The organism is Blautia sp. AM42-2 (assembly GCF_003480245.1).
GTDB classification, from domain to species: domain Bacteria; phylum Bacillota; class Clostridia; order Lachnospirales; family Lachnospiraceae; genus Fusicatenibacter; species Fusicatenibacter saccharivorans.
In genome coordinates, this window is sequence record NZ_QUIM01000002.1 from 114,758 (window position 1) to 172,428 (window position 57,671).

Consider the following 57,671-nt stretch of genomic DNA (forward strand, 5'->3'; position numbering starts at 1 on the left):
CGAGATGATGATTGCGACGCGCCACGGTGATACATACGTGAAAAAAGGCGACAAACTGGCGGGAACGAGAATTATTCCGCTCGTCATCAAAAAAGAGAAGATGGAGACGGCACAGGCAGTCTGTTCCGACGGGCCGATCCTGACCTTAAAGCCGTTCCACAAGAAAAAATTTGCGGTTCTGACAACGGGAAATGAAGTGTATTACCATCGGATCGAGGACACCTTTACACCGGTTATCCAGGAAAAACTGGCAGAATTCGGCGCGGAGATGATCTTTCATGAGGTTTACGATGATGATGCATCGAAGATCACAGACGGATGCCGCCGTGCGATGGAAGCGGGTGCCGATCTTGTCTTCTGCACCGGAGGAATGAGTGTGGATCCGGACGACAAGACGCCGCTGGCGATCAAAAATACCGGAGCACGCATCGTTTCCTACGGCGCGCCGGTGCTGCCGGGAGCCATGTTCCTTCTGGCGTATGCCGAAAACGGAACACCGATCGTCGGCCTGCCGGGATGCGTCATGTATTCGAAACGGACGATTTTTGATCTTGTCCTGCCGCGCCTCATTGCAGATGATGAGGTGAAAGCGGATGAGCTGGCCGGTCTTGGCGAGGGCGGTCTCTGCCTGAACTGCAAGGTCTGCACCTTCCCGAACTGCGGTTTTGGAAAAGGAAGATAAACGATGAAGGATCAGTATGGCAGAACGATAGATTACCTGCGGATTTCCATCACGGACGCGTGCAATTTGAGATGCCGGTACTGTATGCCGGAGAGTGCGGCGGGCTGTGCACTGGAGCAGGCGGAACAGAATCCGCCGCTTACCGTCGAAGAGATGCTGAAGATTGTGCACGCCGCGGCTGGGCTTGGCATCACGCATTACCGGATTACCGGAGGGGAACCGCTGGTAAGAAAAGAGTGCGTGGAGCTGGTGCAGAAAATAAAAGCAGTGCCGGGCACCGCATCCGTTGGGATCACGACGAATGGCGTGCGCCTGGCATCGTGTGCGAGGGATCTGAAGGCGGCCGGCTGTGACAGTGTGAATGTGAGCCTGGATACAGTGGATGCGGCAGAGTTTGCGGCGATTACCGGACGCGATGCGCTGGAGCAGGTAAAGCAGGGCATCTGCGCGGCCAAAGAGGCGGGTCTTTTAGTGAAGCTGAATGCGGTGCATCGAAAAGAACTGCATGCGCAGGAACTGATTGAATTTGCAGAGCAGGAAAAAGTCCCGGTGCGGTTCATCGAGGTGATGCCGGTGGGCGCCGGAAAATCGTACGTGGGTCCGTCGAATGAGGCGCTGAAAACAGAGCTGGAACAGTGGTATGGGGCATGTACGCCGGACCAGGAAAAAGAAGGAAACGGTCCTGCGGCTTATGTGCGGTACGAAAAGCTGTCGATGCCCGTCGGCTTTATCAGCGCGATCCACGGAAAGTTCTGCGGAAGCTGCAACCGCGTACGGCTGACAAGCCGCGGCTTTTTAAAGCTCTGCCTCTGCTATGAGAACGGCGTGGATCTGCGGGAGGTTCTGCAGAACGGAACGGCGGCGGATCTGCGGGATGTGATGGCACAGGCAATCTTAAAAAAGCCGATGGAACACTGCTTTGAGCGGCCAAAGGATATGACAGAGCACCACCTGATGTCCGGCATCGGCGGATGAAATGACGGCGGTTCGAAAAGAAGAGGAAACAAAAGAAATGGGAAAAATCATAGGAATCTGTATCAGTGAAAAACGGGGAACGGCAAAGCACGAGGTGGAAACGGCGAAGCTGGTGGAAGACTGGGGCATCGAGGGCGATGCACACGCCGGGCACTGGCACCGCCAGGTGAGCCTTTTGTCGTATGAAAAAATAGAAGCCTTCCGTGCAAAGGGGGCGGATATTCCGCTCGGCGCCTTCGGGGAAAACCTGATCGTGGAAGGATATGATTTCCGGAATCTGCCGGTCGGCACGCGGTTTTCCTGCGGGGATGCGCTGCTTGAGATGACGCAGATCGGAAAGGAGTGCCACAGCCACTGCGAGATTTTCAAACGCATGGGTGAATGCATCATGCCGCGGGAGGGCGTTTTCGCGGTGGTGCTGCGCGGCGGCACGATTCAAAAGGGTGACACCATCGAACTGGTGACGGAAAAGTAGACCAGAGATCAGACACAAGGAGAGGAAACATGGACGAACTTTACCGGAAACTGCTTGCACAGCTGGAAGAGGGACAGGACACGGTTCTTGCCTTTATCACCGAAGGGGACGGCTCCATTCCGCGCACGACGGGCGCCTATATGCTGGTCGGCCGGGAAGGACGGGTTTTCGGAACTATCGGCGGCGGAAACCTGGAATATCAGGCGGTTCTGCATGCGCAGGAGCTGGTGCAGGAGAAGAAAAGTGAATACAGAGAATACGATCTCGGAACCGGAGAGGGGAAGGGGCTTGGCATGGTCTGCGGCGGCAGAGTGAAGGTGTGCTTCTATTTTATGAATGGAGCGCACGGCGAAGCAGAAAGTCTGGCGCAGGCGCTTGCGGCGCAGGAGCAGTACCGCAGTTACTGGATTTTTTTTGCGCTGGACGGAACCGGTATCCGCGTGCTGGAAAAAGAAGCGTGGGAAATGCTTCCGGCGGCACAGGAAAAAGCGGGCCACTGCCGGATTCTGGAACTGGATGGGAAAACGTATTACGCCGAGGAATTCTGCTATGATGGAAAGGTTTATCTGTTCGGCGGCGGCCATCTGGCCCAGGAACTCGTTCCGGTGCTGCATCATCTGGATTTCTGCTGTATCGTACTCGATGACCGGGAGGAATATGTGGACAAAGCATTGTTCCCGGACGCCGGGCAGACCATGCTGGTGGATTTTACGAAACTGGACGAGATTCTTTCGATCCGGAAAAATGATTATCTCGTGATTGTGACACGCGGCCACCGGTGCGATGCGGATGCCGAGGCGTTTGCGCTTCGCACCGGCGCGTCGTACATCGGTGTGGTGGGAAGCCGCAGAAAGACAAAGTATGTGCGCGAAAAACTGGAAGCGCAGGGTTTTACCGGAGAACAGCTCGACAGTGTCTATGCCCCGATCGGAATCGAGATCGGAAGCGAGACGCCGGCGGAGATTGCAATCAGCATTGCCGCACAGCTCATTCAGATCCGGTCAGCAAAAACCGGAAAACGAAAAGGTGCACATCCGGCGCTTCATACGTAAATATACAAAATGAGGAGTCAATTATCATGAAAAAGAAAACAGTATCCATTCTTCTGATGGCAGCTATGGCACTTTCTCTTGCCGCATGCGGATCTTCCAATTCAACAGATTCTTCCAGCAAGAGCAGCTCCAAGGCAGAGAGCACATCTGCCTCCAGCGCTTCTTCGGAAGCAGAGAGCGCATCCAGCGCCAAGAGCACAGCAGACGGCGAAGTATTTGACGATACCACCGTCACCGTATTTGCCGCAAAGAGCCTGAACTCCGTAATGGAGACGCTGATCAGCGAGTACAATAAGACGCAGCCGAATGTCAAACTGGTTGGAAGCTATGACAGCTCAGGAACCCTGATGACACAAATTGAAGAGGGTGCATCCTGCGACGTATTCTTCTCCGCAGCAGCAAAACAGATGGATCAGCTTGAGGAAGAGAATCTCCTGGTTGAGGGAACCCGTCACAACATCGTAAACAATCAGGTCTGCGTTGTAACCTATGAGGGAAGCAATACAGAAGTTACGGGCCTGGAGGACCTGAACAAGGCATCCAGCATCGCAATGGCAGACGGTTCCGTTCCGGTTGGAAAATACACAAGAGAAGCACTGGTCAATGCAGGCATTCTGGAGAAAGCAGACGATGTATCGGCCATCACAACCCAGCAGGTTTCCGAAGCGCTCGGCGGCGTGGAAATCAATGAATGTGCAAACGTAGGAGCCGTTACTTCCGCAGTTGCAGAGGGATCCAACGAGGTTGGTACCGTTTATTATTCCGATACCTACGGTCTGGAGGAACGTCTGAAGGTTCTGCAGGTCGTTCCGTACGATCTGACCGGAAATGTCATCTACCCGGCAGCACAGGTTGTCAACAAAGAGGCAGATGAGACCGAGCAGGCAGCAGCGAAAGACTTCGTAGAGTTTCTGACTTCCGATGAGGCAGCCGCCATCTTCCGGAATTATTACTTTGATACAGAGGTAGAATAAAAAGAAGATCCCACAAAAAACAGCAGGGATTTGAAATCACCGTCCGAAAAAGAAAGATTTCGTTTCTGCGGACGGTGGTTTTGCATCAGAGAAAATCCGGGCAGGATGCGTGATGCAGGGCTGCCGTGGATAGAAAGGAAATGTTATGCAGGAAATACTGGATTTTTTACAGTCACTGGACTGGAGCCCGCTTGTCATTTCGATCAAGACCGGTATTGTGGCGACGATTCTGTCCTTTTTCTTTGGTATTTTTGCCGCGCGTGCGGTGATGAAGCTGCGTCCCGGCGCGCGTGCCGTGATTGACGGCTTTCTGACACTTCCGATGATTCTGCCGCCGACCGTTGCAGGCTTTTTCCTGCTTCTGATTTTCAGCCTCCGCCGTCCGTTTGGTGCTGCACTGTATGAGAATTTCAGTATCAAGGCAGTACAGACATGGCTTGGCTGTGTTCTGGCGGCAACGATTATCGCGTTTCCGCTGATGTACCGCAATACGAGAGCGGCATTTGAGCAGGTGGATACGAACCTGATCTATGCGGCGCGGACGCTTGGTATGTCGGAGTGGAAGATTTTCTGGAAAGTGGTCATCCCATCGGCAGGTCCCGGCGTGCTCTCCGGTACGGTACTGGCATTTGCAAGGGCGCTCGGTGAGTACGGTGCGACGTCGATGCTGGCCGGAAATATTCCGGGAAAGACGGGTACCGTTTCCCAGAAAATCGCAATGGTGATTCAGGACGGGGATTATAAAACGGCGGGTTTTTGGTCTGTTGTCGTACTGCTCGTCGGATTCCTTACGATGACAGCGATGAACCTTCTCGGCAACCGGAGAAAGAAAAATCAGAAACAGTGGTAGAGAGGATAAATCATGGCGCTTGAAGTAGATATTACGAAAAAACTGGACGGCTTTTTTATGCATATGCAGTTCCGGGCGGAGCAGGAGATTTTTGCGATTCTCGGCGCGTCGGGCTGTGGAAAAAGCATGACCTTAAAGTGTATCGCCGGAATCGAAAAGCCGGATGAAGGGCGGATTGTCCTTGACGGCAAGGTGCTGTTTGATTCGGAGAAAAAAATCAATCTGCCGCCGCAGAAGCGGAAAGTCGGCTATATGTTCCAGGATTACGCCCTGTTTCCGCATATGAATGTTGTGCAGAATATTGAGGCAGGCATGGGAAAACGGCCGGACCGGAGCCGGACGGAATCGTTGATCCGCCAGTTTCAGCTGGAAGGGCTGGAGAAAAAGATCCCGGGACAGCTTTCCGGCGGCCAGAAACAGCGCGTCGCGATGGCACGGATGCTCGCAGCAGAGCCGGAGCTGATTCTGCTCGACGAGCCGTTTTCAGCGCTCGATACCTATCTGAAATGGCAGTTGGAGCAGGAGATGTACAAACATCTGAAGGAGGCCGGAAAACCGGTCATCTTCGTATCACACAACCGCGATGAGGTGTACCGCATCTGCGATACGGTCAGCTGTATGAACCGGGGAAAGATGGAAGTCATGGAACCGCTGAAGGAATTTTTCCAGAATCCGAAGACGCGCACAGCGGCAATTTTGTCGGGCTGCAAGAACATTTCGGCGGCCGAGCGGGTGGATGCGCACACGCTGCGGGCCGTGGACTGGGGCGTGACGCTGCACGTAAAGGAGCGGGAAATTGCAGACGATATCCGCGCAGTCGGCATCCGGGCACATTTTCTGGCCACAGTAGAAAGGCCGGGTGAGGAAAATGTATTTCCGGTCAACGAATCCGAAATCTGGGAAGATCCGTTTGAATGGAACATTTCGTTCCGGAAGAATGCCGAATGCAGCTGGCTGCAGTGGAAGATCGCAAAAACAGACTGGAGCCCGGAAATGGGGATTCCAAAGGAGCTGTATCTGAAGGAGGAAGATATTCTGCTGCTGACGGATTCCTGATGCTGGTGTGACAGATTTGGATAAAAAAAGATTGTTTTCGAAATCGTGATCGTGTTTCGAAAACAATCTTTTTTCATCGTTTACAGATTCATTACATGGTGATCCAGCCGAATGCATTTGCCACGGAGCTGAACAGAATGATCAGTGCAAACACCGGGCAGAGATACTGGATCATGACAAGAAAGATTTTCTTTCTGCGGAAGCGGCTCTCACCGTGGATGATTTCTTCCTCGATTTTCGCCACACCAATGACTCTCGAAACGAGAAGACAGGTGGCAATGGCAGCAATTGGCATCATCACGGAGTTTGTCAGGAAGTCGAAGAAATCCAGGAACTGCATGCCAAGAATGGTGACGGAGGAAAGCGGTCCGTAGCCAAGGCAGGAGAGCGTTCCGAGCGCAATCATGATAACGCCGATCAGAACGGTCGATTTTTTACGGCCCCAGCCGAGCTCATCCTCAAAGGTGGAAACGGCGCTTTCTGTCAGTGCGATGGAGCTGGTCAGTGCGGCAAACAGCACCAGAAGGAAAAACAGAATACCGATCACAGTGCCAAAGCCCATATTGGCGAATACCTTCGGGATGGTGATAAACATCAAGGACGGTCCTGCCTGCAGGGTATCCGGATCTCCGCCGGAGAAGGCAAAGACGGCAGGAATGATCATGAGACCTGCCATGATTGCAATTGCGGTGTCGAAAACTTCGACGTTCCGGGTGGAATCCTCAATCGCGGTCTCCTTTTTCATGTAGGAACCGAAGGTGATCAGAATACCCATCGCGATCGAGAGGGAGTAGAACATCTGTCCCATGGCGGCGACGACGGACATCCATGAAAAGTTTTTGAGGTTCGGAACAAGGAAATACTTCACGCCTGCCAGTGCGCCCGGTCTTGTTACGGAATAAACGGCAATGATAACGGAAAGGACGATCAGAATCGGCATCATCACCTTGGAAACGCGTTCAATGCCGTTTCGCACACCGGCGTAGATGATGGCGACCGTAATAAGGCAGAAAACGGCAAAACAGAGCTCTGTGGAAACTCCGTTTGAGATGAAGCCGGAAAAATAGCCGTCCTCTGCGAGCAGGGTACTGTTGCCCTTCACGTATTCGATCAGATATTTGATGACCCATCCTCCGATGACAGAGTAGTATGGAACGATCAGAATCGGGATAATGGCGTTGATCCAGCCCCCGGCGGAAAGCCATTTCGATTTGCCGAACGACTGGAAAGCGCCGACCGGGCTTTTTCGTGTCATGCGTCCGATGGCGGACTCGGCAACGATCATGGAGTAGCCGAAGGTGAGCGCCAGCAGGATATAAATGAGGAGGAAAATTCCTCCGCCGTATTTTGCTGCGAGGTAGGGAAAACGCCAGATATTTCCAAGTCCGACGGAAGCGCCTGCCGCAGCCAGCACGTAACCGATTTTGCCGGAAAACGAGCTGCGGGATTTGTTGTGTTTGCTCATAGAGTTCCTTCCTTTTGTGTTTTTGTGTGTTACGAAAATTTTGGGTTGATGGTCAGTTCTTGAAGACTTTTTATGCTGACATCATAGAGAAGATTGTAACATTATTGGGAAGGAAAGTCACTACTAAATTTTTTATTTTTTGCTGTCCGGCAGGGATTCCCCGACCAGTTCCGCCATCAGCTCCGGCACAGTGGTCATGTGATCGAGACGCCATGCGTTTTCCCCGCAGAAAAGAAGAGCGTTGTCGGTATCGCCATCGGCAGCGCGGGCCAGGGCTGTGGTAATACAGTAGGGAATGGAGGCTTTGTCGCATTTTTTGAGGCACTGGTAGCAGTGTGAGATTTTTTCCCGTTCCTGTTCGCGTTCCGTCAGAAACGGATTGCGGATTGCACGGCCCGGCATGCCGACCGGACTGTGCATGATCGTGATATCTTCTTTTTTGGCATTCAGGTATGCCTGCTTGTAGCGCGGATCGGCGTCGCATTCTTCCGTGACAACGAAACGGGTAGCCATCTGGACACCTGCGCAGCCAAGCGACAGATAGTGGAGGATATCCTCGTGGGTGTAGACGCCTCCGGCAAAGACGACGGGGATGGTACAGGCGTATTTTTCTTCGTAGCCATGTACGATCTGCAGAATTTCCCCGATTTCGTCATCGTAGCCGCGCGCGGCTGTCTCTTCTACGGTTTCGGCGGAGTAGCCGAGATGGCCTCCGGCTGCAGGACCTTCGATGACAACGAGATCAGGGACGCGGTGATAGTGATTGTCCCAAAGTTTCAGAAGAACCTTGGCAGTCCGGGGAGGGGAAACGATAGGGGCGAGCTTGATGGAGCTTCCCGCTGTGTATTTTGGCAGATCAGTCGGGAGACCGGCTCCGGAAATGATGAGATCGGCTCCGTTTTCGATACAGCAGCGGACGTATTCCTCGTAGTGGGTCAGGGCGCACATGATATTGACGCCGATGATGCCGCCGTTTGAGATTTCTTTGGCACGGCGGATGTGGAAGGCGAGGGCGCGAAGATTGGCGCTTAAGGGATCACGCGCGAATTCCGGATCGCGCCAGCCGGGCTGGGCAGCGGAGATGACGCCGATTCCGCCGGCTTTGGCAACGGCACCGGCGAGGGATGAGAGGCTGATGCCGACGCCCATTCCGCCTTGGATAATGGGGTATCTGGCAACTAAATTTCCTATTTTTAATTCTGGAAGCATATAAATTCTCCTTTGTGGTAGGAAGGACGACCTCAAGCCAGTCGCCGCGCCGTGGAGCGTCTTCCGGGCAGGCGCGGCGACTGGCTTGAGGTCTGGTTATTGGTGACGAATAAATAGAATAAAAATGTAATGTAAAATGCTTTGTGATATAGTTTTAAAAACTAGATATATAATACTTTGAATATCAAAGTATGTCAAGAGGGAAATGAGAAAAAGGTGATTGATAGGGGGTGGGAGGTGTGGTAGAGTGGGAGATAGAAAAAAATTAAGACAGGAGGCTGATGAAAAGATGTTAAAGGATCTGGTGTTGAAGAACAGGAGTTATCGTGGATTTGATGAGTCGGTGCGGATTTCGCGGGAGACGTTGGAAGGGTTTGTGGATTGCGCGCGGCTTTGTCCTTCGAGTGTGAATAAGCAGCCGTTGAAGTATTTTCTGGCGTGGGAGCCGGAAGAAGTGGAGAAGGTGCAGGGACTGACGAAGTGGGCGCGGGCGCTGCCGGAGATGGTTTTGCCGCATCCGGGGAAACGGCCGACGGGCTTTGTTGTAATCTGTCAGGATAAGGGGATTGATGAGAATCTGAACCGGTATCAGAAGGATGTCGGAATTGTAGCGCAGACGATGCTGCTTGCGGCGGTGGAGCAGGGGCTTGGCGGTTGTATGATCGGGAATTTTCAGGCGGGCGAGGTAATGGAGGTACTTGGACTGCCTGAGGAGATCCGGCCGCTTTTGATTGTGGCGTTTGGAAAACCGGCGGAGGAGATTCATCTGGTGGATGTGCCGGAGGATGGAAATACGAATTATTACCGGGATGAGAACGATGTGCACTATGTGCCGAAGAGAACGCTGGCGGATGAATTGCTGAACTGAAGATAAGATAGGGATGGAAATCAAAAATGTCGGATTTGTGGTAGAGAATCCGGCATTTTTGATATTCAGGGACGGGAGAAAGGAGTATGATACGGAGAAAAAAGCACAGGCTTTGTCCGGAATGGGTGCAAATAAAGATGCTTTTTCCTGCAAAACAGAACCTTTTTTGAAAACATGCATTATGATAAAATAAAAAAAATGGGGATATTTGAAATACAAAAAGGGAGGAGGAATTTAAATATGAAGATTTATCACGCACAAGTGAACCATCTGGAAAATCCGGTGGGATTTCGGATGGAACGGACGGTCTTTTCGTGGAAAATAAAAGAAGCGAAAGGAAAGCAGCAGAGTTATGCAAGGATCCGTGTATCATCGGATGAGGCGATGGAACATCTGTTGTTTGACTCGGGGGAGGATACGAAAGCGAGTAGCCTTTGCTATCCGGTGAAACTGGAGCTGGAGCCGAGAACACGGTATTACTGGACGGTGGAAGCAGGCAGCGATGCCGGAGAAAAAGCAGTAAGCGAAGTGCAGTTTTTTGAAACTGGAAAGCGGGAGGAAGCATGGTCTGCCAAATGGGTCTCCTGTAGCAGTGAAGAAAAACGCCATCCTTATTTTGAAAAGAAAATTATTCCGGCAAAAGAAGTGGCAAAAGCACGGCTGTATATATGCGGACTTGGACTGTATGAAGTGTTTGTTGATGAGAAGCGTGTCGGAAATGAATATCTGACACCGTATAGCAATGATTACAATGAGTGGGTACAGTATCAGACATACGATGTGACAGAGGAATTTTCGAGCGAGGGAACACTCCGTGTACTGCTTGGCAACGGCTGGTATAAGGCGCGGTTTGGTTTCAGTGCGTTTGAGGATAAAGGCTTTTACGGAAATGACTGGAAGCTGATTGCGGAGCTGCATCTTATGTATACAGACGGCTCGGAAGAAGTCATCGGCACGGATGAGACATGGCAGGTACAACGCAGCAAAATTTCATTCTCCAATCTCTACGACGGCGAGCATCGGGATGATACGCTGCCGGATCTTCCTGCAGAGCAGGCAGTCCTCTGTGATGCACCGAAAGGGGAACTGACCGATCGCATGAGTCTTCCGGTGACGATTCATGAAACTTTCCGGCCAAAAGAATTGATTCATACTCCGGCAGGTGAGCTGGTTTTCGATATGGGACAGGAATTCACGGGAATCTTTAAACTCCATGTCGACGTGCCAAAAGGAACAAAAGTACATGTTCAGACAGGAGAAATTCTGCAGCACGGCAATTTCTACAATGAAAATTTGCGGAGTGCGAAATCAGAATACATTTATATTTCGGATGGAACGGAAATAGATCTTGTGCCGCATTTTACCTTCTATGGATACCGTTATGTAAAAATCGAGGGTATTCCGGATCTGAAAAAGGAGGATTTCACCGGACTTGCTTACTACAGCAATATCACCGCGACAGGCTGGATGAAAACAGGAAGTGATTTGGTCAACCAACTCATCAGTAATGTGCGCTGGGGATTAAAGTGCAATTTTGTAGATGTTCCGACCGACTGCCCGCAGCGTGATGAGCGCATGGGATGGACGGGTGATGCACAGGTGTTCTCGCCGACGGCGATGTATCTCGAAGATACGTATGCATTCTATGCAAAATACCTGTACGACATGGCAAAAGAGCAGAGCGTGCTCGGCGGAAAGGTGCCGTACGTGGTGCCGTCGTGCGGCGTCGAGGATGCAGCGTGTGTCTGGGGCGATGCGGCGTGCATCATTCCGTGGAATCTATACCTGTTTTACGGGGACAAGAGCATTCTGGAAGATCAGTTTGTGAGCATGAAATCGTGGGTGGATTACATCACGAAAGTGGATGGGGATAACCACGGCTGGCGGTATATTTTCCACTTCGGCGACTGGCTTGCGTTGGACAATCCGGTACAGGGAGCGGAGCAGGTCATGGGTGCAACGGACGAGGAGTTTATTGCAAACCTGTATTATGCGATCAGCGCAGGAATTGTGGCAAAAGCGGCCGGTGTGCTGGGATACCGCGAGGAGCAGGAGAAGTATCAGAAGCTGTCCGAGGAGCAGTTTGCTGTGGTACAGGAAGAATATTACAGCGCAACAGGCCGCTGTTGCATCAAAACACAGACGGCGCTGCTGCTGACGCTGAAATACCATCTGTCAAAGAACGAAGAGCTGACAAAACGGCAGCTTCTGAAGCTGTTTGAGCAGAGTAACCACAAACTGAAAACAGGATTTGTCGGAACACCGCTGCTGAATAACGTGCTGACAGACAACGGCATGAATGATCTTGCCTACGAACTGTTGCTGAACGAGGAATTTCCGGGTTGGCTTTATGAGGTTAAGCTTGGTGCAACTACCGTCTGGGAACGCTGGAATTCCCTTCTTGCGGACGGTACGATTTCCGGCATCAGCATGAACAGTATGAACCATTATGCTTACGGCTCCATCCAGGAATGGATGTTCCGTCACGTTGCCGGCATCAACACGATGGAATCCCATCCGGGTGCCAGGACCGTACAGTTTGCACCGACGCTGAACTGGGATTTGAGGTATGCAGAGGCAAAATATGATTCTGCATCGGGAATGTACAGCATTCGCTGGGAGCTTTCCGACAAAGAGCACGTGACCATCACCATGGATGTTCCGTTCGACTGTACCGCAGAGGTCGTACTTCCAATGGTTGCCAAAAGTGAAAAAGAAGCGGTTGCAGAAGTGCTCGGATCAGAAGAAAACGGTAGATACCTGCTGGAGCCGGGACACTATGAGGTAAGCTATCAGCTTTCCGGTTGGAAAGAAAAAACGGCAGTATGTGTGGAATAAAACCGCAGTTTTTTTCAAAAAATAAGAAGCGAGGTGAACGCTGCAATTTTGCAATGGGACAAAATGAGAAAATTGTTCCAATTATTATGAAAAGAATGTAAATAAAAATAAATAATTTGGAAAATATACAAATTCATTTGTCTTATGAAAACGTTTATGGTACAATCTGACTAAGTGGTTACAAAAATGGAAGTGTGTTTTGGGGAAAATGAAACAAGACACAGATCCGAGGGTCTGACAAAAAGAGGCGGCAGAAAGGGACAGGATATGAAGAAGTGGACGGGGATGATTACCAATCTCACAATGTTGACACAATTCGGACTGTCCCTTGTGACGCCTCTTTTTCTTTGTCTGGCACTTTGCTGGTGGCTTTGCGACCGCTTTTCGGTTGGAACATGGATTTATCTGATCGGCTTTTTCTTTGGGATCGGAGGCGGTGCCGTGACAGCCTGGAAATTCGGGCAGAGCGTTCTGCGGCATCAGAAACGCATTGAGACGGAGCCGGACGGAAAAAAGAAGAAAAAGAGGGTGTCTTTCAACCGACATATTTAGAACGTGTCTGAAAAAGTTTTCACAGTTGACGAAGATCAAGTGGCAGAGAAAAGATTTCAGACTGATTTTAAGGGGAAAATCCCTTAGAAAGGAAACAAGGCGATATGAGCAATTTCAGAGACAAGGTCCAACCGGCCGTAAAAAAGGAGACGAAAAATGTTGCCATCTATACTGTTGTCGGCGTGGTTGTGATGTGGGTCGGGTTTCTGATCCTGCACCTGATCTGGCCGGAAAAAATCCCATTTGACTATCGGGTGATCCTTGGGGGAATCGGAGGCGGTGCCGTTGCGGTGCTGAACTTTTTCCTGATGGGTATGGCAGTACAAAAAGCAGTGTCTGAGACAGACGAGGCGGGAGCAAAACGGCGGATGCAGGCAAGCTATTCGCAGAGAAATCTGATGCAGATGCTATGGGCAGTTCTGGCGATTGTGCTTCCATGCTTCCAGTTTGCTGCAGGAATCCTGCCGCTTTTAATTCCGGGAACGGTCATCAAGCTGATGGGCATAAAAAACAGCATAAAGCGCTGAACCTGATCTCAGGCGAAAGCCGCAAAGACGGGACGGCGTTTTTAAACCGAAACTGCGAAGCAGCGATTCGGTTATAAGCAAGCAGCGAAGCGGATTGTGAAGATCCGCTTTGACAAAAGGTTCAAATTTTTTATTTTATCTCATACAGAGGAGGTGAGAAAAGAGAATGGAGGTTGATATCTCCGGTGCAAAAGTCTTTTTTACGATCCCGATCGATTTTCCGCTGTTCGGGAAAATTCAGATCAGCGAAACGCTGGTGGTAAGCTGGATTGTAATGGCACTCATTACCGGACTTTGCATCTGGCTCACAAGAGATTTGAAGATACGGAACATCTCCAAACGCCAGGCGGTGGCAGAAATGATTGTGGAGACCGCAAATAAATTCGTCATCGGCAACATGGGAGAAAAATTCCGGTATCTGATTCCTTTTGTGTCGGCACTTTTCGCGACCAGCGTTGTCTCAAACCTGATCAGTCTGATCGGACTTCGAAGTCCGACAGCAGATCTTTCTACCGAGGCGGCCTGGGCTGTTGTGGTTTTCATCATGATCACCACACAGAAGATCAAAACCAACGGTTTTGGCGGATATCTGAAAGGATTCACGACTCCGATTGCGGTTATGACACCGTTTAACGTTTTGTCGGAGCTCGCAACGCCGATCAGTATGGCGTGCCGTCACTTTGGAAACATTCTTTCCGGCGTTGTCATCAATGCCCTGATCTACGGATCGCTGGCACTGGCAAGCGGAAAGCTGCTGGGACTGCTTCCCGGCGTGCTCGGAAGAACCCTTTCACAGATCCCGATTCTGGATGTCGGTGTTCCGGCTGTTCTGTCGGTCTATTTTGACTGGTTCTCCGGCGTGATGCAGGCCTTTATTTTCTGTATGCTGACTGTCATGTACATTGCGAATGCAGCAGAGGAAGGCTAAAGAGATTAAAAAATGAGGTTTACAAAAAGAAAATACAGGAGGAAAACAAGATGGATTTTCAGATTTTAGCAAAAGGTATCGCTCTCGCAGGATGCGCAATCGGCGCAGGATGCTCCCTGATCGCAGGTATCGGACCTGGTATCGGTGAAGGTAACGCCGTAGCAAAGGCACTTGAGGCAATCGGACGTCAGCCGGAATGCAAAGGTGATGTAACAAGTACGATGCTTCTTGGCTGTGCGATCGCAGAGACCACAGGTATTTACGGTTTCGTAACCGGCCTGCTTCTGATCTTCGTAGCACCGGGAATGTTCATGAACTTCCTGAAATAGTTGCAAGGAGTAAATGACTGCAAGGAGGAAAGAAACTATGCAGGTTCAGGAACTGGTAGGAATTGTCCCCTGGACTTTTATCGCACAGATCTGCAACCTCTTCATCCAGATGTATCTGATCAAACGGTTCCTTTTCAAACCGATCAATGAGATGCTGGAAAAACGGCGTGCGGCAGCCGATGCGGAGATTACAGACGCAGAGGCGGCAAAAAAAGAAGCCAACGCCATCAAAGAGGAATATGAGCAGAATATGCAGGAGGCCAAGGCAAAGGCCAACGAGATTCTCGAAAGCGCCAGAAAGACAGCGACGCTGCAGAGCGAGAAAATCGTAAAAGAGGCTTCCGAACAGGCAGCTGCCCTGAAAAACAAGGCAGAAAAAGAGATTGCCCAGGAGAAAAAGAAAGCGGTCAATGAAGTCAAAGGCGAGATCGGCGGCATTGCCATGGATATTGCCGGAAAGGTCATTGAACGTGAGATTAATGAAAAAGACCATGAGAAGCTGATAGATGAATTTATATCGAATGTAGGTGAAGCATCATGACAGAAACTGCCAGAGTATACGGTGGGAGCCTGTATGAGCTGGCCCAGGAGGAGCATCTCGAAGAGGAAATCCTTTCCGAGATGAAGGAGATCCGAGCTCTGTTCCGGGAAAATCCGGAGTATCCGCGCCTTTTATCGGAGCCTTCGATTCCGCGAAAAGAGCGGATCGGGCTGATCGACGCGGCATTTGGCAGCCAGGCGGAACCGTATTTGGTCAATTTTATCAAACTGCTGTGTGAAAAAAATCTTCTCCGGGAATTCGGCGGATGCCAGGAAGCGTTTCAGCGCAGATACTTTGCGGCGCACAACATTGCCGAGGCAGTTGTGACGAGTGCAGCATCCCTGTCGAAGGAACAGGAAGAGCTTCTGAAGAAAAAACTGGAAACGATGAGCGGAAAAACGGTCGTGATGGAACTGAAAACCGATCCGTCCGTTCTGGCGGGTGTCCGTGTGGAGCTCGACGGAAAGCTGTTTGACGGAACCGTAAAGGGACGTTTGGCCGAGCTTTCCAGAAGAATCAGCGATACAGTGGTGTAGGAGGAAAAAATGCAACTGAAACCAGAAGAAATATCCAAGGTCATCCGCAGCCAGATCAAATATTATGAAAATGCGATCCGGCAGGATGAGACAGGCACCGTTCTGATGGTCGGAGACGGAATCGCAAGAGCCAGCGGTCTTTCGAACTGCATGGCAGGCGAGCTGCTGGAATTTGAGGATGGAAGCTATGGAATGGCACAGAACCTCGAGGAAAACAGCGTATCTGTCGTTTTATTCGGTTCCGGCGAGAACATCAGCGAGGGACAGCTTGTAAAAAGAACGGGAAAGGTTGTTTCGGTTCCGGTCGGAGAAGGTATGATCGGACGCGTTGTCAACGCGCTCGGCCAGCCAATCGACGGCGCAGGCCCGATTACGGCAGCAGAGTACCGTCCGATTGAAAGCCCGGCACCGGGCATCTGTGAGAGAAAAGGTGTTAATCAGCCGCTGCAGACCGGTATTAAAGCGATCGATTCCATGGTTCCGATCGGAAGAGGTCAGCGAGAGCTGATCATCGGAGACCGTCAGACCGGAAAGACAACGATCGCAACCGATACCATTCTGAACCAGAAAGGCAAGGATGTGATCTGTATCTACGTTGCCATCGGACAGAAACGTTCGACAGTAGCGTCCTTAGTAGAAAATCTTGAGAAGAACGGCGCAATGGCGTACACCATCGTCGTGGCAGCGACGGCATCCGAAGCGAGCCCGCTGCAGTATATCGTACCGTATTCCGGCTGTGCCATGGGCGAGTACTTTATGTATCAGGGAAAAGATGTGCTGATCATTTATGATGACTTAAGTAAGCACGCGGTTGCATACCGTGCACTCTCCCTGCTGATCCGCCGTCCGCCGGGACGTGAGGCTTATCCGGGAGATGTTTTCTATCTCCATTCCAGACTTCTGGAGCGTGCCGCAAAGCTGGACGATGAACACGGCGGCGGTTCCATGACGGCACTGCCGATCATTGAGACCCAGGCAGGCGATATTTCCGCCTATATTCCGACGAACGTCATCTCCATCACAGACGGCCAGATTTTCCTTGAGACAGAGCTGTTCCACTCGGGCGTTATGCCGGCGGTAAACCCTGGCGTATCCGTATCCCGTGTCGGTGGAAATGCGCAGATTAAGGCGATGAAGAAGGTAGCCGGAACTCTGAAACTGATCTATTCCCAGTACCGCGAGCTGGCAAGCTTTGCACAGTTCGGATCCGACCTGGATGCCGATACAAAGGCGCGTCTGGAGCAGGGTGTGCGTATCGTGGAAGTATTAAAACAGAACCAGAATGCACCGGTTCCGGTAGAAAAACAGGTGGCCATTCTTTATGCGGTAACGAAAGGAATTCTGTCAAAGGTTGCAGCTGAGGATGTCCGAGCCTATGAGGACGGACTGTATACCTGGCTTGATACCGATGCAGAGGGTGCTGCCGTGATGCAGGAGATTTCCGCAACCGGAAAACTCGAGGCAGATACCGAAGAGAAGCTGAAAAGTGCGCTCGAATCGTACACCGAAAACTTTATCAATACAAGACCTGCAAAATAAGGAAAGAAGGAGGAGCCTATGGCTGCAAACATGAAAGCCGTAAAGCTGCGGATCAAAAGTGTCGAAAGCACGATGCAGATTACCAAGGCGATGGAACTTGTAGCGTCCTCCAAGCTGCGAAAAGCGAAGGAGCGGGCTGATACCTGCCGTCCGTATTTTCAGGAGCTGTACCGCACTTTGCAGGATATTGCAAAAGGAAACACGGAATTTTATTCCATTTATGCAAAAGAGGCAAAAAACGAGAAATGCTGCTACGTGCTGGTTGCCGGAGACCGCGGCCTTGCGGGCGGATACAACGCGAATCTGTTCCGATGCTTTGAGGCAGATGCCAAAGGAAAAGAGATCTGTGTGGTTCCGGTCGGCAAAAAGGCAGTGGAGTATGCAAAATCCCGGAAGCTGGAAATCCTGACGGACAGCTTTGCCGAGATCGCAAATCTTTCTGTGGCAGACAGTTTTGAGATCGCGCGCGCACTGTGCCGTGAGTTCCGGAAAGGGACCTTCGGACATGTGGAGCTTTGTTACACAAAATTCGTGTCGATGCTGTCGCAGATGCCGGTTTCCGTGCCGATCCTGCCTCTGATTGACATTGCAAAAGAGGACGGAGAGGATCCGGAAGCGAAAAAAATCCGGAATCTGATCCTGTATGAGCCAAACGGTGTCGAGGTATTCGAAGCGATTGTGCCGGAATACTTAGGCGGCCTGATCTACGGCGGTATCTGTGAGAGTGTGGCAAGTGAGCTTGCGGCACGCCGTACCGCAATGGAGGCGGCAACGGGAAATGCAGAGGAGATGATTGAACAGCTCAATCTGTATTACAACCGTGCCCGTCAGGCAAGCATTACGCAGGAGATCACGGAGATCGTCGGCGGTGCGGAAGGCGTGTAAGAGTGGAAACAAGAAAAGTGAGGAGAAGTCGTTAAATGAGTGAAAAACACATTGGCGAGGTTGTGCAGGTAACGGGTCCTGTTCTGGACATCCGTTTTCCGGAAGGAGAGCTGCCGGCACTTCTGAATGCCATCGAGATAGACAACCACGGCGAGAAGCTGGTTGTGGAAGTGGCGCAGCAGACGGGCGACAACATGGTCCGCTGCATTGCCATGAAGTCCACAGACGGACTTGTCCGCGGAACGAAAGCAGTCGACACGGGCGGCCCGATCGCCGTTCCGGTCGGAGAGGAGTGCTTGGGCCGCGTGTTCAACCTGCTCGGTGAGACCGTAGACAATAAGCCGGCACCGGAAACAGCAGAAAAATGGCCGATCCACCGCGATCCGCCGTCCTATGAGGAACAGGTTCCGGCAACGGAGATCCTCGAAACCGGAATCAAGGTCGTTGACCTGATCTGCCCGTATGCCAAGGGCGGAAAAATCGGTCTGTTCGGTGGTGCCGGCGTTGGAAAAACAGTCCTTATCATGGAGCTGATCCACAACGTGGCAACGGCGCACGGCGGACTTTCCGTTTTCACCGGTGTCGGAGAGCGTACCCGTGAAGGAAATGACCTTTACAACGAGATGAAAGAGAGCGGTGTTATCGATAAAACAGCACTGGTCTATGGACAGATGAACGAGCCGCCGGGAGCGCGTATGCGTGTCGGACTTTCCGGCCTTACCATGGCAGAATACTTCCGTGATGTGAAAAATCAGGATGTGCTGCTGTTCATCGATAATATTTTCCGATTTACGCAGGCAGGTTCCGAGGTTTCGGCTCTGCTTGGCCGTATGCCGTCCGCAGTAGGATACCAGCCGACGCTGGCAACCGAGATGGGCGCACTGCAGGAGCGTATTACGTCCACGAGAAAGGGTTCCATCACATCGGTACAGGCTGTTTATGTGCCGGCCGATGACCTGACCGACCCGGCTCCGGCAACGACATTTACCCATCTGGATGCCACGACGGTACTTTCCCGTGAAATTTCCAGCCAGGGTATTTATCCGGCCGTTGATCCGCTTGATTCTACCAGTCGTATTCTGACACCGGAAATCGTAGGTCATGAGCATTATGAGGTAGCGCGTGCCGTACAGCAGGTGCTGCAGAGATACAAAGAGCTGCAGGATATCATCGCCATCATGGGTATGGACGAGCTGTCCGAGGAGGATAAGCTGACGGTCAGCCGTGCCCGTAAGGTACAGCGTTTCCTGTCCCAGAGCTTCTCGGTAGCGGAGCAGTTTACCGGTATGGAAGGAAAATACGTGCCGTTAAAAGAAACCCTGCGCGGATTCCGCATGATCCTCGACGGCGAGTGCGACGATCTTCCGGAGAGCTGCTTCCTGTTTGCAGGTACCATCGACGAGGTATTTGAAAAAGCAAAAGCACTGAATCAGTAAAGGAGGAATGACGTATGAGTACATTTCCTTTACGTGTCGGCACGCCGGACGGACTTCTCTATGAGGGTGACGTAGCGCGCGTTGTCTGCAGAACCATCAGCGGCGACCTGGCAATTCTGCCTGGGCACTGCAATTACTGCACTGCACTCGGTATGGGCGAGGCGCATATTGTGCTGGAGGACGGAACGAGAAGAAATGCCGCCTGCATCGGCGGAATGCTTTCCATGATGAACGGGGTCTGCCGTGTCCTGGCAACGACCTGGGAGTGGGAAGAGGATATTGATGCAGAGCGCGCCGAGGCTGCCAAACACAGGGCCGAGCAGGCGCTGGCAAACGGCGGTCTGACAGACAAAGAATACCGTATTGCTGAAGCCAAGCTGCAGCGTGCGCTGGTGCGGCTGAGTGTAAAAGAATAAAAAACAAAAAGCCTTCGACGAATTCAGAAAAATCCTATCGTCGGAGGCTTTTTTAATTTACAGGAAACTTCGTTGAAATTTCCTGTGTGTCTTTAAAGAGCAAAAATTCCGCAGATTAAGAATCCCGATACGGCGAGAGCAGCACTGATCAGGACGTAAGGAAACTGCGACACGGCATGTGACATATTGTCAATCTCGCAGGTCGCGGAGGAAAGAACCGTTGCGTCGGAATAGAAGCATGCATGGCTTCCGAAAACACCGCCGGATACGACAGCGCCAAGCGCCAGAAGTACATTAGCATCAAGGGCGATGGCAAGCGGAACAACGATGGAAACGGCTACGGCCTCAATTCCCCAGAAAGAGCTGGTGACAAAGGTCAGAACTGCAATGACAACAAAAATAATAGCTGCCAGTGTTTTGGCATTCATATACGGAACACACAGGTTGATGACGTATTCCGAGAGTCCCATTTCGCCGCAGGCAGTCTTGATCATAAAGGATGCGAGAAGAATGGCGAGAACCGGAAGAATATCTGCAAAGCCGGCAAAGAACAGTTCCACGTACCGCGTAAAGGTCATTTTTTTCCGCGGAAGATAAAGAATCATACAGGAAGCAAGAGCAAGAATAATCGCCTGCATCATATCCTGTGTAGCTACTGTCACACCGATCAGAATACCGATGGGGATCAGAAAATCCAGTATATTTCCGGGATTGGTATTTTCGGGCGGGTAATCAACGCTCATTCCGGCCATGGCAATGTCAACGGAAGGGGCATTGTGCATTTTGGGATGCTCCGGTGTCTGCTCTTTCTTTTCCAGATCGGTATAGGCATCTTTCATTTTTCCGAGCTTTGGCATCAGTTTGCAGGCAAACAGAACCACAACCAGAAGGGCAGCCATGGGATAAAACATATAAGGAAGCACTTTTAAGTAAACACTCATACCGGTGGAAAAGCCCATATTGAGAATGTCCGGTTCCTGAATAAAAACACCGGAATAAAAGACCACCCAGGTGGAGAAGGGAATCAGTGCACAGATAGGTGCACCGGTTGAGTCAATGATATAGGCAAGCGCCTGTCTTGGGACTTTTCGTTTGTCACAGACATCCTTCATACAGGTTCCAACGGTCATGATGTTGAGATAGTCATCAACAAAAATAATGATTCCGAGAAATACCGACATCATCATGGTGATCCGTTCATTTTTACAGAAACGGCTTAACAGGTTGGAAAAACCAAGTGTTCCTTTTGCCTCGCGGAGCAGGAAAATGAAGCCTCCGAACAGTCCGCAGAGAAGAAGAATATACTGGTTATCTGCGTTGCTGATTTCTGAAAGCAGCAGATCACACCAGGGTTCGATAAAAGCCGCTTTATACATGATGAGATAGGCAACCAGGGTTCCGAAAATCAGAGCTTCGAAAGATTTTTTTGTTTTTAATGCAAAAATCAGCATCGCTGCAGGCGGCAGCAGACATAAAACTCCATATTGCATAGCGGTTCTCCTTTGTAGTTAGAATATGTGATGCAGCGCACCGCTGTAGGAAGAGTTACAACAGGAAGAGACAGAGCTTTACTGTTTCGTCATGATACGATAAGTTTCCGGCCGCCGGTCACGGAAAAGCCCCCAGGAAAAACGTTCTTCGCGCAGGCCATCCAGATCGAAGGAAGCATACAGGATTTCCTCGGTATCTCTTCCGGCAGATGCCACGAGTTCACCGGTTGCATCGGCAATAAAGGAAGAACCGTAGAAAGTAAGAGAAGAGGACTGGCCGCCATTTTCTTCACAGGGCGTTACGGTTTCGGTACCAATCCGGTTTGCAGCAGCAACCGGAATAAGATTTGCGGCAGCATGTCCCTGCATGACGCGTCGCCAGTGCCCGCTGCTGTCTACATTCAGGATCGGCTCACTTCCGATAGCGGTAGGATAGAGCAGGATTTCAGCACCCTGAACGGCCATGCATCGTGCTGTTTCCGGAAACCACTGATCCCAGCAGATGCCGACGCCGATGGCTCCAAAACGTGTTTCAAAGACCTTGAATCCCGTATCCCCGGGAGTGAAATAGAATTTTTCCTGATAAAAATGGTCGTCCGGGATATGAGTCTTGCGGTAAACGCCAAGAATGGATCCGTCTGCATCGATCATGGCAACCGAGTTGAACAGGCGCTGAACATCCCTTTCATAAAAGCTGACCGGAATCACGACTCCAAGTTCTACGGCAACGGCCTGAAAACGCCGGACGGCGGGATTTTCTGTCAAGGGCATGGCATAATCATAATAATCGTATCGCTTTTCCTGACAAAAATACGGTCTTTCAAACAATTCAGGAAGAAGGATGAGATTGGCTCCGTTGGAAGCGGCTTCACGGACCATGGTCTCTGCTTTGTCTATATTTTCCTGTACCTGACTGCAGCACGAAAACTGCAGTGCGGCAATTTTTATATTTCGCATAATCTGTTTCCTCTTTTCTTTGCCGGAATCTGCTGGGTAATACAGTGAATGTTGCCTCCGCCGGTCAGAATGACGCGTGCATCGATCGGAAGGATTCGTCGATCCGGGAAGCATTTTCCGAGAATTTCTGCAGCCACGGTGTCGTTTTCATCGCCGAACCGGGGAAGAAGGACACAGTGATTGGCAAGGTAAAAATTGATATAACTGGCGGCAAGACGTTCGCCGGCTTCCCGCTGGTCTTCGCCAGCTTCAAAATTATAGCCGAGAAGATCTTCTTCTGTAATACAGATGGGATGCTTTGGAATGGGCAGCTTGTGAATCACAAAGCTTCGTCCCTTCGCGTCAACGGTATGGGAGAGAAGATCAAAAGCGGCCCTGCTTCTGGCATACTGAGGATCGTTTTCGTCATCTGTCCAGGCAAGAAGCACTTCTCCTGGCTTTACAAAGCAGCACATATTATCAATATGGCCGTTGGTTTCATCGTTGTAAATACCAAAAGGCAGCCAGATGATTTTTTCAACCGAAAGATACTGACGCAGCTTTTCTTCAATTTCCGCTCTTGTAAGAGAAGGATTGCGCCCCGGACTCAGCAGACATTCTTCGGTCGTAAGCAGGGTTCCTTCCCCGTCAACATGGATGGAGCCGCCTTCCAGAACAAAGGGGCGGGCATTATAGAAGGAATCTCCGAGAAAATTGCAGATTCGTTCCGGAACCTCACGGTCATGTTCAAAGTGGGAGTACAGACCGTCATACTGGCCGCCCCAGGCGTTGAATTCCCATTGAATGCCTCTTCGCCCGCCCTGATCGTTGACCACAAACGTAGCGCCGGTATCTCTTGCCCAGGCATCCTCTGTCGGGGCTTCGATCAGATGAATCCGGTCGGAGGAAAGCAGTTCCTGTGCCGATGCTTTATCCTGTGGCCGGACGAAAAGATAAACCTGCTCATAAGCGGCAATTGCTTCTGCAATTTCTGCAAATGCCGCTCTTGCCGCTTTTGCTCCGTAATTCCAGGAGCCGGGGCGCCACGGCCAGATCATCAGCGTGCCTTCGTGGGGCTCAAATTCGCCCGGCATGTAAAAGCCATCGGCTTTTGGGGTTCTAAGACAATCGGTTTTTGAAATCTTCATATCCAAACTCCTTTATCATTCGGCAGTTTCCAGCTTTGTCCATCACCGCGATGGAAGGGAGTGGGATTCCGTTAAAGGTATTGGTTTTTACCATCGAATAAATCGCCATATCTTCAAAATACAGTCTGTCACCGATCCGGATTTGGGAATCGAAGGAATATTCGCCGATTACGTCGCCCGCCAGGCAGGTATTGCAGGAAAGGCGGTAGGTATAAGGCTTTTCCCCAGGCAGTCCGCTGCCTTTGAGCGGAGGGCGGTACGGCATCTCAAGCACATCCGGCATATGGCAGGCGGCGGAAGTGTCAAGAATTAAAATTTTTCCGTTATTTTCAACAATATCGAGAACTTCCGTGACATTGTAGCCTGCGTTTAAGGCAACTGCTTCCCCGGGCTCCAGGTAAATCTGAAGACCATACGTTTCTTTCATATGGTTGATACAGGAAATCAGGCGTTCGATATCGTAATCCTCACGGGTGATATGATGTCCGCCTCCCATGTTAAGCCAGTTCATTTTAAAAAGCCACTTGCCGAATTTTTCTTCCACGGCGCGCAGCGTGGTTTCCAGATCATCCGAATTCTGTTCACAGAGGGTATGAAAATGAAGACCGTCCACAAGATCAGCCAGTTCGTCTGTAAAATCGCAGGCGCGGATGCCCATGCGGGAGCCGGGCGCACAGGGATCATAAATCGCATGGCCTTCCTGCGTGGAGCATTCCGGGTTGATGCGAAGTCCGGCTTTTGCGGTTCCGGAAGCCTTAAGTACAGGGAGGTACGTTCGGAGCTGCTTTTCTGAATTGAAAATAATGTGATCGCAGATCTGTGCGAGCTCTTTCATATCCTGCGGGCGGTAGGCCGGAGAATACACATGATTCTCCAGCCCCATTTCTTCCTTGCCAAGCCGCGCCTCATAGAGTCCGCTGGCAGTCGTTCCGCTGATGTATCTTCCAATCAGCGGATATTCCGAAAAGCAGGAAAAGCATTTCTGAGCCAGCAGAATTTTTGCACCGGTGCGTTCTTCTACCTGATGCAGGAGCTTTAAGTTTTCTTCCAGTTTGCCTTCATCAATGACAAAACAGGGAGTTGGCAGTTCGTTTATCTTATACATAGGCTTAATCTACTAAAACAGGATTTTCTACGACCTTCCACGGAAGACCCCACTTGTTGAGTGCTTCCATATACGGATCCGGATCGAATTCATCTGTGGTGTAGACACCCGGCTTGTTCCAGAGGCCATTCACGACCATCATGGTTCCGATCATGGCCGGAACGCCGGTGGTGTAGGAAATCGCCTGAGACTCTACTTCCCGGTAGCATTCCTGGTGGTCACAGACATTGTAAATGTAAATGCTTCTTTCTTTTCCATCCTTGATACCGGTAAAAATACAGCCGATGTTGGTTTTACCCACGGTGCGCGGACCAAGAGTGGAAGGATCCGGAAGAAGCTCTTTTAAAAACTGGATCGGTACGATCTGCTGTCCATTGAAGGTAATCGGAGTGGTCGAGAGAAGTCCTACATTTTCCAGACATTTCATATGGGTCAGATAGCTCTGGCCGAAGGTCATGAAAAAGCGGATTCTTTTTACGCCCGGGATGTTTTTGGCAAGAGCCTCAATTTCTTCATGGTGAAGAAGGTACATATCCTTCTCGCCTACCTCATCGAAGTTATATTCCCGTTTGATCGACATTGGCGGAATTTCCACCCAGTGGCCGTTTTCCCAGTAAGAACCGGGAGCGGATACCTCGCGGAGGTTGATTTCCGGATTGAAGTTGGTTGCAAACGGATATCCATGATCGCCGCCGTTGCAGTCCAGAATATCAATCGTGTGAATTTCATCGAAATAGTGTTTCTGTGCATAGGCTGCAAAAACGCTGGTGACACCAGGGTCAAAGCCGGTTCCGAGAAGACCGGTGATGCCGGCTTCCTTGAAACGGTCCATATAGGCCCACTGCCAGGAGTAATCAAAGTAAGCAGAAAAGCCAAGCTCTTCGCATCTCTTTTCGTAGATCGCACGCCATGCCGGATCATCCGTGTTTTCTGCTTCGTAATTTGCAGTATCAATGTAAGGAACCTTACATGCAAGGCAGGCATCCATAATGGTAAGATCCTGATAAGGAAGAGCCAGATTTAATACGGCATCCGGCTGATACTGTTTGATTAAGGCGATTAATTCTTCTGTACAGTCGGCATCCACCTTTGCTGTTGTGATAATGGTTTTTGTGGTCGGAGCCAGCTTTTCTTTTAAAGCATCGCACTTGGAAAGGGTGCGGCTTGCAATCATAATTTCAGAAAATACTTCGCTGTTCTGGCAGCATTTGTGAATGGCTACGGATGCAACACCGCCGCATCCGATGATCATAACTTTTGACATTGTTTGGTTCTCCTTTTTCAGAAAATGGTGTTGGGTTCATCTTTGGCTATAAGCACGAAAAAAAGACAGATGACGTGCATCATCTGTCTAAAAATCGAAATTTATACATGATCGTATTGTGCAAACTTCAGGGGATGGACAAAAATCCAGGCTTCTCCCTGTTTTCCTATGCAGAAATATATAGTCACGTACTCTTATTGACCGTTTCATAAGATGATGTGCTCGTCGTAGAGCATCGATTATAAAGTAATCAACTCATAAAATTTGCGCTTTTAACGCAATCAATAATGTGGCTCTTAACCACGCTCGGCAACTACCCCTGCCTGTCCGTCGGTTTTTTACCAGGGGCATATATTTTGCATAAGAACAGAATTGTTCGCTTGCAGTTCCAAATTATAAAGTGAAATGACATGGATGTCAAGAAAAATTTGTGAAACTATTCAGAGCTATGCGAAATGGAAGATTAAAAATCACAGGGTGATCCAGTAACGCTCCAGTGTTTTGTTTTCATCGGCACGATAAGCGGTGCCGTCGAACCGGCCGCCATTTTTCAGGATCGTTCTGCGGCTTCCCTCGTTGGTATCCAGGCAGCAGACCAGAATTTCGGAAAGGCCGAGGCTTTTGCAGTACGGCTGCACATTTTTCAGCATCCAGGAGGCATAGCCTTTTCTGCGTTCCGACGGGCGGACAGAGTAGCCGATATGGCCGCCAAAGGTGCGCAGAAAATCGTTCAGGTAGTGGCGCACCTGAATCATGCCGACAAGGCGGTTGTCTGATTTGCGGATGCACAGAAACTGTGTTGCGAGAACCATGCCCTCCGGCAGAGTCTCCTCTCTGGTATACTGCATGGTATCTTCAAGATACGCCTTCATATCATCAAACCGGCGAAGCGGTCCGCAGCCGTCCATGGAATCGCTGTTTTCCAGAAAATCGTTCCGGTAGGCGGCGAGCTCGGCGAAGTATTCCTCCGACGGTTCAACTAACATCAGTTCATCGTTCATCCTTAGCATTTCTCCGGTTCCGGATACTCGACGCCGAAGGTCTCAACGGTAACGGTAGCCATTCTCTGCGGCTGCAGCGGTTTGTCGCTGTAGTCGGTGTTGACAGATGCGATTTTATCTACGACTTCCAGGCCTTCTGTTACTTTTCCGAAAGCAGCGTATGCGCCGTCCAGATGCGGAGCGGCTTTGTGCATGATGAAGAACTGGCTTCCTGCGCTGTCCGGGAACATGGTACGTGCCATGGAGAGAACGCCTGGGGTGTGAGCGAGGTTGTTCTCAAATCCGTTCTGGGAGAACTCACCCTTGATGCAGTAATCCGGGCCGCCGGCGCCTGTGCCTGCAGGATCTCCGCCCTGGATCATGAATCCTGGGATGACGCGGTGGAAGATAAGGCCGTCATAGAAGCCTTTTTTTACCAGACTGATGAAGTTGTTTACGGTGTTCGGCGCGATTTCCGGGTAAAGCTCTGCTTTCATCACATCGCCGTTTTCCATAGTAATTGTAACGATTGGGTTAGACATCATTGTTTTCCTCCTGATTTTTAAACGATTTCTTGATAAGACGTAAGCAGCCATTTTTCGAAGAAAAATGGGCGGATTACGAATGTTTTTGATGATTGCCGGAGTGCAAAGCACGCAGCAATCTGGTATCAAAGGGGTCAACCCCCTTTTTCAGACACGCTCCAGGAATGTCTCATGGATCGCACGCATTGCCTGATCTGCGTATGCTTCGTCGATCAGGGCAGTGATGCGGATTTCCGAGGTGGTAATCATCTCGGTATTGATTCCTGCATTGGCGAGCGCGCCGAACATTTTGGCAGCCACGCCCGAATGGGAGCGGACACCGGCTCCGATGACGGAAATCTTTGCCACGTTCTCATCATAATCCAGCTTTTTGATGCCGAGCGAATCCTTATTGTCGTTCAGCACATCGATCGTGCGCAGCATATCCGGCTTTGCAACGGTAAAGGAAACGGACTTTGTGCCGTCCTTTCCGAGTGACTGGATCATGACATCGATGTTCAGATTGTTCCGATCCAGTAAATTTAAGAGGCGGAACGTACTCTCCGGATCGTTGCCAAGGCCTGCAACACGGATTTTTGCCACATTTTTGTCGGCAGCCACGCCGCTGATTAACATTTTTTCCATTTTGGTTTTCTCCCTTACCATCGTTCCGGAATTCCGGTTCAGACTGGAGCAGACCAGAAGTTCCACGCCGTATTTTTTTGCGATTTCCACGCATCTGCTGTGAAGGACTTTTGCGCCGAGCGAAGCCATCTCCAGCATTTCATCGTAAGTTACCTCTTCCATCTTGCGCGCATTCGGTACAATCCGCGGATCTGCGGTGTAGACGCCGTCTACATCCGTGTAGATTTCACAGACATCCGCGTGCAGCTCTGCAGCGAGGGCAACCGCAGTCGTATCGGAGCCGCCGCGTCCGAGCGTTGTGATATCATCGTATTTGTTGATCCCCTGGAAGCCGGTGACAATGACAATTTTGTTGTCATCCAGCTCTTTACGGATGCGCTCGGTGTCGATCCGTTTGAAGCGCGCGTTCTGATAATCGGAGGTCGTGTGCATCGGTACCTGCCAGGCATTTAAAGAAACAGCACTGACGCCCATCTGAATCATGGTTATGGCCATCAGGGAAACGGAAACCTGTTCACCGGTGGCAAGAAGCATATCCATCTCGCGGCGTGACGGTTTTTCCGTAATCTGTTTTGCGGTTGCAATCAGTCCGTCCGTCGTTTTTCCCATCGCGGAGAGAACGACAACGACCTGGCTTCCGGCCTGCTGTTTTTCGATGCAGCGCTGTGCTACATTGCGGATGTGTGCAAGATCTGCGACGGAGCTTCCGCCAAATTTCATTACAGTCAGCATAACAGTTTTGATCTCTTTCCTTTTTGATTTACGCGGACAAAAGCGCAGAGCGTGTTTTACCGCGTTTTCCGGGCCGAAAAAACAGGAGTGGGACGTTTTCGGGCCGCGAAACTCTGATACATAGTATAGCGAAAACAGATAGAAAAAGCAAGGAAAAGCACAAGGAAAAGCGGTTTCGTTCTGCGGTTGTATTACCTTTTTGTTTGTGTTAAAATGATAGGCAGAAAAAGAGGAGAAGAAAGCATATGATTATAGAAACAAATTCTGCGTCGGAGACGCTTGCCCTTGGCGAAAAGCTGGGAAAAGCGGCGAAGCCTGGCCAGATTTATACATTAAACGGAGACCTTGGTGTTGGAAAAACCGTTCTGACGCAGGGCTTTGCAAAAGGACTTGGCATCACAGAGGCAGTCAACAGTCCTACATTTACCATTATTCAGGAATATACCGAAGGGCGCCTGCCATTTTATCATTTCGATGTTTACCGGATCGGTGATATAGAAGAAATGGAAGAAATCGGATACGATGATTACTTTTTCGGTGAGGGTGTCTGCCTGATCGAATGGGCAGAACTGATTGAAGAGCTGATCCCGGAGGGTGCGATTTCGATTACGATAGAAAAAGACCTCGAGAAAGGGTTTGATTACCGGAAAATTACGGTGGAATAAAAGAAAAAAATCCTGAATGTGGTGGAAAAACAAAAGGAAATCGTAAAGATTCCTGTTTCCGGCAGACTGCCAAAATGAGTTGCACAGGAAGGAAATATCGGAAAGGAAACAAAAAATTATGAAAATACTTGCACTGGACAGCTCCGGCCTGGTGGCTTCGGTGGCTGTTGTTGAAAATGACACACTGCTTGCGGAATACACCGTAAATTATAAAAAAACACATTCCCAGACTCTGCTTCCGATGCTGGATGAAATCTCGAACATGACAGAGCTGGATCTTTCGACGATCGATGCGATTGCAGTTGCCGGAGGTCCGGGCTCGTTTACCGGTCTTCGCATCGGTTCTGCAACAGCCAAGGGACTTGGTCTGGCACTTGAAAAACCACTGATTTCCATTCCAACGACGGCGGCAATCGCGTACAATATCTGGGATACTAACAAATTTGTCTGCCCGATCATGGATGCGAGAAGAAACCAGGTCTATACCGGAGTTTACTGCTACACGGATCATCGTCTCGATACGGTCTGGGAACAGGATACGATGAGCATTGAGGCACTGGCGGAGGGCCTGAACTGCCTCGACCACGAAGTGATTTTCCTCGGGGACGGCGTTGCGGTTTACCGGGAAAAATTGCAGGAGCTTCTTACGATTCCGTTTTCGTTTGCACCGGCGCACGTGAACCGCCAGAGAGCGGCCGCAGTCGCAGCACTGGCTGAGGTTTATTATAAAGAAGGAAAGATTCAGACGGCCGAGGAGCATGAGCCGGAATACCTGAGAAAATCGCAGGCGGAGCGGGAAAGAGCCGAACGGGAATCTGTGAAGCATGCCGATGTGCTGAAAAAACAGAAAAACGGAGAGAAGAGCGAATGATCACAATCCGGGAAATGCAGATCAACGATCTGGAGCAGGTGATGCCGATTGAGGAGGCCAACTTTTCGATTCCATGGACAGAAACCGGATTTTTTACATTTCTGATCCGTGACGACGCACTGTTTCTTGTAGCAGAGGAGGACGGTGAAATTTTAGGATATCTCGGAATCCTGATTTCCTTTGATGAAAGTGAGATCACAAATGTCTGCGTGGCAGAAAAAGCGAGAAGACGCGGCATCGGCCGTGCACTGATGGAAGAGCTGTTCCGTCGGATGCAGGAGAGAAAGGTGCGCGTGATTCATCTGGATGTGCGCATCGGCAATACGCCGGCACGGAATCTGTATGAGAGTCTTGGCTTTGTGCAGGACGGCCTCAGGAAGGGGTATTACGATCTCCCCAAGGAGGATGCGGTGCTGATGAGCCGGACGGATGAATCGGTTCCGAAGAGGTAGAGAGAAATTGTTATTGTATACGCATTTAACGCACAGGACTTTCCTTTCATTCCCAGTAGGAATGGCGGGAAAGATGTGTTACAATCGACAGGACACAGGAGAATCTGATTTCTGTTTTGTGTCAGGAACGAAGAAAGAAACGTTTTTTGATACACGGGAGGAAGAAAAATGCGGAAATACAACAAAAACACAAATGAGCTGGAAGCGGCGGTGTGTAACTGCTGCGGAAAAAGCATGAAAATACAGAATGGAATGCTGCTGGAGGGGATCTGCTCGGTCGACACGACGTGGGGGTACTTTTCCGGGAAGGACCTGGAAAAGCATGAGTTTGATCTGTGCGAGGAGTGTTACGATCGGATTACGGCATCGTTTGCGGTTCCGCCGAAGATTTCGGAGGATATGGAAGGTTAGAACGTGCCTGAAAAGGCTTAGTCGTTTCGACTCGTTTTCGGCAGAAAGGGGAAATAGCTAATGAGGAGAGAATTTACGATTCAGTCGAAGGTGGATGGGCTGGTTCTTGACGGACTTGTAGTGGAGCCGGAGGAGGGCGTACAGCGGACGGCACTTCTGCAGCTCAGCCATGGAATGAGTGAGTATAAGGAGCGGTATCTGCCGTTTATGGAATATATGGCGGAACACGGTGTAGTGTGTGTGATTCATGATCACCGCGGGCACGGAAAGAGTGTGAAGTCGGATCAGGACCTCGGATTTATGTACGGCGCAGGCGGCGCAGGACTTGTGGAGGATCTGTTTCTTGTCACGAAGTGGGCAAAGAAGGAGTACCCGGATCTTCCGTTTGTTCTGATGGGACACAGTATGGGATCCCTGGTTGTGCGCGCATACGCGAAGGAACATGACCAGGAGCTGGATGCGCTGATTGTGTGCGGTTCACCGAGCAAGAATTATCTGCGGCCGCTGGGTGCGGCTGTGGGACACGCGGAAGCGGCGGTGCTCGGGGATGAGCATCGGAGCAATCTTCTGGAGGCGATGTCGTTTGGATCATTTGCGGCGCGGTTTGCGGATGAGAAGAGCCGGTTCGCCTGGTGCTGTTCGGACCCGGAGGTGGTGCGGGAGTATGAAGAAAACCCACTCTGTGGCTTTACGTTTTCGGATGATGCTTTCTTTGCGCTGAATGATCTGCTGAAGGAGACGTATGGATTCCATGGATGGCATTGCACAAACCGGAAACTGCCGGTGCTGTTTTTGTCCGGCGGGGATGATCCGTGTTATGTGAATGTGCGGCGCTTTAAAAAATCCATTGACCATATGCGGCTGATCGGGTACCGCAATGTCAGAGGAAAGCTGTATCCGGGAATGCGGCATGAAATACTGAACGAGAAAGAGAAGTACCGCGTATATGGCGATGTCTGGAAGTGGTTGAAGAAAGAAAAAGTGGTGGAGAATGTGGAGGGGGGAAGCACACCCCCGCAGACCCAGGATGGCGCTCTGGCAGGGAGCGGCGGTGTTTGATCATTTTTTGAAAAAACGCTCATCAGCAAAAAACTGATGAGCGTTTTTCAATGAAAGTAAATTTTTGACGATCACATGATCCATCCAAATACGGTGGAAAGGACGATCATAATCATAGAAAAGACAAACGAGTTCACCGACATCAGCGTCGCCCGCTGCCTGGACGGGATCATGTCATTGAGCAGAATATCGGTCCGGACTTCAAGAAAATCATCGGAAAAGGATCCGATAAATCCGCCGAAGACCATAAGGGCCGGCAGTCCGGTAAAGCTCATAAGAAAGGCGAAAAGTACACCAATGGCACTAAACAGCAGAATCGCGCGGTAGCGGTATTTGTGAAAGTATGCCGTCATCCGCGATCCCAGTGCCGCGCCGAGTCCCATCACGAAGAGGGCAGGTCCAAGCAGCGCGCTGTTCATGCCGGTGAGTGGCAGCTTCGCCTGTAAAAAGAAGAGAACCAGCGTGGAAACGGCACCGATGAGTGCGTTCACCAGCATAATATTTCTTGCTTTTTTCTCACGGACAAGAAACTGCCAGCTTTCCTGCACAACCGAAGCGATTTCCTGTCCAACAGGATAATGAACTGGTGTTGCGTCCGTTTTTACTTCCGCAAGGCGGAATGAAATGCCAAGCGCAATCAGCCCGAAGAAGAGATCAATCGCATACGCGCGCCGGTATCCCAGCCACAGGGCAAGGCCTGCGCAGAGCGTTGCGGTGGAATTGGTGATACGGTACAGCATCATTTCGGTAGAAGAAAAACGGGCATAAAACCATTCGTCCCCGTTCTGCTTCAGACTGTCATACGCAAGTGCCTCCCGTGTGCCGGATGCAAGGTTATAGCTGAGCGCACTGCATCCAAGCGCAAGCGCCGTTGTAGCAAAGCCGGTGGAAAAAATCATCAGCGTACCGGAAATCAGGGAGGCCATCTGACTTGCAATCAGCGTTTTCCGTCGCCCGAAAACATCGGCGACAACGCCGGAGGGGAGTTCAAAGCAGAGGCTCACGATATGGAAAATACTTTCGAGCATCCCGATCTGCAGCAGCGAAAATCCACGGAGTGCGAGCAGTGCAACCCACGAAGCCGCCGCAATCTGAAAATAGCCGACCGTGGTCATAAGATATAAAGTTCGTATTTGTTTTCTGGTATTTTTCTCAGACATAAAAAAATCTCCTTGTCAAAATATAGTAAAATTCTGATGGGGAGATACGTGCATTTTCTGTGTGATTTTAAGAATACAAGATGTGAAGTTTACTTAAAAAAGAGCGCACTATCCCCATAAACAGCTGAAACATCGCCATTTGTGAGGTGAAGAAACTGGTTTTTCCAGATCATAGTGCTACTCCTTTTGTAATCATAATTTTTTACCAGAATACCACCGGAAACGGAAAAAGTCAAAGAAAAATTTTGACAAAAATAAAAAAAACTATTGACTTTCAAGTATACTTTAATGCTACAATTTTTTCAACAATACTGAGGAAACGAAGGTTTTCCGCGGAAAAGAAAGGGGATTTTATCATGAGTGTAGATGTAACAAAAATGCCGAAATTAGGATTTGGCATGATGCGCCTTCCGGAGAAGGACGGAGAACTGGATCTGGAGCAGATCTGTAAAATGGTCGATGCGTACCTTGCCTCCGGAATGAACTATTTTGACACCGCCTATATGTACTGCGGCGGAAAATCGGAGAGCATCGTGAAAAAAGCGCTGGTAGAGCGTCATCCGAGAGAAAGTTTTACTTTGACGACAAAACTCCCGCAGTGGATGATGGACGAGGGCATTGAGGGGCGCGACCGCATTTTCAACGATCAGCTCGCGCGCACCGGAGCAGGCTACTTTGATTATTACCTGCTGCATAGCGTAGAAGACGGCGCAAACTATGAAGGTTATGTGAAATACGACTGTTTCAACTGGGCCAAGAAGAAAAAAGAAGAGGGACTGATCAAACACTTTGGTTTCTCCTTCCACGGAACGCCGGAGCTGCTTGACAAGATTCTCTCTGAGCATCCGGAGGTTGAAATTGTTCAGATCCAGATGAACTATGCTGACTGGGACAATCCGCTGATCCAGTCCGGACGTCTGTATGAGGTGCTTCGGAAATACGATATGCCGTTCCTTGTTATGGAGCCGGTAAAGGGCGGTTCCCTTGCATCAGCAGGCAAAGAGATTGAAGCAGAGATGAAACGCGTTCATCCGGATGCATCGATTGCGTCCTGGGCACTCCGCTTTGCGGCTTCTCTCCCGGGTGTTGCAACCGTGCTCTCTGGTATGTCAAACGAGGAACAGATGGAGGATAATATCAAAACCTTCCGAAATTTTGTACCGTTAAACGAGGAAGAAAAAGCAGTGATCGCCAAAGCACAGGAAGCGCTGAAAAAGAGTCCGGCAGTTCCATGTACCGCCTGTCGTTACTGCTGCGACGGATGTCCGATGGGAATCGCGATTCCGGATGTGTTCAAGGCATTGAATACCATCCGCCTGTATGGAGAAGAAGACCGCGCGAAAAATTATTATAAAAAGCTGCTGGAAACATCGGGAAAAGTAGAAGACTGCGTGCAGTGCGGTCAGTGTGAGAGTGTATGCCCGCAGCATCTGCCGATCATTGACCTGTTAAAAGAAGCGTCCGAAAAGCTTGACGTGCCGGTGACGGAATAAGAGGATTGCGAATATCCGCTTTTGCATATACTTTAGAAAAAGGCTCCCCGGAATACTCTGAAAAAAGAGTATTCCGGGGAGCCTTTTTTTCTATGGGAAATCTTGTTGGAATTTCCTGCGGAGAAAAAGATCCTTTGGGCAGGATTGCACTGCGCGGAAAAAATGTGCCACTTGCGAGAGATGTGACGGAGCGGTTTACGACCGGAAAAATGGAATGTAAAAAAGAAAAAACTCATGTTTTACATAAACTTAACATCTCTGAGATTTTGCATTTTACACGCCGTTGTTATGATGAAACCTGTAAAAACGAAATGTAAAAAACGTCGGGATTGCGATTTTACAAAATAGAAATCACAAAAATCCCGTGTGAAAAGAGGAGAAAAGAATATTATGAAGAGAAAAGTAATTGCAATCACCTTAACCGCAATGATGGCTGCAGGAATGCTTGCAGGATGTGGAAGCAGCGATAGCAGCAGTTCTTCCACAGCAGACACTACAAAAGAGGCTTCTGCAACAGAGGCAGATGGCAGCACAGACGGTGACAGCACCGCAGCAGGCGGAGATTTTTCCGGACAGATCAGCGTGATCTCCCGTGAGGATGGTTCCGGTACCAGAGGTGCATTCATCGAGCTGTTCGGTGTAGAAGAGAAAAACGATGCAGGTGAGAAAGTGGATAATACCACCGTTGATGCACAGATCACCAACAATACTTCCGTTATGATGAGCACAGTGGCAGGTAACCAGTACGCAATCGGTTATATCTCCCTTGGATCCTTAAATGATGAAGTCAAAGCACTGAAAATCGACGGAGCAGAGGCAAGCGCAGAGAACGTAGAAAACGGTTCCTATAAAGTAAGCCGTCCGTTCAACATTGTAACAAAAGACGGTCTTTCCGCAGATGCGCAGGATTTCATGGACTACATCTTAAGCACCGACGGACAGCAGGTTGTTTCAGATGACGGATATATTGCAATCAAAGATACCAAAGCCTACGAAGGAAACTGCAGCGGTGAAAAGGTTGTGGTAGCAGGATCTTCCTCTGTAACACCACTGATGGAAAAATTAAAAGAGGCTTATACAAAAGTAAATTCAAACGCTAACATCGAAGTACAGCAGAGCGATTCCACAACAGGTATCACTTCCGCAAGCGACGGTCTCTGCGACATCGGTATGGCATCCCGTGACTTAAAGGATGAGGAGAAATCCTCAGGGCTTACCGCAACCGTAATCGCAACCGACGGTATTGCTGTCATCGTAAACAAAGAGAACCCGACCGACGGGCTGACCAGCGATCAGGTAAAGAGCATCTATGTTGGCGACACAACCGACTGGGCAGATGTAAAATAAAGAATGTATAAAGCAATGGAAAAAGAAGTAAGGGCGAACAATGGAAAATCGCTCTTACTTCCGTATCCGAAAATGTTCAGAAAAAGAAGCTGTCTTTCGGAACGTGCTTGAAAAAGCAGTTCGTAAGGAAAAAAACGAAAGTCTTTTTCAAACACGCTCCGCGAAACAATGAAATGAAAGGATTTATCTTATGAAACTAAGAGAAACGATCATGAAACTTGTATTCCTGATTGCGGCGTGCTGCTCCGTACTGGCTGTTGCACTGATCTGCATTTTCCTGTTCATGAATGGCGTTCCTGCTATTTTTAAAATCGGACCGCTGAAATTTTTGACCGGTACCGTGTGGAAACCGGGAAACAACATTTTCGGTATCCTGCCGATGATTGTCGGCAGTATCTGCGTGACCGGCCTTGCAATCCTGATGGGTGTGCCGGTTGCCATTCTTACTTCGGTGTTTCTTTCCCGTTACTGTCCGAAAAAGTTTTACGGCATCTGCAAATCAGGTATTAACCTGATGGCCGGTATTCCGTCTATCGTATATGGATTTTTCGGACTGGTTGTGATCGTCCCGTTGATGGCACAGCTGACAGGCAAAAACGGAAACACAATGCTGACGGCATCTATTCTTCTGGCCGTTATGATTCTTCCGACCGTGGTCGGTGTAACAGAATCCGCCATTACAAGCGTTCCGGAATCCTACTATGAAGCAAGCCTTGGCCTTGGTGCAACGCATTCCCAGAGCGTTTTCTTTGCAGTTGTTCCGGCGGCAAAATCCGGAATCCTGGCAGGTATCGTGCTTGGCATCGGACGTGCCATCGGAGAGACGATGGCAGTGATTATGATTGCCGGAAACCAGCCTCGTATGCCAAAAGGAATCACAGAAGGCCTTCGTACCATGACAGCCAATATTGTACTGGAGATGGGATATGCATCCGGACTTCACCGGGAAGCGCTGATTGCAACGGGTGTTGTGCTGTTTGTCTTTATCCTGCTGATCAATTTATCGGTGTCTATGCTGAACCGGAGGGTACATTATGGTGATTAAAGGAAATGGAGCTGTAAATACAATGGAAGCTGTAAAAATAAATACAAAAGAAAAAGAAAGAACAAAGGTTACGTATCACAAAAGTGTTTTTTCCTCCGTGCTGACCGGAATTACCTGGGGAGCAGCTATTCTTGCACTTGCCGTTCTGGTTTTCCTGGTTGGATTCATTCTGATTCGTGGCGTGAAAAACCTGACACTGGAGCAGTTTGCCTGGACCTATAATACAGAGAATGTTACGATGCTTCCGGCGATCATCAACACTGTTACGATGACAGTACTTTCCCTGCTGCTTGCTGCGCCGCTTGGCATTTTCTCGGCGATTTATCTGGTTGAATATGCCAACAAACGCGGAAAACTGGTTGGCCTGATCCGGATTACGGCAGAGACCCTTTCCGGTATTCCGTCGATCGTTTACGGTTTGTTTGGTATGCTGTTTTTTACGAAAACCCTGAAAATGGGATACTCGATGATGTCCGGTGCCTGTACCCTTGCCATCATGATTCTTCCGCTGATTATGCGAACAGCAGAAGAAGCCTTAAAATCGGTTCCGGATTCCTATCGGGAAGCAAGCTTTGGACTGGGAGCCGGAAAGCTTCGTACGATTTTTAAAATTGTTCTTCCATCTGCCGTACCCGGCATTCTTTCCGGTGTCATTCTTGCGACAGGCCGTGTCGTAGGAGAGACGGCAGCGCTTCTTTTCACAGCAGGAACGATTGCAAAGGTGGCAGGCCTTATGGATTCCGGCCGTACCCTTGCCGTTCATATGTATGCACTTTCCAGTGAAGGCCTTTATATGAATCAGATGTATGCAACCGGCGTCATCCTGATGCTGATTGTCCTTCTGATCAACGGCTGTTCCGGAATGATTGCGAAGAAAATTGCAAAGAAATAAAAGAGAGACGAGGAAAAAACATGAGCAAAATAGATGTATCCAATATGGATCTTTATTACGGAGACTTTCATGCATTAAAAAATATCAACTTGAGCATTGATGCCAATGAAGTGACGGCTTTTATCGGACCTTCCGGCTGTGGTAAATCGACCCTGTTAAAATCCATCAACAGAATGAACGATCTCGTTCCGGGCTGCCGGATCACCGGTGAAATGTTGCTGGACGGAGAAAACATCTACAGCGGAAAAATGGATGTCAACGGACTCCGCAAACGGGTCGGCATGGTATTTCAGAAACCAAATCCGTTCCCGATGAGCATTTACGACAATATCGCCTACGGACCGAGAACTCATGGTATCCGTTCCAAAGCGAAGCTGGATGATATTGTGGAACAGTCTCTTCGACAGGCAGCAATCTGGGATGAGGTGAAGGACCGTTTGAAGAAAAGCGCACTTGGCATGTCCGGCGGACAACAGCAGCGTCTTTGCATTGCGCGTGCTCTTGCCGTACAGCCGGAGGTTCTTCTGATGGACGAACCAACCTCAGCACTGGATCCGATTTCTACGTCCAAAATCGAAGATCTTGCGGTAGAATTGAAAAAAGATTATACTATTGTCATGGTAACCCACAATATGCAGCAGGCAGCCAGAATTTCCGACAAAACCGCATTTTTCCTGTTAGGAGAGATAGTAGAATACGGAGAGACCGAACAGATCTTCTCCATGCCGAAGGATAAACGGACAGAGGATTACATTACAGGGAGGTTTGGCTGATATGAGGGAAAGATTTGAGCAGCAGATGGAAATTCTGCACACGGAGCTGATTGAGCTTGGCGCACTCTGCGAGCAGGCAATCGGACGGACATATGAGGTTCTGCTGGAGGGAAACCAGAGAGCGGCAGAAGAGATTATCAAAAAAGACCAGGTTGTCGATGCGAAAGAACGGGAGATCGAGGATCTCTGCTTCCGCATCATTTTACAGCAGCAGCCGGTAGCACGTGATCTGCGTCAGGTATCTGCGGCATTAAAAATGATTACCGATATGGAGCGGATCGGAGACCAGGCAGCAGATATTGCGGATATCGTAAAAGTAACGAGTCTTGATGTGCCGGATGCAAGCATCCGTCTGAAGGATATGGCGAAAGCAACAGCTTCTATGGTAACAAAATGCATTGATGCATACGTTAAGCAGGATCTGAAGCTTGCACGGGAGGTTATCGATTCCGATGATATCGTGGATGATCTTTTTGATGAGGTCAAGGATGAAATTCTGCAGGGTATGCGAAAGGGAATTACCACAGATGTCCAGTCTCTGGACTATCTGATGATTGCAAAATATTATGAAAGAATCGGTGACCATGCAACAAACATTGCGGAATGGGTTGTGTACTCCATTAACGGTCACCATAAAGGGGAATAACAGATGATCTACTGCGTGGAAGATGAAAGAAATATACGGGAACTGATCGTATACACACTGGAATCGAGCGGTTTTACCGCAAAAGGCCTGGAAAGCGGAAAAGAGCTGAATGCAGCTATTGCAGAACAGCTTCCGGACCTGATCCTTCTGGATATCATGCTTCCGGGAGAGGATGGGCTTGAAATTCTTTCACGCCTCAAAGCATCGGAAGTAACAAAAGAAATTCCGGTCATTATGGTAACGGCAAAGGGCGCTGAATATGATAAGGTCATGGGTCTGGACTGCGGAGCAGATGACTATATTACAAAACCGTTTGGTATGATGGAATTTATCGCAAGGGTACGTGCCGTGCTGCGTCGCGCCGGAAAAGAAGAGAAGGAAAACGATGTGCTGGAGACCGGGGATCTGCAGATTCAGGTAAAGCAGCACCAGGTTCTGGCCAAGGGGGAGAAGGTTACCCTGACCCTAAAAGAGTTTGAACTGCTGAAGTTTTTAATGGAAAATAAAGGAATTGTCCTTACAAGAGACCGTCTGCTCGGCCATGTCTGGGGCTATGATTTTGACGGAGAAACCCGTACGGTAGACGTTCATGTGCGTACACTCCGCCAGAAGCTGGGCGAATGCGGCGAGCTGATCGAGACGGTCCGCGGCGTGGGATACCGGATAGGAGGCTGAGAAAGTAAGATGCGTAAAAAAGTCTTTCAACATGCGGGAGCGTTGATTATCGCTGCGATTATCCTGACTTTTTTCACCATGAGCTGGGCAATGTACAACAATACGGCGGAGCAGCTTCGTGTTTCGGTGAGAAATGAATGTGAGTATTACAGGTATTTTCTGGACAAGATGGGTGATGACAGTCTGGATAAACCGGCCGGCAAGATTACGGCAAGCCGGGTTACCCTGATTGACACGGACGGAACCGTTCTGTTTGATTCGGTTGAGGATGCGAAGATGATGGGAAATCATTCCGGGCGGCCGGAGGTGATTGAGGCAGAAAAGACAGGGGAAAGCAATATTTCCCGTTATTCCGAAACGCTGCGGAGCAAAACATATTATACGGCACTGCGCCTGGACAATGGAAAAATTATTCGTGTTTCCCTGACAACGGACAGTGTGTTCGGTGTGATGCTGCGGAATATATGGCTTGTGGCTGTGCTGATTGCGGCAGTTCTTGTCGTGGAGCTGCTGATGGTCAGCCATATGACAAAGGCGCTTGTAAAGCCGATCAATGAGATTGATCTGAATCATCCGCTGGACAACAAAGCGTATGAGGAATTGAGTCCGCTGCTTGGAAGAATTCATCAGCAGCAGAAGCAGATTCAGCAGCAGATGGAGGAGCTCCGCCATAATCAGGAGGAGTATCTTGCCATCACGGAATATATGAAGGATGGTCTGATCGTGACAAACCAGTCGGTCGTACTTTCCATCAACCGTTCGGCACAGAATCTGTTTGATGTGACAGCGGAGGAGTGCATTAACCACAATATCGTGACAGTCAGCCGCAACGAGCAGCTGAAGGAGGCACTGGATCATGCGCTGGAGGGCAGTTCCGAGGAACGGATGCTGGAGATAAATGGAAGAGTCTATCAGCTTCTTGCAAATCCGGTGCGTGTGGACCGTGTTGTATCCGGTGCGGTCATCCTGGTGCTGGATGTGACGGAAAAACAGAAAGCCGAGGTGATGCGCCGTGAGTTTTCAGCCAATGTGTCACATGAGCTGAAAACACCGCTGATGTCGATTTCCGGATATGCGGAGATCATCGAAAATAACATGGTAAAACCGGAGGATATTCCCAAATTTGCGGGCAGAATCCACAGTGAGGCGAGCCGGTTAAGCTCTCTTGTCGAGGATATTATCAAGCTGTCCAGACTGGACGAGAACGACCAGTCGATCCCGATGGAGGAAGTGGATCTGATGCAGATCTGCCGTGATGTCGAGGGACATCTTTCCATACGGGCAAAGGAGCAGCAGGTGAAGATGACACTGAGAGGAGAGAGCTGCCGGATCAAAGGTGCACGGCAGGTTCTTTATGAGATGATCTACAATCTCTGCGACAATGCGATCAAGTACAACCGCAGGGACGGTGAGGTCGAAGTGACGGTTTCCCGCGGAAGAAACGGACGGGCAGTGGTATCTGTGGCAGATACCGGAATCGGAATTGCAAAGGAAGATCAGGAGCGGATCTTTGAACGGTTCTATCGTGTGGATAAGAGTCATTCCCGCGAAACGGGAGGTACGGGACTTGGACTTTCCATTGTGAAGCATGGAGCGATTCTTCATGATGCGAAGATTAAAATTGAGAGTACGCTTGGAACCGGAACAAAGATTATTCTGGAGTTTTAAGTGAAAAACAGATACCGCAAAAGACAGCATGCGGGGACAGAACCTATATGGGAGGCTTGAAAAATTCATGATTTTTAAGTGCCCAAAGCGGTTCCGCCCCCCGCATGCTGTCTTTTTATGTATGGCTTTGCATCGTTACAAAAATGCAAATTCGTTGTTTTGAATAAACAGAGGATTCAATATTTGGTAAATATGATAAGGGGGTTGGGGGTTGTTTTTTGATGCAGAGTATGGTATTGTAAATATAACGAGTTCCGGAAACGTTACCGACACCGTTTCCGGAAATACAGGCGAGATACCGACAGCCCTGTTTTTACGAAACAAAATGAGCTGGCTATAGGGGTTGCATAAGTTACAATTTGCTGCGTATCCGTGAACAGGAATTATGTATTTGTGGGGTCGGATGGATAGAAAAAACGACAAGGAGAAAGGGTTTAAAAATGAGAGCAAGTGGTATTTTACTTCCGGTAGCTTCGCTGCCGTCCCGATATGGTATCGGATGTTTTTCGAAAGAAGCGTATGAATTTGTGGATCGCCTGGAGGAGGCCGGCCAGAGCTACTGGCAGATTCTTCCACTTGGACCGACGGGATATGGAGATTCGCCGTACCAGTCGTTCTCTACTTTTGCCGGAAATCCATATTTTATTGATTTGGAGACCCTGGTAAAAGAGGAACTTCTGACAGAAGAAGAGTGTGATGCGTGCGATTTCGGCGACAACGCGGAGTATATTGATTACGAAAAGATTTATCTGTCCCGTTTCAAAGTACTCAGAAAAGCATTTGAAAGATTTGCGGCAGATGACGTATATGATGCATTTGTATCGGAAAATGGTTACTGGCTGGAGGATTATGCGCTGTATATGGCGATTAAGGATGCACTCGGCGGAATCAGCTGGAGTGAGTGGCCGGCAGAATTAAAAGACAGAGAAGAAGCAGCACTGAATCAGAAACGGGAAGAACTTGCCGAGGAGGTTGCATTTTACAAATTCCAGCAGTTTATGTTCCTGAAACAGTGGAAAGCACTGAAAGCATACGCAAATGAAAAGGGTATCCGTATTATCGGTGATATTCCGATTTATGTTGCATTTGACAGCGCCGACACCTGGGCAAATCCGGTTCTGTTCCAGTTTGATGAGGACAACCAGCCAAAAGCAGTTGCCGGATGCCCGCCGGATGCGTTCTCCGCAACCGGACAGCTCTGGGGCAACCCGTTATACAGATGGGACTATCATAAGAGCACAGGTTATGCATGGTGGCTGTTACGTCTGGCTCACGTGTTTAAACTGTACGATACTGTCCGCATCGACCATTTCCGCGGATTTGATGAATATTATTCCATCCCATTCGGTGATCAGACGGCAGAGCGCGGCCACTGGGAAAAAGGACCGGGCATGGACCTGTTCAACACCGTCAAAGAAAAGCTCGGCGATGTGGACGTTATCGCAGAAGACCTGGGATACCTTACCGAGAGCGTGATCGAAATGGTAAAAGAATCCGGCTATCCGGGTATGAAGGTGCTGCAGTTTGCTTTTGACTCCCGTGAGGAGAGCGATTATCTGCCGCACAATTACGAGAGAAACTGTGTTGTCTACACCGGAACACACGACAACGATACGATTCTTGGATGGTATTATGTCATGAGTGAGGAAGACCGCGAATTCTCCAAAGAGTATATGGGAAATGCAAAGAGTACCGACGAGGAACTCCCGTGGGATTTCATTCGCATGTCAATGGAGAGCGTGGCAAATCTGGCTGTCACTCCGATGCAGGAGTTTTTAGGTCTTGGCACGGAGGCGAGAATTAACTATCCGTCTACACTTGGAAATAACTGGAAATGGCGCCTGCTTCCGGGACAGTTTACACCGGAAATGGCAAAGAGAATTCATCGGCTGACACAGATTACAGCACGTATTGCAAAATAAAAACACGCGCTGGAAAGAAAGCAAAACAGGCCGGGGAAACAAGCCGGAAGAGATTCCGGCAGAACAGGTACAGAGTTTAAAGGAGAGGCCTGCAGAATATGGAACAGGTAACAATCAGGGACATTGCCCGCAAATGTAAGGTAGGCGTGAGTACCGTATCGAGAGCGATGAACAATCATCCGGACATCAATCCGGAAACAAAAGAGATGATTTTAAAGGTGATTGCCGAATCGAATTACGTACCGAACAACAGTGCCAGAAACCTGAAGCGGTCGAATGCGAAAGCGATTGCCATTCTGGTAAAAGGCATGGACAACATGTTCTTCAACAACATGATCAGTGTGATTGAAGAGGTTGTGCGAAAAAAGAAATACGCCTGCATTATTGAGCGAGTAGAGGAAAAGGCAAATGAGGTAGACTCCGCGATCGAGATCGTCAAAGAAAAACGACTGCGCGGCATCATTTTCCTCGGCGGAAACTTTACGCATCCGCATGAGAAAATGGCGCAGATCCCGGTTCCGTACGTGATCAGTACAATCGGGGCGGTTTCAGACGGAGGAAAACCGTGCGCGAGCGTATCGGTCGATGACTACAGGGAAAGCTATAAGATGGTAGATTATCTCTGTGGTCTCGGGCACCGGCGCATTGCCATCATTACCGCCTGCGAGGACGACATCAGTATCGGACGGCTCCGTCTGAATGCGTACCGCCAGGCTTTACTGGATCATGGGATACCTTATGACCCTGATCTGGTATTTCATATGACGAAGGACGATACGTATTCTTTCGCCACAGGGTACAAGATAACAAAAGAAATTCTGGAAAAAAAGACGGAGTTTTCCGCACTGTATGCCACCGCGGATACGCTGGCAATCGGTGCGTGCCGTGCCTTAAAAGAGGCAGGGCTTACCGTGCCGGATGACATTTCCGTCGCCGGATTTGACGGAATTGATGCAGGAGAGTATTATATACCCAGCATCACAACGATCCGTCAGCCGGTGGAGCAGCTTGCCGCAGAGACGGCGAAGATGCTGTTTTCCTTAATTTCAGGAAAAGAAGAACCCTGCAGCAAAGTATACGATGGGGAACTCGTCGTAAGGGAATCTACGAAGTCGCGGATCGCGCAGCAGTAAAATATTTGCTGTTTCGCTGCCCCCAAAAGTGATTCAGAAGTGAACCGTCCCATTCAGGGAAAAGCTTTGAATGGAACTGCGAAAGCTGCCAATTGCAGGAAATCCGGAATGGCAGCGCAACTAAATGACACTGTGGGAATTTATCCACAGCAATACGAGGAGAAAAAAATGGAAGAAAGAATTCAGGCAATCTTAAAAGAGCGTTTTGGAAGAGATCTGGACAACTGCACAAAGAGCGAAATCTTTGAAGCCCTGATGGTTATCACCAAACAGGAGATGGCAGGTCGCAAAAGAAACACCGGAAGTAAGAAGCTGTATTATATTTCAGCAGAGTTTCTGATCGGAAAACTGCTGTCCAATAACCTGATTAACCTTGGCATGTACGAGGAAGTTGAAAAAGCACTTGCAGCTCACGGAAGAGAGCTGACCGAGATCGAGGAGATGGAAATGGAGCCGTCCCTTGGAAACGGAGGTCTCGGCCGTCTGGCAGCATGCTTCCTTGATTCTATCGCAACGCTTGGCCTGCCGGGAGACGGTATCGGCCTTAATTATCACTTCGGTCTGTTCCGCCAGCTTCTGGTCGACCACAAACAGAAAGAAGTGAAAAATCCATGGATCACAAATGAGAGCTGGCTCGTCAGACAGCCGGTATCCTTTGCAGTTCCGTATAAAAACTTCACGATGCATTCTACCCTGTATGATATCGACGTACCGGGTTACAACAATGGCTGTAACCGTCTGCATCTGTTCGATGTAGATACGGTAGACGAGAGTATCGTTCCATCAGACAGCATCAACTTTGACAAGCATCAGATCCAGAAAAACCTGACACTGTTCCTCTACCCGGATGACAGCGACCGTGCCGGACAGCTGCTTCGTATCTACCAGCAGTATTTCATGGTCAGCAACGGCGCACAGTTCATCCTGATGGAGTGCGAGCAGAAGGGCTACGATCTGCATAAGCTGTATGATCACGTTGTGATCCAGATCAACGATACTCATCCGTCCATGGTCATTCCGGAGCTGATCCGTCTGCTGCAGGAGAGAGGCTTTACCATGCAGGAAGCCATCGATGTTGTAAGCAAGACCTGTGCTTACACCAACCACACCATCCTGGCAGAGGCACTGGAAAAATGGCCGATCGATTACCTCGAGGAGGTTGTTCCGCACCTGATGCCGATTATCCACGAGCTGGACGCACAGGCAAAGAAGAAATACAAAGATGAGAAAGTAGCGATCATCGACAAGGATCAGCGCGTCCACATGGCACACATGGATATCCACTACGGATTTTCTGTTAACGGCGTTGCAGCACTGCACACCGAGATCCTGAAAAACTCCGAGCTGAAACCGTTCTACGATATTTATCCGGAGAAATTCAACAACAAGACAAACGGAATCACTTTCCGCCGCTGGCTGCTGCACTGCAACCGTGAACTGGCACAGTATATCGAGAGCCTGATCGGACCGGGATTCAAAAAAGATGCCGACGAGCTGGAAAAACTGCTCAAATACAAAGACAACAAGAAGGTTCTTGCAAAACTTGAGGAGATCAAACACAACCGCAAACTGGATCTCAAACAGTTCCTGTATGAGACACAGAATATCGCGCTGGATGAAAATTCCATCATCGATGTACAGGTAAAACGTCTTCATGAGTACAAACGCCAGCAGATGAACGCCCTGTACGCTATTTACAAATACATGGATATCAAGAGCGGCAACAAGCCGAAAACCCCGATCACCATGGTATTCGGTGCAAAGGCTGCACCGGCTTATATCATCGCAAAAGATATCATCCATCTGATCCTGTGCCTGCAGGAGCTGATTGATAACGATCCTGAGGTAAGCCCGTACTTCAAAGTGATTATGCTTGAGAACTACAACGTATCAAAAGCTGCAAAGGTGATCCCGGCAGCAGATATCTCCGAGCAGATCTCCCTGGCATCCAAAGAGGCTTCCGGAACCGGAAACATGAAATTCATGCTGAACGGTGCCCTGACGCTTGGAACAGAAGACGGTGCAAACGTTGAGATTGGCGATCTTGTCGGAAAAGAGAACATCTACATCTTCGGAAAGAAACCGCAGGATGTCATCGACCTGTACGCAGATGCTGCTTACTGCTCAAAAGACATCTATGACGAAGATCCGGAGATTGCAAAGCTGGTTGATTTCATCGTCAGCGATGAGCTTCTTGCTATCGGCGACAAGGTTTGCCTGGAGAGACTCTACAAAGAGATCTTGAACAAAGACTGGTTCATGACGCTGCTCGACCTGAAAGAGTACATCAAGACAAAAGAAAGAGTATACAAAGACTACGAGAACAAAGATGCATGGAACAAGAAGTGCCTGATCAACATCGCAAAAGCAGGCTTCTTCTCCTCCGACCGTACCATTGCACAGTACAACGAGGATATCTGGCATCTGGCATAAGTGCAGAACATGCATACAAAACGCCGCCGCAGACGATTCGGTTCGTCCGCGGCGGCGCTTTTTAATGCAATTTTTATGAAAGATTCAGCCGTCTGCTTAAGATATAGCGGCAGATCAGGAACAGAACAACGCAGAGCACCACGGTGATGATAAGTGTGGAAACCGAGGATGTGGTAACCACAGCAGTCGGTGTGGAGTCCTGGAAAACACGGACGATGCTGATTCCGCCGAAGATCTGGATCACGGTAGTCATGCCGATGTAAGAGAGGACAGCCGTCAGAATTTTGTGGCTGGATACCAGGCTTCCGATGCTGATGGCGGCATAGAACAGAAGAATGCCAAAGAACAGCGAAGCGAAGAAGCCAACGATGGAAAACAGTGCCATACCGATGTGGTTCGTGATGCCGATCAGGGAAAAAGCAGCATCGGCAACACCGGTAATCTGTGCCCAGAGATAGGACAGAAAATCGGAAAAGGTCATGGCCTTGTTGTAAAAAAGCAGGGTGTTTGCGGTAAAATACCGGATTGCGGACGGCAGAAGCAAAAAAGCGAAGGAAGCGAGAACGGAAAGTGCGTTTAAGATGCTCCATGCGCCGAAAACCAGCATTTTGGAGAGAATATGATCCGTTGCCGATACCGGAAGGACGTTGGTCAGATACCCTTCGTCGGTAAAAAGATTTTTATAGTAGCGCTGGATCATCAGCACCTGTGTCATGACGGATGCGGCGATCACAATCAAAACGTACGCAAACAGATAGAGGACGATCAGCAGATCCGGCAGCTCAGAAATCTGGGAAAAGAGGAATCCGGAGCCTCCGAGAGCGCCCATGAAAATGGCGGCACCGTTCAGCAGCGCCATGTTTTTCCAGCATGCTTTCCACTCATGTTTCAGACATTTTTTTAACATTTGAATACCTCCCTGAAATAAGAATCAATCGATTCACCCTCCTGCATCCGGATATCCTCAACCGAGGCGTGCAGTTTTAACTGGCCCTCCTGGATAAAGATGACCTCATCGAGAATATTTTCGACATCGGAAATCAGATGTGTTGAGATGAGGATGGATGCGTCTGGTTCGTAGTTGTTTAAAATCGTAGATAAAATGTAATCGCGTGCTGCCGGATCGACGCCTGCAATCGGCTCGTCGAGGCAGTAGAGCTTTGCGCGGCGGCTCATCGTGAGGATGAGCTGGACTTTCTCTTTCGTTCCCTTCGACATCGTTTTCAAACGGTCCTTCGGGCTGATTTTTAAGGATTCCAGCATGGCATTGGCGCGGGACATGTCAAAGTCCTCAAAGAAATCGCTGTAATACGTTAAAAGATCCGAGACGCGCATCCAGCTGCCGAGATACATTTTATCCGGCAGATAGGAGACGATCCGTTTTGTCTCAATACCGGGATGATTTCCGGCGATGAGGACTTCACCCTCACTCGGGGTCAGCAGTCCGTTCAGCAGCTTTAAGAGCGTCGTCTTTCCGCTTCCGTTGGGCCCCAGCAGTCCGATAATTTTCCCGGAATCCAGGGAAAGGTTGAGATGATCGAGCGCGGTGTGGTTTCCGAAGCGCTTCGTCAGGTCTTTACACGTTACAAGTTCACTCATGATTTTCTTCCTCCTCAATCGTTTCGGCAAGTAGCTGCCGGATTTCCTCCGGGGTTATGCCGAGCTGTTTCATGTGGGCAACAAAAGCAGATACTTCTGCGGCGGCAAGTTCTTTTTTCATCTGATGAATCAACTCCTTATCTTCGGTAATAAAGCGTCCGCTGGTCCGCTGGGAATAGATCAGTCCGCTGCGTTCCAGTTCGGAAAGCGCTTTCTGCATTGTGTTCGGGTTGACGGCGGCCTCCTGCGCGAGATCGCGGACGGACGGAAGCTTATCGCCCGGCTGATAGCGCCCGGTGATGATGTCCATCTGTACCCGCTCGATGATCTGCAGATAGATCGGCCGCGAGGAATCAAGATTCCATGGCATATGGCATTCACTCCTTTTGTACTACTGTATTAATTTGATAGTACAATCATACAATCGGTTTATGGATTTGTCAAGAAAATTAAGAAAAAATTTTAGATTTAGAGGTTAAATTGTGGTAAACTAAGCGTAAGTGCGGCACATTAGTATTAGAAGAAAAACCGCAGAAATAGTTCCGTCTAAAAAGATGGATGAAGGGAGAAATATGGCAGAAATTAAACTGAAAAAAAGAGAAGAGATGGATCCGGCGTACTGCTGGGATCTTTCGAGTTTGTTTGGTAGTGATGAAGAATTTGAGAAAACAGAGCAGGAGCTTGCGAAGAAAATAGAAGCGTTCCGCGCAAAACAGGGAACAATGAAAGAGAGTGCAGAAGCGCTGTATGACGTTCTTTCCGGTCTGGATGACATCAGCCGCGTCTTTTCCAGCCTGTATGTCTATGCAAGCCAGAAATATCACCAGGATATGGGAAATCAGAAGTATCAGGGCTATGCCGGAAAGATGGACAGCATGATGGCTGTTCTTGCGGATGCCTCTTCTTTCGTAGAGCCGGAGATCCTGGAGCTTGACGAGGAGACGGTTACAGAATTTGAAAAAGCATATGAGCCGCTCCGTCTGTACGATCGCATATTAAAAGAAAACTTCCGCAAGAAAGAGCACATTCTCTCGCCGGAGATGGAGGCGGTTCTTGCAAAAGCCGGAGAGATGGCATCCAGCCCGGATCAGATTTTCTCGGCATTTTCGAACGCAGACCTCAGATTCCAGCCGGTCACGGATGAAGAGGAAAATCAGGTTCCACTGAGCCACGGCACCTTCGTCGGATTTTTACAGTCGAAGGACCGCCGGGTCAGAAAAGAAGCGTTTGAGAAGTATTATGCGGAGTATGAAAAACACAAAAACATGCTCGCCGCAACGTTCGGTGCCAATCTGAAACAGGCCGCATTCTTTGCAGATGTAAGAAAATATCCATCTGCACTGGCTGCATCGCTGGATGGCGGAAATATCCCGGTTTCGGTTTACGACAAGCTGCTCGAGGCGATTCATGCAAAAATGCCGGCGATGTACCGCTACGTGGCACTGCGTAAAAAGCTGCTCGGTGTGGATGAACTTCATATGTATGATGTTTACGTTTCTCTGACGAAAGAGTACGAGCAGAAATATACGTATGAGCAGGCGATCGAGATCGTGAAGAAAGCGCTTGCCGTGCTCGGGGATGATTATGTGGCACTGCTGGACAAGGGCTTTTCGGAGCGCTGGGTGGATGTTTATGAGAACGAAGGAAAAAAGAGCGGTGCTTACTCCTGGGGTTCTTACGATTCCCATCCGTATGTGCTGATGAGCTTTAACGGAAATATCGATTCGGTCTTCACACTGGCGCATGAGATGGGCCATTCGCTGCATTCCTGGTATTCGAACCATACACAGCCGTTTACGTATGCGGAGTACCGCCTCTTTGTCGCTGAGGTGGCATCAACCTGCAACGAGGCACTGCTGATCCGCTATCTGCTGAAGCATGCGAAAGAAAAAGAGGAGAAGATTTTCCTGCTGAATTATTTCCTGGATCAGTTTAAGGGAACGGTGTTCCGCCAGACGATGTTTGCGGAGTTTGAGAAGCGGATTCATGAGAAGATGGCAGAGGAAGGCACGCTGACGGCGGACGGTATTTCGGAGCTGTATCTGTCGATCAACAAGGAGTATTTCGGACCGGATATGATTTCGGATCCGCAGATCGCGCTGGAATGGGCGAGAATTCCGCATTTTTATACACCGTTCTATGTATATCAGTATGCAACGGGATTTTCGGCGGCGATTGCGATCAGCAGCAAGATCCTGGCAGGGGAGCCGGGTATCGTGGAGAAGTACAAACAGTTCTTAAGCGGCGGCTGCTCGATGGATCCGATTGACCTTTTGAAGATCTGCGGCGTCGATATGACGAAGCCGGAGCCGGTGGAAGAGGCGCTGGATGTGTTTGCTTCTTATGTGGAGGAGCTGGAGAAGCTGACCGCGGAAGCGTAAGCACAGGTTTTAAAGTTGCATAAATTTGATGGGAAATATGTGTGAAAAATATACAAAATTTGGCGCGTTTTTCCCTTGAAAAAGTTTTTGGATATGTTACAATATTATTACAGAGTAAAAATGGATGAGCTGGAAATTGAAAAATATTTGCGATTAAGAGGGAGAATTTCCGTATTTCTGTCGAATGCGGAAGATTAAACGTAAATTTTTCGGAATGCGGCTTTGCTCCTGTAAAAATGGGGAGCGGGCCGCGGCCGGCTATGAAAGAAATATTACTGTTCATTCAGCAGTGAACTGTAACAAAAACAGACGGATAGCAGATGAAGTAAGGGTGAGAGTATGAATTTATATGAGGCTATTTTTGTTAGAAAATCAGTAAGGAATTATTGTTTTGATACGCTTCCGCCGCAGACTTTGGATAAGATTTGGGAGCATTATAAGGAGATGCCGGCACTGTTTTCGGGCATCGGTGTGGATATGGCGATTCTGGACAACAGAAAAGGGCAGGAGAGAATGCTCAGTATGTTCAGTGTGAAGGCGCCGTATTATATGGCTTTTTATTCGGAGGAGTCAGAACGATATCTGATGAACGTGGGTTATATTATGGAACAGATGGTGCTGTATCTGTGCAGTATCGGACTGGGAACCTGCTTTATCGGAAGTAATCGTGTGAAAAAGGCGGAGCTTGAGAAGAACGGAAAGCGGCTGGTGGGGATCGTCGCTTTTGGTAAGAGTCATGGTTCGCATACGAGACGGCAAAGTGAAGCAAAGAGACTGCCGCTGGAGGATCTTTGTGTGTTCAAAGAGGTGCCGCGACAGTGGATGACGCAGATGCTGGAAGCGGCGAGACTGTCGCCATCCAGTATGAACAGCCAGCCGTGGAGATTTGTGGTGTATGATAACAGGATTCATATTTTCTCGAAGAAGCACAGTGTGGAGAAGCTTCGGAAGTGGGATGAGGTGAATTTCGGGATTATGTTTGCAAATATGATGGTGGCAGCAGAGGAACTGTGGCTGGATGTTGACCTGATCAGACTCGGGGATATTTCGCAGAAAAACTTCTCAAATAATCAGTATGTGCTGAGCGCGATTCTGAAGGCTTAGGGGAGAAAGGATGGACGACCTCGGACGACCTCGTGCGGCTTCGTACCTGCATCGCAGGTACGAAGCCGCACGAGGTCTGACAGTGGGGACGGGGGTAAAGCGGCTGGATCCGCCAGAAGGGCGAAAATTGGGTGAATCGTAGATGTTTTTTGATTTTTTTGAAAAAAATTGAAAATAAGTGTTGACAAATGAGGGAAGTTCCTGTATAGTATCATTTGTAAGGTGCAGCGAGCACTTAACAAGATAAAAAATTAAAAATGCGCGAGTGGCTCAGGGGTGGAGTACAACCTTGCCAAGGTTGGGGTCGCGGGTTCGAATCCCGTCTCGCGCTCTACTGGAAACCGGAATGTGTAAGCATTCCGGTTTTTGCGTTGCGTTGACAAAATATCCGCTTGAATCGGCTGGAGGATGTGGCAAAAGAGTTCGAGCAGGAGCGTGCTTAAAAAATATTTCCGCAATTAAAAAAAATACATCTGCTCAGGGAGTACCTTGATCAGATGTATTTTTACTTACAGGAAACATCGTTGAATTTTCCTGTACGCAACATATCAAAAACCGAATTCCTGCTGCAGGACAATGGAATTAATAATTGGCTTTATAGGAATTTCTCTTTTCCGCCGTTACGCGGTGCATCCGCTCTGCCATTACAACCATCAGAATCAAAATGGCCATCAGGAATACCGGATACAGTCCGAAGGAAATATGCTGGCCGAGAACGCCGAAAACCGGCGGCATCAGGCAGGTTCCGACGTAAGCAAAGGCCATCTGGATGCCGATGATTCCCTGGCTTAAGTCAGCACCGAAGTTTGCCGGTGTCTCGTGAATGATGGAAGGATAAATCGGCGCACAGCCAAGTCCGATCAGGATCAGGCCGATAAACAGAAGGGAATCGCCAAGCGGCAGCAGCATCAGAATCGTGCCGATTGCGATGACAGCCTGTCCCAGCCGAATCATTTTCTGATCATTTAATTTCATCGTGATGAAACCGCAGAAGAACCGTCCGATCGTGATGCCAATGTAGAACAGGCTTGCCCAGCTTGCTGCGCGTTTTGCATCAATGCCGCGGAACAGAGTACAGTAGCTTGCAGCCCACATGCCGGCAGTAGATTCTACTGCGCAGTAGCAGAAAAAGCAGGTCAGAACCTCTTTGACACCGGGAACGCGGATCAGGCGGGAAAAACTTCTCTGCTCCGGAACGGAGTTCTCATCTGCAGAAGCATCAGCAGATGGTTTCTGCCAGAGAGGAAGACTGAAAAATAAAATCAGAGTCAGCACAATCTGGAACAGGGCGATGGTACGGTAGCCGTTGTTCCAGGTGGAATGATTGATGGCATATCCCATGACGACCGGACCGGTGCTGCATCCGACGCCCCACATACAGTGCAGCCAGCTCATATGGCGGGCTTTGTAGTGCAGGGCAACGTAGTTGTTCAGGGCTGCGTCCACGCTTCCGGCGCCGAGACCATAGGGGATACCCCAGAGGCAGAGAGCGAGAAAAGAGTGGCTGACGGAGAATCCAAACAGCGCCACTGCTGTTGTGAGAACGCTTACTGCCGTGATTTTTCCGGTGCCGAAGCGGGTATTCAGACGGTCGCTGTTCAAACTGGATACGATTGTTCCGGCGGCAATAATCATAGAAATGATGCCGGCAGAAGAAACAGAAGTTCCAAGCTCCTGATACATGACCGGCCACGCTGAGCCGAGCAGAGAATCCGGCAGTCCGAGACTGATGAATGCCAGATAAATGACTGGTAACAAAAGTGAAACCATGGTAAAAACCTCCTATTAAGAAAAGATAAAATAAGAATGAATCGTTTTATTGCGTTTAACGCAAAACCAACATTCGTAAACAGTTTTAAAGTATCATAACCGATAAAAAGAATCAATACTTTCTTTTTTTGATTTTGCGGTAGAATCTTTGTGGAAAAAGCTGTAAATTTATTTATTAATGTAGATTATTTTTTATATCAAATTTATTAGTTGTACTTTACAGTACGGAGAAGATCGTGGTACACTAAAAGAAGAATGGTTGCGGTTCCCGCATCGGTGAACAGTAACCGGGCATCCCGGTTTGCCGGGGCATTCATATTTAAGAGAACCCAAGAGAGAAAAAATACACAAAGAGAGGTAGACAAGAAATGGGAGGCTTTTTTGGAGTTGCATCAAGAAAAGACTGTACACTGGAACTGTTTTATGGAGTAGACTATCACTCACATCTCGGAACAAGAAGAGGCGGTATGGCGACATACGGAGCAAATGGCTTTTCACGTGCTATCCACAACATTGAAAATTCACCGTTCCGTACAAAATTTGAGCGTGATGTGGAAGAAATGGAGGGAAACCTCGGCATTGGCTGCATTTCCGACTATGAACCGCAGCCGCTTTTGATCCAGTCACACCTTGGAAGCTTTGCGATTACCACGGTTGGAAAAATCAACAACATGGATCAGCTTTTAAAAGAGGTTTACGGCAACGGCCGCACCCATTTCCAGGAGATGAGCACCGGTCAGATCAATGCAACTGAGCTTGCGGCATCTCTGATCTGCAGTGAAAAGACGATTCCGGAGGGCATCCGCCATCTGCAGGATGTTGTTGACGGTTCCATGACGCTGTTGCTGCTGACAAAAGACGGCATCTACGCTGCGCGCGATAAAAAAGGCCGCACCCCGCTTGTCATTGGAAAGAAAGAGGGAGCGTACTGCGCATCCTTTGAAAATTTTGCATATCTGAACCTGGGTTACACGGATTACCATGAACTCGGACCGGGTGAGATTGACTTTATTACGCCGGAGAGCGTCGAGATGCTCGTGCCGCCGCAGGAGGAGATGAAGATCTGTTCCTTCCTGTGGGTTTACTATGGTTACCCGACTGCGTCCTATGAGGGGATCAATGTAGAGGAGATGCGGTATCACTGCGGTGCCATGCTTGCCAAACGTGATGCGGGAAGCAATGTCCACCCAGATCTCATTGCAGGCGTTCCGGATTCCGGAATTGCCCATGCAATCGGCTATGCAAATGAGTCCAAAGTTCCGTTTGCAAGACCATTTATCAAATATACCCCGACCTGGCCACGCTCCTTTATGCCGACAAATCAGGAACAGAGAAATCTGATTGCCCGAATGAAGCTGATCCCGGTGCAGGCACTGATCGATCAAAAAAAATTGCTGCTGATCGACGATTCCATCGTGCGCGGCACACAGCTCCGTGAGACAACGGAATTCTTATATCAGAGCGGTGCAAAAGAAGTTCATGTCCGCCCAGCGTGCCCGCCGCTGTTGTATGGCTGCAAATTCCTGAATTTCTCCCGCTCCAAATCCGAGCTGGATCTGATCACCAGACGGATTATTCTGGAAAAAGAGGGAGAAAACGCAGAGAAAGTACTGGAAGAGTATGCAGATCCGAAGAGTGACCGCTACGAGTCCATGTGCCAGGAAATCTGCCGCCGTCAGAATTTCACCAGCCTCAGGTATCACCGTCTGGACGATCTGGTAGAGTCGATCGGACTGCCGAAATGCAAAATGTGTACCTATTGCTTTGACGGAAAAGAATAAACAGGTTATAATGGTTTTTAAACAGGCCAGCTGACAGAAAAATAAGAGTCTGTCGGCTGGCTTTTTTCTGTAGGAAAAAGAAGAAAAATATATTGGAGGCTTACCTATGGGAATTAGTATTCTGATTGTAGATGATGATAAGCTTCTGGTGGAAAAGCTGGAAGAAACCGTCAACTGGAGCGGAATTGGAATTGATATGGTATTTACGGCAAACAACATCCGTCAGGCGCAAAAGCTGCTGGAAGAGTATCCGATTGAAATGCTGCTGTGTGACATTGATATGCCGCAGGGGAACGGGCTGGAGCTTCTGGAATGGATCCGGTACAAAAAGCTGGATATCGAATGTACCTTCCTGAGCAGCTATGCAAATTTCGCGTATGCGCAGATGGCGCTGAAGCTGTCATCAAGGGAATATCTGTTAAAACCGATTTCCAATGCGGATCTGGAAACAGCGCTGCGCAGAATTGTCGGGATTGTGCAGGAAAAACATCAAAAACAGAAGAAACAGGAGAAAAAAGGAGAGAATGAAAAGCAATTCTGGGAGGATCTTCTGGTTCAGTGTCTGCAGGAGGAGTATTGGATTGAAAGGGCAAAAAAGAGCGGATATTGTACTCCGGATGAGACCTTCCGTCTGATTCTGCTGCGGGTACTGGAAATTCCGGATAAGGAACATTATAAAAAAGAGATCAGTTTATATAATTTTGTGATTACAAATGTTCTGACGGAATATGTGGAAACAACAGAAATGAAACTGGAAACCGTGGTACATGTCAGCGATCTGGAATGGGCGGTTGTGTTGCGAAATCACGGAAGTGCGATGGGAACGCAGGAGGAACTGGCAGAACTGCGGACCTGTCTGGCGGGCGCGTTTCCGGCAAGATTCTGCATGTATATGGGAAAACCGGCGGTACTGGATGAGATTTCAAAGAGCCGCGATCAGCTCGAAGAGATGGAAAAGTATGTAGTGCCGGATGAAACAGGGATTCTGTATGAGACACGCTGGTCCTTCGTAGAGCGTGATTATCAGGAAGTGCCGTGGAAAACGTATCTGGCTGAGATGGAGCGATCCGATTCCCTTGCGGCTGTGCGGGAAAAGCTGCAGGAATATCTGAAAAAGCGTGAGAAAAGCGGCGGTCTGCGAAAAGATTTCACAAGTCGTTTTTTTGAAGAAATGATACAGAATATATATGTTTATTTAAAAGAAAGCAATATCGTTTTCGGTCAGATTTTTGACTGTGAAGAATATGAAACGAAACGGAGAGAGGCGGTTCTCTCTGTGGTAGGTGCCCATGCGTTCATCGATTATCTGTTTGATGTGCTGGAAGGTCAGAAAAAGAACGAATCCCGCAGTGACAATGTGGTGGAGCAGCTAAAAGACTATATCGAACAGAATCTGAACGAGGATCTTTCAAGATCCGTGCTTGCAGGAAAAGT

General features: G+C 49.3%; 54 protein-coding genes and 1 tRNA gene (2 of these 55 running past the window's edge). 40 read left to right on the top strand and 15 right to left on the bottom strand.

Annotated elements, in window-relative coordinates; translation table 11 throughout:
* From DW915_RS03610 to DW915_RS03640, 7 genes are all read left to right on the top strand, one after another.
* Positions 1 to 682, top strand: the 3' portion of a protein-coding gene (locus DW915_RS03610) for a molybdopterin-binding protein (RefSeq protein WP_055220523.1). 344 nt of this gene lie to the left of the window's left edge; 682 of the gene's 1,026 nt are visible here — the last part of the coding sequence; its start codon lies beyond the left edge, outside the window; it ends in the stop codon at positions 680 to 682.
* A gap of 3 nt (positions 683 to 685) precedes the next feature.
* Positions 686 to 1,657 (top strand): GTP 3',8-cyclase MoaA, encoded by a 972-nt coding sequence (gene moaA, locus DW915_RS03615; protein ID WP_117813748.1) that lies wholly within the window; start codon positions 686 to 688, stop codon positions 1,655 to 1,657.
* Between the two features lie 37 nt (positions 1,658 to 1,694).
* Positions 1,695 to 2,132, top strand: coding sequence for an MOSC domain-containing protein (locus DW915_RS03620; RefSeq protein ID WP_022462461.1), 438 nt, complete (start codon positions 1,695 to 1,697; stop codon positions 2,130 to 2,132).
* Between the two features lie 29 nt (positions 2,133 to 2,161).
* The gene (locus DW915_RS03625) at positions 2,162 to 3,184 is read left to right on the top strand and encodes an XdhC family protein (RefSeq protein WP_118741612.1); all 1,023 of its coding nucleotides are present in this window, start codon (positions 2,162 to 2,164) and stop codon (positions 3,182 to 3,184) included.
* Between the two features lie 26 nt (positions 3,185 to 3,210).
* Positions 3,211 to 4,158 carry a molybdate ABC transporter substrate-binding protein gene (gene modA / locus DW915_RS03630; RefSeq protein ID WP_118741613.1) on the top strand — a complete coding sequence of 316 codons (948 nt, stop codon included), beginning with the start codon at positions 3,211 to 3,213 and terminating at the stop codon, positions 4,156 to 4,158.
* A gap of 145 nt (positions 4,159 to 4,303) precedes the next feature.
* The gene (gene modB, locus DW915_RS03635; RefSeq protein ID WP_118741614.1) at positions 4,304 to 5,008 is read left to right on the top strand and encodes a molybdate ABC transporter permease subunit; all 705 of its coding nucleotides are present in this window, start codon (positions 4,304 to 4,306) and stop codon (positions 5,006 to 5,008) included.
* 12 nt (positions 5,009 to 5,020) lie between these two features.
* Entirely contained in the window at positions 5,021 to 6,064 is a 1,044-nt protein-coding gene (locus tag DW915_RS03640) for a sulfate/molybdate ABC transporter ATP-binding protein (protein WP_118741615.1), read from the top strand.
* Between the two features lie 91 nt (positions 6,065 to 6,155).
* On the opposite strand, the gene DW915_RS03645 is transcribed toward DW915_RS03640, so the two are convergent.
* Entirely contained in the window at positions 6,156 to 7,529 is a 1,374-nt protein-coding gene (locus tag DW915_RS03645; RefSeq protein WP_118741616.1) for a sodium-dependent transporter, read from the bottom strand.
* Positions 7,530 to 7,661: 132 nt separating this feature from the next.
* Positions 7,662 to 8,738 (bottom strand): NAD(P)H-dependent flavin oxidoreductase, encoded by a 1,077-nt coding sequence (locus DW915_RS03650; RefSeq protein ID WP_118741617.1) that lies wholly within the window; start codon positions 8,736 to 8,738, stop codon positions 7,662 to 7,664.
* A gap of 247 nt (positions 8,739 to 8,985) precedes the next feature.
* Between DW915_RS03650 and DW915_RS03655 the strand changes: the two genes are divergently transcribed.
* The 12 genes from DW915_RS03655 to atpC all read left to right on the top strand — a co-directional run bounded on the left by DW915_RS03655 (position 8,986) and on the right by atpC (position 20,133).
* Positions 8,986 to 9,606 carry a nitroreductase family protein gene (locus DW915_RS03655; RefSeq protein ID WP_243033778.1) on the top strand — a complete coding sequence of 207 codons (621 nt, stop codon included), beginning with the start codon at positions 8,986 to 8,988 and terminating at the stop codon, positions 9,604 to 9,606.
* Positions 9,607 to 9,846: 240 nt separating this feature from the next.
* A complete protein-coding gene (locus tag DW915_RS03665; protein ID WP_118741618.1) occupies positions 9,847 to 12,444 on the top strand; it encodes an alpha-L-rhamnosidase in 2,598 nt (865 codons plus the stop codon).
* Between the two features lie 267 nt (positions 12,445 to 12,711).
* Positions 12,712 to 12,996: an AtpZ/AtpI family protein gene (locus tag DW915_RS03670; protein WP_055220696.1), complete on the top strand. Its 285-nt coding sequence runs from the start codon at positions 12,712 to 12,714 to the stop codon at positions 12,994 to 12,996.
* 104 nt (positions 12,997 to 13,100) lie between these two features.
* Positions 13,101 to 13,523, top strand: a complete 423-nt coding sequence (locus DW915_RS03675) for a hypothetical protein (RefSeq protein WP_055220539.1) — start codon at positions 13,101 to 13,103, stop codon at positions 13,521 to 13,523.
* Positions 13,524 to 13,689: 166 nt separating this feature from the next.
* Positions 13,690 to 14,451, top strand: a complete 762-nt coding sequence (locus DW915_RS03680) for a F0F1 ATP synthase subunit A (RefSeq protein WP_022462450.1) — start codon at positions 13,690 to 13,692, stop codon at positions 14,449 to 14,451.
* Between the two features lie 50 nt (positions 14,452 to 14,501).
* Entirely contained in the window at positions 14,502 to 14,780 is a 279-nt protein-coding gene (gene atpE / locus DW915_RS03685) for an ATP synthase F0 subunit C (RefSeq protein ID WP_022462449.1), read from the top strand.
* Between the two features lie 37 nt (positions 14,781 to 14,817).
* Positions 14,818 to 15,321 carry a F0F1 ATP synthase subunit B gene (gene atpF / locus DW915_RS03690; RefSeq protein WP_022462448.1) on the top strand — a complete coding sequence of 168 codons (504 nt, stop codon included), beginning with the start codon at positions 14,818 to 14,820 and terminating at the stop codon, positions 15,319 to 15,321.
* Positions 15,318 to 15,857, top strand: coding sequence for an ATP synthase F1 subunit delta (gene atpH, locus DW915_RS03695; RefSeq protein WP_022462447.1), 540 nt, complete (start codon positions 15,318 to 15,320; stop codon positions 15,855 to 15,857). Before atpF ends, atpH begins: the two co-directional genes overlap by 4 nt.
* Before the next feature lie 9 nt (positions 15,858 to 15,866).
* Positions 15,867 to 17,396: a F0F1 ATP synthase subunit alpha gene (atpA, locus tag DW915_RS03700; protein WP_055220549.1), complete on the top strand. Its 1,530-nt coding sequence runs from the start codon at positions 15,867 to 15,869 to the stop codon at positions 17,394 to 17,396.
* A gap of 18 nt (positions 17,397 to 17,414) precedes the next feature.
* A complete protein-coding gene (gene atpG, locus DW915_RS03705; protein WP_055227962.1) occupies positions 17,415 to 18,281 on the top strand; it encodes an ATP synthase F1 subunit gamma in 867 nt (288 codons plus the stop codon).
* A gap of 35 nt (positions 18,282 to 18,316) precedes the next feature.
* A complete protein-coding gene (atpD, locus tag DW915_RS03710; RefSeq protein WP_022462236.1) occupies positions 18,317 to 19,717 on the top strand; it encodes a F0F1 ATP synthase subunit beta in 1,401 nt (466 codons plus the stop codon).
* A gap of 14 nt (positions 19,718 to 19,731) precedes the next feature.
* Positions 19,732 to 20,133, top strand: a complete 402-nt coding sequence (gene atpC, locus DW915_RS03715) for an ATP synthase F1 subunit epsilon (RefSeq protein ID WP_022462237.1) — start codon at positions 19,732 to 19,734, stop codon at positions 20,131 to 20,133.
* A 92-nt stretch (positions 20,134 to 20,225) separates the two neighbouring features.
* On the opposite strand, the gene DW915_RS03720 is transcribed toward atpC, so the two are convergent.
* The 8 genes from DW915_RS03720 to DW915_RS03755 all read right to left on the bottom strand — a co-directional run bounded on the left by DW915_RS03720 (position 20,226) and on the right by DW915_RS03755 (position 28,957).
* Positions 20,226 to 21,623 (bottom strand): Na+/H+ antiporter NhaC family protein, encoded by a 1,398-nt coding sequence (locus DW915_RS03720; protein ID WP_117804720.1) that lies wholly within the window; start codon positions 21,621 to 21,623, stop codon positions 20,226 to 20,228.
* Between the two features lie 78 nt (positions 21,624 to 21,701).
* The gene (gene aguB / locus DW915_RS03725; RefSeq protein WP_117802070.1) at positions 21,702 to 22,580 is read right to left on the bottom strand and encodes an N-carbamoylputrescine amidase; all 879 of its coding nucleotides are present in this window, start codon (positions 22,578 to 22,580) and stop codon (positions 21,702 to 21,704) included.
* Complete coding sequence (gene aguA, locus DW915_RS03730; RefSeq protein WP_117802071.1) at positions 22,568 to 23,707, bottom strand: agmatine deiminase; 1,140 nt, start codon at positions 23,705 to 23,707, stop codon at positions 22,568 to 22,570. Before aguA ends, aguB begins: the two co-directional genes overlap by 13 nt.
* The gene (gene nspC, locus DW915_RS03735; RefSeq protein ID WP_117802072.1) at positions 23,679 to 24,812 is read right to left on the bottom strand and encodes a carboxynorspermidine decarboxylase; all 1,134 of its coding nucleotides are present in this window, start codon (positions 24,810 to 24,812) and stop codon (positions 23,679 to 23,681) included. The genes aguA and nspC overlap by 29 nt, the downstream gene beginning before the upstream one ends.
* A gap of 4 nt (positions 24,813 to 24,816) precedes the next feature.
* On the bottom strand, positions 24,817 to 26,076 hold the full coding sequence (locus DW915_RS03740; protein WP_022462242.1) for a saccharopine dehydrogenase family protein: 1,260 nt from the start codon (positions 26,074 to 26,076) through the stop codon (positions 24,817 to 24,819).
* A gap of 470 nt (positions 26,077 to 26,546) precedes the next feature.
* Positions 26,547 to 27,077 carry a GNAT family N-acetyltransferase gene (locus tag DW915_RS03745; protein WP_158581014.1) on the bottom strand — a complete coding sequence of 177 codons (531 nt, stop codon included), beginning with the start codon at positions 27,075 to 27,077 and terminating at the stop codon, positions 26,547 to 26,549.
* 2 nt (positions 27,078 to 27,079) lie between these two features.
* On the bottom strand, positions 27,080 to 27,598 hold the full coding sequence (locus DW915_RS03750) for a peptidylprolyl isomerase (RefSeq protein WP_055227969.1): 519 nt from the start codon (positions 27,596 to 27,598) through the stop codon (positions 27,080 to 27,082).
* A gap of 150 nt (positions 27,599 to 27,748) precedes the next feature.
* Positions 27,749 to 28,957: an aspartate kinase gene (locus DW915_RS03755; RefSeq protein ID WP_022462245.1), complete on the bottom strand. Its 1,209-nt coding sequence runs from the start codon at positions 28,955 to 28,957 to the stop codon at positions 27,749 to 27,751.
* A 245-nt stretch (positions 28,958 to 29,202) separates the two neighbouring features.
* Between DW915_RS03755 and tsaE the strand changes: the two genes are divergently transcribed.
* The 5 genes from tsaE to DW915_RS03780 all read left to right on the top strand — a co-directional run bounded on the left by tsaE (position 29,203) and on the right by DW915_RS03780 (position 32,415).
* The gene (gene tsaE / locus DW915_RS03760) at positions 29,203 to 29,622 is read left to right on the top strand and encodes a tRNA (adenosine(37)-N6)-threonylcarbamoyltransferase complex ATPase subunit type 1 TsaE (protein ID WP_022462246.1); all 420 of its coding nucleotides are present in this window, start codon (positions 29,203 to 29,205) and stop codon (positions 29,620 to 29,622) included.
* A gap of 118 nt (positions 29,623 to 29,740) precedes the next feature.
* Positions 29,741 to 30,493, top strand: coding sequence for a tRNA (adenosine(37)-N6)-threonylcarbamoyltransferase complex dimerization subunit type 1 TsaB (gene tsaB / locus DW915_RS03765; RefSeq protein ID WP_055220568.1), 753 nt, complete (start codon positions 29,741 to 29,743; stop codon positions 30,491 to 30,493).
* Positions 30,490 to 30,945: a ribosomal protein S18-alanine N-acetyltransferase gene (gene rimI, locus DW915_RS03770; RefSeq protein ID WP_243001879.1), complete on the top strand. Its 456-nt coding sequence runs from the start codon at positions 30,490 to 30,492 to the stop codon at positions 30,943 to 30,945. Before tsaB ends, rimI begins: the two co-directional genes overlap by 4 nt.
* Before the next feature lie 168 nt (positions 30,946 to 31,113).
* Positions 31,114 to 31,356 carry a hypothetical protein gene (locus DW915_RS03775; RefSeq protein WP_117802074.1) on the top strand — a complete coding sequence of 81 codons (243 nt, stop codon included), beginning with the start codon at positions 31,114 to 31,116 and terminating at the stop codon, positions 31,354 to 31,356.
* 60 nt (positions 31,357 to 31,416) lie between these two features.
* Positions 31,417 to 32,415 (top strand): alpha/beta fold hydrolase, encoded by a 999-nt coding sequence (locus tag DW915_RS03780; protein ID WP_117802075.1) that lies wholly within the window; start codon positions 31,417 to 31,419, stop codon positions 32,413 to 32,415.
* 71 nt (positions 32,416 to 32,486) lie between these two features.
* Here DW915_RS03780 and DW915_RS03785 read toward each other — a convergent pair whose 3' ends face one another.
* Positions 32,487 to 33,575 carry an MFS transporter gene (locus tag DW915_RS03785; RefSeq protein ID WP_118741620.1) on the bottom strand — a complete coding sequence of 363 codons (1,089 nt, stop codon included), beginning with the start codon at positions 33,573 to 33,575 and terminating at the stop codon, positions 32,487 to 32,489.
* A gap of 356 nt (positions 33,576 to 33,931) precedes the next feature.
* Between DW915_RS03785 and DW915_RS03790 the strand changes: the two genes are divergently transcribed.
* The 11 genes from DW915_RS03790 (at position 33,932) to DW915_RS03845 (ending at position 47,602) form a co-directional block, all read left to right on the top strand.
* Positions 33,932 to 35,068: an aldo/keto reductase gene (locus tag DW915_RS03790; RefSeq protein WP_243033779.1), complete on the top strand. Its 1,137-nt coding sequence runs from the start codon at positions 33,932 to 33,934 to the stop codon at positions 35,066 to 35,068.
* Between the two features lie 390 nt (positions 35,069 to 35,458).
* Positions 35,459 to 36,415, top strand: a complete 957-nt coding sequence (locus tag DW915_RS03800) for a substrate-binding domain-containing protein (RefSeq protein ID WP_117509344.1) — start codon at positions 35,459 to 35,461, stop codon at positions 36,413 to 36,415.
* A gap of 190 nt (positions 36,416 to 36,605) precedes the next feature.
* Complete coding sequence (gene pstC / locus DW915_RS03805) at positions 36,606 to 37,460, top strand: phosphate ABC transporter permease subunit PstC (RefSeq protein ID WP_022462254.1); 855 nt, start codon at positions 36,606 to 36,608, stop codon at positions 37,458 to 37,460.
* Positions 37,450 to 38,352, top strand: coding sequence for a phosphate ABC transporter permease PstA (pstA, locus tag DW915_RS03810; RefSeq protein WP_242857201.1), 903 nt, complete (start codon positions 37,450 to 37,452; stop codon positions 38,350 to 38,352). Before pstC ends, pstA begins: the two co-directional genes overlap by 11 nt.
* A 20-nt stretch (positions 38,353 to 38,372) precedes the next feature.
* Positions 38,373 to 39,125 (top strand): phosphate ABC transporter ATP-binding protein PstB, encoded by a 753-nt coding sequence (gene pstB / locus DW915_RS03815; RefSeq protein ID WP_118741621.1) that lies wholly within the window; start codon positions 38,373 to 38,375, stop codon positions 39,123 to 39,125.
* A 1-nt stretch (position 39,126) separates the two neighbouring features.
* The gene (gene phoU, locus DW915_RS03820; protein WP_117804708.1) at positions 39,127 to 39,771 is read left to right on the top strand and encodes a phosphate signaling complex protein PhoU; all 645 of its coding nucleotides are present in this window, start codon (positions 39,127 to 39,129) and stop codon (positions 39,769 to 39,771) included.
* Between the two features lie 3 nt (positions 39,772 to 39,774).
* Positions 39,775 to 40,446 carry a winged helix-turn-helix domain-containing protein gene (locus DW915_RS03825; protein WP_118741622.1) on the top strand — a complete coding sequence of 224 codons (672 nt, stop codon included), beginning with the start codon at positions 39,775 to 39,777 and terminating at the stop codon, positions 40,444 to 40,446.
* Positions 40,447 to 40,455: 9 nt separating this feature from the next.
* On the top strand, positions 40,456 to 42,114 hold the full coding sequence (locus DW915_RS03830) for a sensor histidine kinase (protein WP_118741623.1): 1,659 nt from the start codon (positions 40,456 to 40,458) through the stop codon (positions 42,112 to 42,114).
* Between the two features lie 440 nt (positions 42,115 to 42,554).
* Positions 42,555 to 44,036, top strand: coding sequence for a 4-alpha-glucanotransferase (gene malQ, locus DW915_RS03835; RefSeq protein ID WP_117804707.1), 1,482 nt, complete (start codon positions 42,555 to 42,557; stop codon positions 44,034 to 44,036).
* A gap of 98 nt (positions 44,037 to 44,134) precedes the next feature.
* On the top strand, positions 44,135 to 45,169 hold the full coding sequence (locus DW915_RS03840; RefSeq protein ID WP_117802081.1) for a LacI family DNA-binding transcriptional regulator: 1,035 nt from the start codon (positions 44,135 to 44,137) through the stop codon (positions 45,167 to 45,169).
* 168 nt (positions 45,170 to 45,337) lie between these two features.
* Entirely contained in the window at positions 45,338 to 47,602 is a 2,265-nt protein-coding gene (locus DW915_RS03845; protein WP_055227980.1) for a glycogen/starch/alpha-glucan phosphorylase, read from the top strand.
* Between the two features lie 73 nt (positions 47,603 to 47,675).
* Here the strand turns inward: DW915_RS03845 and DW915_RS03850 are convergent, their stop codons facing one another.
* The 3 genes from DW915_RS03850 to DW915_RS03860 are packed head-to-tail and all read right to left on the bottom strand — an operon-like array spanning position 47,676 to position 49,571.
* Complete coding sequence (locus tag DW915_RS03850; protein WP_118741624.1) at positions 47,676 to 48,509, bottom strand: hypothetical protein; 834 nt, start codon at positions 48,507 to 48,509, stop codon at positions 47,676 to 47,678.
* Entirely contained in the window at positions 48,503 to 49,201 is a 699-nt protein-coding gene (locus tag DW915_RS03855; RefSeq protein ID WP_055227982.1) for an ATP-binding cassette domain-containing protein, read from the bottom strand. The genes DW915_RS03850 and DW915_RS03855 overlap by 7 nt, the downstream gene beginning before the upstream one ends.
* On the bottom strand, positions 49,194 to 49,571 hold the full coding sequence (locus DW915_RS03860) for a GntR family transcriptional regulator (protein ID WP_022462266.1): 378 nt from the start codon (positions 49,569 to 49,571) through the stop codon (positions 49,194 to 49,196). Before DW915_RS03860 ends, DW915_RS03855 begins: the two co-directional genes overlap by 8 nt.
* A gap of 202 nt (positions 49,572 to 49,773) precedes the next feature.
* Here DW915_RS03860 and pepF point away from each other — a divergent pair, with 202 nt between their 5' ends.
* The 3 genes from pepF (at position 49,774) to DW915_RS03875 (ending at position 53,017) form a co-directional block, all read left to right on the top strand.
* Positions 49,774 to 51,582, top strand: coding sequence for an oligoendopeptidase F (gene pepF, locus DW915_RS03865; RefSeq protein ID WP_226906295.1), 1,809 nt, complete (start codon positions 49,774 to 49,776; stop codon positions 51,580 to 51,582).
* 339 nt (positions 51,583 to 51,921) lie between these two features.
* Positions 51,922 to 52,686: a nitroreductase family protein gene (locus DW915_RS03870; protein WP_022462268.1), complete on the top strand. Its 765-nt coding sequence runs from the start codon at positions 51,922 to 51,924 to the stop codon at positions 52,684 to 52,686.
* 259 nt (positions 52,687 to 52,945) lie between these two features.
* Positions 52,946 to 53,017: transfer RNA gene (locus DW915_RS03875), tRNA-Gly, on the top strand.
* Positions 53,018 to 53,268: 251 nt separating this feature from the next.
* On the opposite strand, the gene DW915_RS03880 is transcribed toward DW915_RS03875, so the two are convergent.
* Positions 53,269 to 54,456 (bottom strand): MFS transporter, encoded by a 1,188-nt coding sequence (locus DW915_RS03880; RefSeq protein WP_022461804.1) that lies wholly within the window; start codon positions 54,454 to 54,456, stop codon positions 53,269 to 53,271.
* Positions 54,457 to 54,824: 368 nt separating this feature from the next.
* On the opposite strand from DW915_RS03880, the gene DW915_RS03885 reads away from it, so the two are divergent.
* Together DW915_RS03885 and DW915_RS03890 are read left to right on the top strand one after the other, a co-directional pair.
* The gene (locus tag DW915_RS03885; protein WP_055220597.1) at positions 54,825 to 56,237 is read left to right on the top strand and encodes an amidophosphoribosyltransferase; all 1,413 of its coding nucleotides are present in this window, start codon (positions 54,825 to 54,827) and stop codon (positions 56,235 to 56,237) included.
* A 106-nt stretch (positions 56,238 to 56,343) separates the two neighbouring features.
* A protein-coding gene (locus DW915_RS03890) for a helix-turn-helix domain-containing protein (RefSeq protein WP_118741625.1) crosses the window boundary here: on the top strand, positions 56,344 to 57,671 show its 5' portion. It continues 235 nt past the right edge of the window; 1,328 of the gene's 1,563 nt are visible here — the first part of the coding sequence; the start codon lies at positions 56,344 to 56,346; the stop codon falls past the right edge of the window.

Bases quoted from the DNA above. Each gene is read 5' to 3' on its own strand.
- tsaE (WP_022462246.1), top strand. From the start codon at position 29,203: ATGATTATAGAAACAAATTCTGCGTCGGAGACGCTTGCCCTTGGCGAA.
- DW915_RS03650 (WP_118741617.1), bottom strand. From the start codon at position 8,738: ATGCTTCCAGAATTAAAAATAGGAAATTTAGTTGCCAGATACCCCATT.
- DW915_RS03775 (WP_117802074.1), top strand. From the start codon at position 31,114: ATGCGGAAATACAACAAAAACACAAATGAGCTGGAAGCGGCGGTGTGT.
- DW915_RS03880 (WP_022461804.1), bottom strand. From the start codon at position 54,456: ATGGTTTCACTTTTGTTACCAGTCATTTATCTGGCATTCATCAGTCTC.
- aguB (WP_117802070.1), bottom strand. From the start codon at position 22,580: ATGCGAAATATAAAAATTGCCGCACTGCAGTTTTCGTGCTGCAGTCAG.
- DW915_RS03750 (WP_055227969.1), bottom strand. From the start codon at position 27,598: ATGTCTAACCCAATCGTTACAATTACTATGGAAAACGGCGATGTGATG.
- moaA (WP_117813748.1), top strand. From the start codon at position 686: ATGAAGGATCAGTATGGCAGAACGATAGATTACCTGCGGATTTCCATC.
- DW915_RS03640 (WP_118741615.1), top strand. From the start codon at position 5,021: ATGGCGCTTGAAGTAGATATTACGAAAAAACTGGACGGCTTTTTTATG.
- DW915_RS03780 (WP_117802075.1), top strand. From the start codon at position 31,417: ATGAGGAGAGAATTTACGATTCAGTCGAAGGTGGATGGGCTGGTTCTT.
- DW915_RS03870 (WP_022462268.1), top strand. From the start codon at position 51,922: ATGAATTTATATGAGGCTATTTTTGTTAGAAAATCAGTAAGGAATTAT.
- DW915_RS03745 (WP_158581014.1), bottom strand. From the start codon at position 27,077: ATGAACGATGAACTGATGTTAGTTGAACCGTCGGAGGAATACTTCGCC.
- DW915_RS03675 (WP_055220539.1), top strand. From the start codon at position 13,101: ATGAGCAATTTCAGAGACAAGGTCCAACCGGCCGTAAAAAAGGAGACG.
- DW915_RS03740 (WP_022462242.1), bottom strand. From the start codon at position 26,076: ATGTCAAAAGTTATGATCATCGGATGCGGCGGTGTTGCATCCGTAGCC.
- DW915_RS03825 (WP_118741622.1), top strand. From the start codon at position 39,775: ATGATCTACTGCGTGGAAGATGAAAGAAATATACGGGAACTGATCGTA.
- atpE (WP_022462449.1), top strand. From the start codon at position 14,502: ATGGATTTTCAGATTTTAGCAAAAGGTATCGCTCTCGCAGGATGCGCA.
- DW915_RS03620 (WP_022462461.1), top strand. From the start codon at position 1,695: ATGGGAAAAATCATAGGAATCTGTATCAGTGAAAAACGGGGAACGGCA.
- atpG (WP_055227962.1), top strand. From the start codon at position 17,415: ATGGCTGCAAACATGAAAGCCGTAAAGCTGCGGATCAAAAGTGTCGAA.
- atpF (WP_022462448.1), top strand. From the start codon at position 14,818: ATGCAGGTTCAGGAACTGGTAGGAATTGTCCCCTGGACTTTTATCGCA.
- DW915_RS03840 (WP_117802081.1), top strand. From the start codon at position 44,135: ATGGAACAGGTAACAATCAGGGACATTGCCCGCAAATGTAAGGTAGGC.
- tsaB (WP_055220568.1), top strand. From the start codon at position 29,741: ATGAAAATACTTGCACTGGACAGCTCCGGCCTGGTGGCTTCGGTGGCT.
- atpC (WP_022462237.1), top strand. From the start codon at position 19,732: ATGAGTACATTTCCTTTACGTGTCGGCACGCCGGACGGACTTCTCTAT.
- DW915_RS03680 (WP_022462450.1), top strand. From the start codon at position 13,690: ATGGAGGTTGATATCTCCGGTGCAAAAGTCTTTTTTACGATCCCGATC.
- DW915_RS03790 (WP_243033779.1), top strand. From the start codon at position 33,932: ATGAGTGTAGATGTAACAAAAATGCCGAAATTAGGATTTGGCATGATG.
- aguA (WP_117802071.1), bottom strand. From the start codon at position 23,707: ATGAAGATTTCAAAAACCGATTGTCTTAGAACCCCAAAAGCCGATGGC.
- DW915_RS03855 (WP_055227982.1), bottom strand. From the start codon at position 49,201: ATGAGTGAACTTGTAACGTGTAAAGACCTGACGAAGCGCTTCGGAAAC.
- atpA (WP_055220549.1), top strand. From the start codon at position 15,867: ATGCAACTGAAACCAGAAGAAATATCCAAGGTCATCCGCAGCCAGATC.
- DW915_RS03645 (WP_118741616.1), bottom strand. From the start codon at position 7,529: ATGAGCAAACACAACAAATCCCGCAGCTCGTTTTCCGGCAAAATCGGT.
- DW915_RS03755 (WP_022462245.1), bottom strand. From the start codon at position 28,957: ATGCTGACTGTAATGAAATTTGGCGGAAGCTCCGTCGCAGATCTTGCA.
- pstC (WP_022462254.1), top strand. From the start codon at position 36,606: ATGAAACTAAGAGAAACGATCATGAAACTTGTATTCCTGATTGCGGCG.
- phoU (WP_117804708.1), top strand. From the start codon at position 39,127: ATGAGGGAAAGATTTGAGCAGCAGATGGAAATTCTGCACACGGAGCTG.
- DW915_RS03850 (WP_118741624.1), bottom strand. From the start codon at position 48,509: ATGTTAAAAAAATGTCTGAAACATGAGTGGAAAGCATGCTGGAAAAAC.
- DW915_RS03665 (WP_118741618.1), top strand. From the start codon at position 9,847: ATGAAGATTTATCACGCACAAGTGAACCATCTGGAAAATCCGGTGGGA.
- nspC (WP_117802072.1), bottom strand. From the start codon at position 24,812: ATGTATAAGATAAACGAACTGCCAACTCCCTGTTTTGTCATTGATGAA.
- atpD (WP_022462236.1), top strand. From the start codon at position 18,317: ATGAGTGAAAAACACATTGGCGAGGTTGTGCAGGTAACGGGTCCTGTT.
- atpH (WP_022462447.1), top strand. From the start codon at position 15,318: ATGACAGAAACTGCCAGAGTATACGGTGGGAGCCTGTATGAGCTGGCC.
- DW915_RS03800 (WP_117509344.1), top strand. From the start codon at position 35,459: ATGAAGAGAAAAGTAATTGCAATCACCTTAACCGCAATGATGGCTGCA.
- modB (WP_118741614.1), top strand. From the start codon at position 4,304: ATGCAGGAAATACTGGATTTTTTACAGTCACTGGACTGGAGCCCGCTT.
- DW915_RS03720 (WP_117804720.1), bottom strand. From the start codon at position 21,623: ATGCAATATGGAGTTTTATGTCTGCTGCCGCCTGCAGCGATGCTGATT.
- malQ (WP_117804707.1), top strand. From the start codon at position 42,555: ATGAGAGCAAGTGGTATTTTACTTCCGGTAGCTTCGCTGCCGTCCCGA.
- rimI (WP_243001879.1), top strand. From the start codon at position 30,490: ATGATCACAATCCGGGAAATGCAGATCAACGATCTGGAGCAGGTGATG.
- DW915_RS03625 (WP_118741612.1), top strand. From the start codon at position 2,162: ATGGACGAACTTTACCGGAAACTGCTTGCACAGCTGGAAGAGGGACAG.
- pstA (WP_242857201.1), top strand. From the start codon at position 37,450: ATGGTGATTAAAGGAAATGGAGCTGTAAATACAATGGAAGCTGTAAAA.
- DW915_RS03860 (WP_022462266.1), bottom strand. From the start codon at position 49,571: ATGCCATGGAATCTTGATTCCTCGCGGCCGATCTATCTGCAGATCATC.
- modA (WP_118741613.1), top strand. From the start codon at position 3,211: ATGAAAAAGAAAACAGTATCCATTCTTCTGATGGCAGCTATGGCACTT.
- DW915_RS03845 (WP_055227980.1), top strand. From the start codon at position 45,338: ATGGAAGAAAGAATTCAGGCAATCTTAAAAGAGCGTTTTGGAAGAGAT.
- DW915_RS03785 (WP_118741620.1), bottom strand. From the start codon at position 33,575: ATGTCTGAGAAAAATACCAGAAAACAAATACGAACTTTATATCTTATG.
- DW915_RS03885 (WP_055220597.1), top strand. From the start codon at position 54,825: ATGGGAGGCTTTTTTGGAGTTGCATCAAGAAAAGACTGTACACTGGAA.
- pstB (WP_118741621.1), top strand. From the start codon at position 38,373: ATGAGCAAAATAGATGTATCCAATATGGATCTTTATTACGGAGACTTT.
- DW915_RS03670 (WP_055220696.1), top strand. From the start codon at position 12,712: ATGAAGAAGTGGACGGGGATGATTACCAATCTCACAATGTTGACACAA.
- pepF (WP_226906295.1), top strand. From the start codon at position 49,774: ATGGCAGAAATTAAACTGAAAAAAAGAGAAGAGATGGATCCGGCGTAC.
- DW915_RS03830 (WP_118741623.1), top strand. From the start codon at position 40,456: ATGCGTAAAAAAGTCTTTCAACATGCGGGAGCGTTGATTATCGCTGCG.